Genomic DNA, 45,361 nt, shown 5'->3' on the forward strand with positions numbered 1-45,361 from the left:
GTCCCTCGCGGAGGCCGAGTGCACACGCCTCGCGCCGCTGGTAGCCGCGTGGTTCGCGCGGAAGAGGCCGCCGCGACGAGGCTCGTGGCCGCGGCGACCGCCGATCTGCCCGGGCCGGTGCACCACCCGGCGGCAAGCGGTCATCGAGGCAAAGCGGGAACACCGCACACCGCCCGCAGCGCCGGAGCCGAGTGGAGAGCCGGCCCAGGTGCTGGACCTGATGGCCGCCCTGCAGGAATCGTGGCGAAAGCCAGGGCGTCTCGCGGTGAGGAGACCGAGGCTGACGCCGACGTGCACGAGATACCGAAGAAAAGAGCGGCCCCGAAGAAGAAGGCGACGGCGGGGGAGCCCCTGGACCGGCCACAGCGCCCCGTTCGACTTCAGCCCCGAGGACGCTTCGACCGCCCCCTGGCTGCCGCAGCCGGCGGGCTGGGGGGAGCGGAGCGTGGCGGCACAGACCGGGGACGAGACGTCCATGCTGGAGCTGTACCGCACAGCCCTGCGCCTGCGCCGCGCACACCCCGCTCTCGGCGACGGCAGCTTGACGTGGCTGGACGCCCCCACCGGAGTCCTCACCTTCCGACGCGAGCCGGGTTTCGTCGTCGCGGTCAACCTGGAATCCACGCCCTACCGGCTCCCCGACCACACCACGCTCCTGCTCGCCAGCGGCACCGTGGAGGGCGGCCTGCTCGCCCCGGACGAGGCAGTCTGGCTCGGCGTGTAGCCGTTCGCCGGTCCGACAGGGCCTGTCGGGAACCTTGGGCCACTAGAGTGCGATGGGACGCGCGATGAGGGGGCACTGTGGCCAAGGTCAATATCAGTCTCGACGCCGAACTCGTGGTGGAAGTGATGGTCCTGGCTGGGATCGGCTCGCCCCAGGACGCGATCGAGGCGGTCGTGCGGGACTACATCGCCCGTGGCCACCGAACGGAGGCCCGCACCGAGCTCAAGGATCAAAGTCTTCGCGAGCTCGACGTCAAGCCACAGGAGCCGCAAGGCTAACTACCCGGCTGCGTGCCCCCGCTCAACCTGTCGGGGCACGCATCGGGCACGCGGAGGGCACGAGTGCTTGGCGGGTGCCGCGCAGCGACCGCTCTCGTTCGCTGAAAGATGCCGCTGGCCTGCTGTTTCACCGCATCTGTCGACGGCGTACCGGTGTCCGAGGCCTCAGGCTGCCGTTCCCCCGGCGGTGGCGCCGAAGGGCTTACGAAATCCTGACCAGGCGCCCGGGTCCTGGGATACCCGCCGAGGAGCGTGCCACTCTCATTCTGCTCGCCTTCGAACAGGTGGCGCCCGGGGCTCCCTGCGTATGCGCCGGGCGTTGCCGAGACTGGTGCGTATGGCTCGATGCCGGACTACGCCCCTGCAGCTCACACCCAGACGTCGTTGCCTTGATCGCCGCTCTGCGCGGCAATGGCGAGCTGCTCCACGTAGTGCGCCCTGCCCTCCTCGTGCGCGGCGCATGCCTGTGGGGCTCGTAAAGTCATTGCCACAGGTCGTGACGGTAGAGCACTCTCGGTTGGGACCATGCCCACGTGATCATCTCGATGCTTTACAAGGTGGCCCGCCAGCTGCTGTCCCTCTCCGGGGTGCTGCTGCTCCGTGACACCACCAAGGACGTCGAGTTGCTGGTGCTCCGGCATGAGAACGCGGTGCTGCGCCGTCAGATCGCTGGCCCGGTCCGCTATGAACCTGCGGATCTGGCTCGTCGCTCTCGCCGACCTGATACCCCGCCGTCGCTGGCGCGAGTTCTTCCCGGTCACGCCCGGGACGCTGCTGGCCTGGCATCGCAGATCACCGGCGCCCGCTGGGGACTCCAAGGCGCCGAAGCCGTCCTCCAACTCCGTGCCCTGATCACCAACGGCGACTTCGACACCTACTGGCCCTTCCACGCCGCCCGCGAGCATCAACGGCTCTACCCCACTGCTTACCAGCGGGAATTCCACCTCACCGCCTGAAGCCGACCGTCACCTCAAAGGATCCGCACCCGCCGGGGATAGGGCGCCGCTTGGCCGGTTGCGCGTCGGCCGGGGCCTCCGCGCCGCTGCCGTCAGTGCGGCGGCGCCGTTAGGTGGGGAATGTCGGCGGGGCAGAGGTCGGGGCGGGAAGCTGGTACCAGGTACGTATTCGAGGTACGCAATGTTTGTACGTGAGCAGGGCCTCTGAAGGTCCTGCTCACGTGGGCTCAGTCCTGGCAGTCGCAGCCCGATGCAGTCTTGGCCACGGTGACCGTCAGGGTGGGGTCGACAGCCGTTTCGCCGGAGGTGCAGCAGGCGTTGACACCGCAGCAGGTGTCGGATGACGCGGTCACCTCAGTCGGGGGTGTCGGCGGTCCAGGCCTGGTGGTGTGGACGATCGCGGAGTATGTGCCGCTGGCGGCCGAGTGGGTCGCGGTGATCGACGTGGGTGAAGAGAAAACCCGCGGCTTCGAGGCCGGGGAGGTATTCGGCGAAGAGAGCACGCCGGTGATGCAGCCAACAACGCACGGGTGATCCTGCCCAAGGTCGCGTCGGAACGAGAGCCGTAGGATCACCACGCTTCACCTGCGGACCTACAACGAGGCCCGCACCATCGGGGAACACTGCGATGAGGCACCCCGGTGATCACGAATCTGACTCAGATGCACGACACAGACGCGAAGCAACTTGTCGATTTTGCGGGCTGGTTTGGTGTTTGGTCTCCACCGCAGCATCGAGCGGGTGACGCAGAAGGTGTTCCTGTTGTCTCCTGCTAACGTCGAGGCATGGAGAACAGCGGCTCTTCCCCTTGCCAGGAACGTGAGTTCGCTGGGGACCCCACTGCCGTATGGGGGCCTCAGGGGGCTCATGGTGCCCCGGTAAGGAGACAGAGAAGATGCCCGGATCAGACCAGCACGACAACAGTTCGGTCGACCGGGAATCCCGTCGCTCACTCGGTCCGGTCGGTCAGTTTCTGGCGCTGGTCACAGCGCTAGTGATCGACCTGACGATCAGGCACCTAACCGGCGCTTGATACGAGCACGGCCCCGGCGGTAGGACGCCAGGGCCGTGAGGCTACGGGGTTTCTCCCGAGCGGGTCGGCCCTGTCTGTCGTAGTCGCGTCGGCAGGGCCTTCCTGAACACCAGCCTAATCCCACTCTCTGCGCCAGCCGATACTGAACACCGCCTGCACCGTTCGCAAATAGACCCAAAGCGGGACTTGACGTCAGCCGCCATGGATCGGGGAAACTTGTAGCGTCGTGGCGTACCTCGTGCGCGACAGCGGGGCCGCGCGCGAGGCCGGCGGACAAGCCCGCCCGGCCGGTGACGCCAGGAAGCCCAGTGGGCCCTACGGCCCCCTGCCCGCAGGGACTGAAACCGGAGGCGCTGAGGCGGCCCTGCAGACCAGAATCCCTCTGGGACGCCAGCCCCTCTCAGCAAGCCGATCTCGCCTCAGAACATGAAGATCCTGGCCTTCCTCAGGCTGCTGCACCGCCAGGGCATCGAGCAGTCGCTCCTGCCGGAGGCGCTCTCCTTCGCCTCGGTGCTGACCTTCCACGGCGCCGTGGAAATGTTCCTCATCGTCACCGCCGAACACCTGGGCGCCGTCGTGAAGGACCGAGACCCGTTCATCAAGCGGTTCTTCGAGGGCCTGCACCCGAGCAACTTCGCCTGCGGTGTCGAACTCCAGGGGCAATACGGGATCAAGCGCCTGAACGACCTCCGCAACGGGTTCAAGCACACGGCCGGCTTCCCGGGCCCGAATGCCATCAGGGGCTGAGGAGTAGGTGATGTCGTCACAGATGCGAAGCTAACCCTGCCCCTGCCGAAAACTCATCCGTCCTGGTGGTAGCGGGTGTGCGGGATGTCGACCGCGGTTGCTCGCGTCGGCATCCTCATGTGGCTGTCGATCACCGCGGCATGATGATCGACCGTGCTGCTACGACTTGCCTACCTGAGCGTGACGAACGGATTCGGCCTGCTGTGCCGACTGTCGATGAGCGCCCGTGACAAGGACGCGGAGATCCTCGCCCTGCGTCATCAGATCACGGTGCTGGAACGCCAACTCGGCAAGCAGAGGGTGCGGTTCACCCCGACCGACCGGGCGTTCCTGGCGGCGCTGCTGCACCGGCTGCCACGGCATGTGCTGCGCAGGACGCGGCTGCTGGTGCGCCCGGACACGGTGCTGCGATGGCACCGCGACGTTCTCGCACGCCGCCACGCGGCCCGTTCTCGACCCAAGCGCCCGGGACGACGGCGCACCGTGCACTTGATCAGAGCCCTGGTGCTGCGCCTGGCACGCGAAAATCCCAGTCGGGGCTACAGGAGAGTGCACGGTGAGGTGCTCGTGCTGGGGGTGAAGGTGGCCGCCTCCACCGTCTGGGAGATCCTGAGGGAGACCGGGATCGACCCGGCGCCCGAACGGAGCTCCAGTACCTGGGGCGACTTCCTGCGCTCCCCAGCCAATGCCCTGTTGGCCTGTGACTTCTTCGAGACGGTCACCCTGACCGGGGTGCAGCTGTACGTGTTTGCCGCCATCGAGCACGCCAACCGCCGGATCCGCATCCTGGGCGCCACTGCTCACCCCTCCGCATCCTGGGTGGTCCAGGCCGCGAAGAACCTCGTCATGGACCGGGAGGACGCGGGCTGTCGGGCAAGGTTCATGATCCGGGACAGGGACGGGAAGTTCCCCGCCTTGTTCGACGCAGTCCTCAAGGGCGCGGCCATCGAGGTGGTGCTCAGCGGCGTTCGGATGCCGGGGATGAACTCCATCACGGAGAGGTGGGTGTAGACCTGTCGACGGGAACTGCTGGACCGCACGCTGATCTGGGACCAGCGCCACCTGCTACACGCCCTGCGCGAGTTCGAGTCCTTCTACAACGAGCACAGGCCGCACCAGGACATAGCGAACGCCCGCCCCCTCTATCCGCTACCCGCTCCGATCGAGGATCCGGGCACGATCGGGCGCCTTGACATACGCAGACGCACGCGACTTGGCGGTACCCTCCACGAGTACACCCATGCGGCCTGACCAGCCTGGATGAGGTATTCGGCAAGCGCAGGGTTGTGCAGGTTGGTCGGGTGCTGCGCAGATTCAGTGGTTGGGGAGAGTCGAGCTGTCCGTGGTCACCGACCCGGACAAGACGGCCCCCTCGACATGCGACGATGCGATCGCCCAGGCGGCCTCCTCCATGAGTATCAACATGTTGTCTGAGCTGGGCGGATGAGGCTTTCGGTAAGGGCAGCGGTACGCCCACCCCACGATGTCGAGCGGCTGATCTGCAAGCTCAGGACAGAGAGCCGTCGCGACGCGCTTCGACAGGGCGCGAGGTGACGAAACGTCACATCAGCGATACACAACGGCGTTTGGGATCGTCAGCGGGCAGTGGTCTAGACAAGGCCGATTGACAGTCGGCCCCCAGCACCTGGGCGTCGCGCAGCGCGGTGTTGGCACCCAGTCCCAGAGCTGGGCTCATGGCGTGGACCGCGTCGCCTACGACCGTCACGTGCGTCGGCTCCCATGCCGTTGCGGGGACGTGGCTGCGCAGGGTCAGCGGTTGCACGGTGTCGACGTCCCACAGGCGGACGAGTGTGATCAGGTCGGGATGCCAGGACGCCACCCGCTGCAGGGCGTAGGGCTTCAGATCCGCGGGGGAGGACGTGTACAGCTGGGTGTCGTCAGGCATCCGGGTAGCCCTGGCGCTGAAGATGCCCAACGCGAAGTCGTTGCCGACCTCGTCCCGGAACGCAGGGTCGCGCTCGCGGACCAGGGGGGTGTGCGGGTTGCTGCGTTCCAGGGGCGCGAAGCTGACGATGTCGTGGTGTGGGCCGTTGACCAGTGTGAAGGTGGAGTAGAGCTGCGGGGGAATGCGGCTCCTGGTCTCCTCGGTGAGCGGGATCTTCGCCGCTATGTGTCGGGCCTCCAGATCGACGGTGCTGTGGTCCGGTAGGCGTTGTGCGCGCATGGCGGAGTTGATGCCGTCGGCGCCGACCAGCACGTCGGCTTCCGCGGTACGGCCGTCGATTAGGTGGACGGTGACGATGGCGTCGGGATGGCTTTGGTATCCGGCGACTCGTGCACCGAAGCGGACTGTCTCCTCCAGGCCGGTGTACAGGATCCTGCGCAGGGTCGAGCGGTCGACCACCAGGTGTTCGGGGGCGTCGGCATTCGGGTTTCCGGTGCCGCGGGAGGCGGTGAGCTCACGGACGGGGCCAGGAGCGAGTTGCTCGTCGAAGAGGAGCGCGTCCTGGCGCGGGATGCCGGCCGTGGCGAGGAACAGTTCGTGCGTGCGGGGGTCCAGGACTTCCCTGATCGCCGTGGTTCCCGTGGAGTTGATGTGCAGTCCGTAGCCGGGGTTTCGGGTGATCAAGTCGGGGTCGCGTTCGAAGACCGTGACATTCGGGCCGTTGTGATGCAGTCGGCGTGCCAGGGTGAGACCGGCAAGGCCGGCGCCGACGATGGCGACACGGAGAGCGGGCATGAGTTCTCCAGTTCAAGCGCTGGGACATGCGGGACTGCCGGGAACCGACCCGCATCTCAACCGGCGACGCTGCGTGTGGGAGGCCGGTGCGGCAGGGGGCCTGGTATCGCCCGCGGTGGGCGAGTGGTGCGGTCCCGGCGATGTGCGGGCTGCTGTCAGGCCGGAAGGGGCCGACGGCAGCCCGAGGGAGCCCGGCACCGGCTGGGGCTGGGCCTGGGTGGGCCGTTCAGTTCTGCTGGTGGGCGTTGCCCGTCGGCGGCAACTGCGGTTCTGGCAGCCGGTCCTGGCCGACCAGGCGGTGACCGCGCTCCGCCGATTCGCGGACGGCGTCGAAGCCGTAGTCGCGCATCTCGTCCTCGTAGGCCCGCAGGGCGTCGGTGAGCGGTCGACCGGCAGCGGCTTCCACGAGGCTGGAGGTGAGAACGCGGGCGTCGCGCAGCGCGGTGTTCGCGCCCACGCCGATGGCGGGGCTCATGGCGTGGATGGCGTCGCCGAGGAGTGTGACCGCGTTCGTCTCCCATGCGGTGACGGGCACGCTGGTGCGGACTGATACCGGGAAGATCGAGGCCGGGTCCTGGTGGGAGACGATCTCGGCCAGCCTGGGGTGCCAGCCCTCCAGCAGCGACAGGGTCATCGCCTGGAGCTCGGCGCCGTTCATGGCGAACAACTGATCGTCGGCACACGGTAGTTGCTCGCGGCGGGCACCGAAGACGCAGGCGAGGTAGTCGCTGTCGTTGCTGAGCTTGATCTCGGGAGCCAGCCTTGCGGTCACCTCGTGCTGCGGCTCGCGGTACTGCACCGGCGCGAGCCCGAGGAAGCGCCACTGCGGGCCGATCACGGTGGTCCACAGGCCCAACAGCTCGGAGGGGACCAGCTCCCGGGCGGCATCGCCGGTGAGCGGGACCTTGCCGTACAGCAGCCGCAGTCCCGCGCCGACGACCTGGGCCTCGGGCAGACGCTGCCTTCGGGTTGCAGAGTTGACCCCGTCGGCACCGATCAGGACGTCCCCGGTGGCGCTGGTCCCGTCCGCGAAGAACGCGGTCACCGTGTCCGAGCGATGGGTCTCGTAGCGGGTCAGCGCAGAGCCGTAGTGCACGGACTTCTCCACTCCGGCCAGCAGGATCTGACGCAGAGTCCTGCGGTTGACCGCCAGGTGCCCGCCGCCCGGCAGGTCCTCCACCACCGGCAGCTCCTGCGCGTGCAGCAAGCTCAGCCGGTGGTCGAAGGAGTCCATCCGCGCCCCAGGTGTCCCCGCGGTGGCGGCGAACACCTCGAACGCCTGCGGCGCCAGCAGCGCCTTGAGTGCGGTGATGCCGTCTGGATTGATGCGGACGCGATAGCCCTGGTTGCGGAAGTCGGGGCCGGGGTCCTTCTCGTGGACGGCGACGCTGATCCCCGCCTGCTGGAGCCCCTGGGCGAGAGCCAGGCCGCCCAGGCCGCCCTGGGCGATGATGACATGCAGATCCGACACAGTCGTGTCCCTTCTCGATCATGAAACGAAAAGGGACGCACCGGACGTGCCCGAACGGGCACCGTACGAGCGAGTGATCGCCATCCGGACTACCTACCGGACCGTGAGTTTCGTACGTCCGTCAATCACGGTAACAGACCGCCGCCAACCCCCTTCAAGCGCCGATCACTGCCACGTACTTGCCCATCGCAAGGGGCGCCGAGGCCAAGCCAGGGCGGGTTCCACGCATCAGCCCTGCAACCCCACACCGGCCATCGACTGCTGACTGAATGCGAGTTCACCCTCTCAATGAGAGTGCACTTGCATGTACGGTGAGGGCGGTCTATTTTTATGAGAGTCAACTCTTACCTCTTCGCTATGAAGGAGCTCCCTTTGAGCACCCCGACTTCCACCAGCGCCACGTGCACCGTCACCATCGCGACGGGGATGTCCATCGCCATTCAGGAGTTCGGCGACAACACCGAAGGCAGCGCCGTGCTGTACCTGCACGGGGGCGCCGGGCCTCGGACGATGGCCGGCATCGCCACCGCGCTGTCCGAGCACGTCCACGGCCTCGTCCCCACTCACCCCGGCTTCGACGGCACGGCGCGGCCGGAGGGGTTCGACACCATCGCCGACCTCGCCGAGGCATACCTGGACCTCCTCGACGAACTCGGCCTGAACGGCGTCATGGTGATGGGCAACTCCATCGGCGGCTGGATCGCCGCCGAGATGGCGCTGCGCGACACCTGCGGCCGGATCGGCGCCCTGGTCATGCTCAACGCGGTGGGCATCCGGGCGAAGGGGGCGGAGCAGGTGCTCGATGTACGCAGGATGGCGCCCGGGGAGATCAGCAAGCTGTCTTTCGCCAACGAGGCTTTCCGCCCCGACTTCTCCTCTTTCACCGACGAGCAGCGGGCCGGTATGGCCGCCAACCAGAAGGCTCTGGCGACGTACGCGGGCGAGGCATTCACGCACGACCCGAAACTGCGCCGTCGCCTGCACCGCATCACCGTGCCGGCACTGGTCGTCTGGGGCGAACAGGATGGCATCGCCCCTACCGGGTACGGCCGCGACTGGGCCGCCGCGCTCCCGAGCGGCCACTTCGCGCCCATCGGCGACGCCGGCCACTTCCCGCACATCGAGCAGATGGGGGCCACGCTCGGCGCCATCAGCAACTTCGTCGACACCGTCGTGAAGCCCGACGAAGCCTGATCTCCGCCTGCTCCCCTGTAGGTGCCGGAGCCGCCGTAAGGCCCCGGCATGCTGCGACCCACTGCAAGCCCAACCATGCGCACCGGTCTCGAGGCCCGCCCAGGGCCCGCGCGTAATCTCCGATGCCGGGAGGCCATCTCGGCAGAAGACATACACGCCGCCACCAGTCGCCGAGACAGCACGCTCGCCCTGTCCGTCTGCTGCGTGGATGCGGGGCTCTCGTCGCAGCCCTTGCAATCCTCACCAGCGCTTTTCGGGCCGTCGTGAACGCCGCGCGAGTCGCTGCCTGCTTGCCGGCCGAACCGCGACAGGCCGCTCGGGTTCAGGTCCGGGCCCTGTCCGAACCGCCACTCAGTCCGAGTCGGTGACGGGGGTGGTGGCGTAGCGGCTCATCACCTCGGCTGTGGCCTGCGGGGTTAGCTCTCCGCCGTCGGCAAGCATGTCGCGCAGGTCGCGGAAGTACTGCACGTACAGGTCCGGGGTGAAGGTGTTGACCATGACGAGCGGCTGGTCGCCGGGATTGGCGAAGGTGTGCGGGACGCCGGGCGGGACCATCACCAGGGTGCCGGCCGGCGCGTCGTGATCGGTCGTCCCGACTGTGAACCGGGCGGTGCCGGAGACGACGTAGAAGCCCTCGTCGTGCTGGGCGTGCCGGTGTTGGGGCGGGCCCGGACTGTGCGGGGCGAGCGTGATCTCGCCGATCCCGAGGCGGTGCGCGGTGGTGGCGCCGTCCTCGAGGATGCGCATCCGGGCCGGGCCCAGCGCTATGACCTCGCCGCTTTCGGGGGCGACGATCGAGACGTCGGTCATGGTCGGCTCCTTCCCGGGATGGTGCGAGCATACTCTCATCATTGGAGTCTCCTCGCTACACTGGCCGCAGCACGAAAGGTGGACCGATGACATCACCCAACACGACCAGCCGCGCCAACCAGAAGCTGCGCACCCGCAACGCGATCGTGCAGGCCGCAGCAGAACTCAGCCGCAGCGGCCGCGAGGTGACCATGCCCGAGATCGCCAAGGCAGCCCTGGTCTCCGAGGCGACGGCCTACCGCTACTTCCCGGACCTGGCCAGCCTGCTGCGCGAGGCGATCGCCGGGCAGTTGCCCAATCCCGCGGAGGCACTCGCCCCGGTCGCCGGCTGCGACGATCCGGTGCAACGCGTCGCCGTGGCGGCCGAGTTCCTGCTGCGCCACGTCCTGACCCGGCAGGGCGTGGTCCGTGCCATGATCGCTGCGACCGTCACCCGGCCCGCCGAGGCCGCCGCCCGCCCCGGCCTGCGCTTCGGCCTGATCGAACACGCGCTCGCCCCACTGGTCGACACCCTCGGCGCGGGCACTGCCGCGATGGAGCAGCTCAACCGCGACCTCGCGATCGTCGTCAGCGCCGAAGCACTCTTCAACCTGACCGACCTGTACGGGCTGGACCCCGAGGATGCGATCGCGAGCGTCGTACACACGGCGACGACCCTCACTCGGGCCGTCGTCCAGGAGCACACGGCCGCAGGCGCGCAGTAACCGGCGAGGGGCCTGCGGCCACCGCGCGGGAGCACCGCACAGTCGTGCTATGCCGAAGTCACCCGGTCATGACCCTGCGGTGTTCCCGCTTCGGTCTGAGCGGCTGCGGCGACGGCGGTGGCCACCCGGACGAAGGCCGCGACGGCCGGCGAGTGCGACTCCTGGGGCCAGGCCACGGCCAACGTGGCTGTCGGAAGATCGCTGACGGGCCGGTAGGCCACCCCCAGCCGCGAGTAGCGACGCGCCACCGAGGCGGGGAGGAAGAAGACGGCGCTGCCCACTTCGATCAGTTTGAAGATCTGCGCCAGGTTCATGGCGGTGGGCGGGGCTTGGGCCACGAGCCCGCGTTGGACCGCCTGCGGCTGGTCCTGGCCGTCCCGGGTGACCATGCCGAGCGAGCGTAGTCCGGCGATCTGGTCGGCGGGAGTTCCGTGGGGAAGACTTCGGTCGGCCAGATCGGCAAGACGCAGACACGAGCGGGAGGCCAAGGGGTCGGCAGCCGCCAGGACCACCACGCCGGGCTCCGTTCAGCTGGCACCGACGTCACAACAACCCCAGATTAACCGGCTCCTGAATGGCCATCAAACACGAATGCCGGGACAAAACGCTCTTTCAGAGGGCGTTTATGCAGGTCAGGCCCTATATGCGACTCTCGTCCCTGCCCTGCTCTGAGGCTTTCATCCCGTAGGCGTCGAACGGGCGCTTCGTAAAACGTTCAAAGTACAACGGTTCGATTTCTGTCCGCGCCAGGGGCTGACACCGGGGTCCTGGTGCGCGATAACGTGCGCGCTCGGCCTGATCATCGTACTGTCCGGGGACTGTTATGCCTGATCCTTCCATGCCGCCGGACGACCGGCCGGCGTCGCCCGTGAGGCCCCGTGTGACGGCCGAGTCGCCGGCCGGGTCCTTGAGACGGCGTCTGGTGCTGTCGTCCGTGCTGCCGCCGAGCGTGGTCGCCGTGACTGGTGCGGTGGCCACCGCGCTGGTCGGCGGTGGCCACCTGGACCAGGCGTACCAGGGCGCTGTGTTCGGCGGCGTTGTGCTCATCGGGACCATGGCGGCCGCGATCGCGGGCATGCGGGCTTCGGCGGAAGCACGAGCAGTCACCGAGCACTGGGAGGAGCTGTCCCGCGCAGCCGACCGAAACCGTGCCGAGCTGACCGAGTTGACCCGTGCCACAGCCGAGGGCAGAGCCGAACTGGAGTCGCTGTGCCGTCGGCTGCGGGCCGGGGAGCGCCCTGTGCGGGGCCGGCCGGAACTCCCGCCGCAGACCGGCCCGGACGAACTCTCCCGCCTCGGATTCGAGATCGCCGTGGCCCGGCACGAGGCGGAGGCAGCCCTGCTGGAGACCGCCGCCTCCGCGGTCGGCACGGAACACCACTCCCGGCTGGAGCAGTTCGAGGTGTTCGCCAACCTGGCGCGCCGTCTGGAGTCCCTGGTGCACCGCGAGATCGGCCTGCTGGACGACCTGGAGAACGAGGTTGAGGACCCCGACCTGCTCAAGGGGCTGTTCCGGGTGGACCACCTGTCCACCCGGATCCGCCGCTACGCCGAGAACCTGGCCGTGCTCGGCGGCGCGAATACCCACCGCCAGTGGACCCGCCCCGTCAGCCTGATCGACATACTGCGTTCCGCCGTCGCCGAGATCGACCAGTACGCCCGGGTCAAGCTGGTCCCGCCCGTCGAGGGATCGGTCAGCGGCCACGCCGTGGTCGACGTCGTCCATCTGCTGGCCGAGCTGCTGGAGAACGCGACGGTCTTCTCCCCGCCCCAGACCACCGTGCACGTACGGGTGGAGCCCGTCGCCGCGGGGGTGGCGATCGAGGTCGAGGACCGGGGCCTGGGCATGTCCCCGGCCGAGCGCGGTCAGATGAACACCGTCTTGAGCGCACCCGACAAGGTTGCGCTGGGCGAACTGCTGCAAGACGGCCGGATCGGCCTGTACGTGGTCTCCGTCCTGGCTCAGCGACACGACATCGCCGTGCAGTTGCAGAGCAACGTCTACGGCGGCACACAGGCCGTCATGGTGCTGCCCGAGGCACTGCTCGGTCCGCAGCCGGCAGCTTCCGCGCCGGCGCCCCACACCGTCCCGGCCCCCGAGGCGGAGCCGCACGACCGGACGGAGACCGAGGCGGTGGACCTCCCGGCGACGGAGACGACCGTCGTCGCGGATCCGAGCGTGTCAGATTCCGCACCCGGGCCCGCCCCGGCCCCCTCCGACGGCGAGGACGACCGCCCGCGGTTGCCTCAGCGCCGCCGTCAGGACCACGCCGCCGAAGTGCCGCAACCGGTTGGCGGCGCCGGTGCTGCCGAGGACATCGAACACGACCCCGGCCTCATGGCCGCATTCCAGACCGGACTACGCAGGGCCGAGGAAGCGGAGACGCCCTGATGGCCGCAGTCGCCCTGAAGGCCCACGGTCCGTACAGCGAAACGTTTCCTTCTGCCGAATAGGAGTACACGATCGTGGCGAGCGAAGACCTTTCCTGGCTGTTGACGGGTCTGGTGAACCGGGTGCCGCACACCCGAAGCGCGTTGTTGCTGTCCTCGGACGGGCTGGTGAAGGCAGCGGAGGGGCTCGACAAGGACGCCGCGGACCAGTTGGCCGCGCTCGCGAGTGGGCTGTACTCGTTGGCGCGCAGCGCGGGCCGGCACTTCGACGACGGCGGTGACGTGCGACAGATCGTGACGGAGCTCAGCACCTCGCTGCTGTTCGTCTCGTCTGCCGGGCACGGCGCGGTGCTGGCGGTGCTGGCCGGACGCGATGCGGACGCGGCGGTACTGGGCTACGAGATGGGCATGATGGTGAAGAGCGTGCGTCCGCACCTGGCCACACCGCCCCGACACCCGGTGGGGTGACCGATGACGCCGGTCCTCCCAGACGGACCGCAGCTCGACGAAGCGGCCGGGCGGCTGGTCCGTCCCTACACGGTGAGCGACGGCCGGACCAGGGCCACGTCCCACTTCACACTGGTGACCACGGTGCGGGCCACCGGCGCCCAGACGCAGGGCGCTTTCGGCCTGGAGCACGCGCAGGTGCTGGCGCTGTGCGAACAGCCCGTGAGCGTTGCCGAGGTCGCGGCCCGGATGCAGGTGCCCGCCGCCGTGGTCAAGGTACTGCTGTCCGATCTGGCCGAGGGAGGCGCGGTGGTCGCAGGTGATACCCGCCCGGCGCCCACGGGCCACTCCGCACGACCTGATCGAGACCTCCTGGAAGCGATACGCGATGGCCTCCTCAAACGACTGTGACCCGCTGCCCGCCGACGTCCTGCCGGTGGGCGTCAAGGTGCTGATCGCCGGCGGGTTCGGCGTGGGAAAGACCACCTTCGTCAACGCGCTCAGCGAGATCGAGCCGCTGAGCACCGAGGAGATGCTGACTGCCGTCAGCGCGGCCACGGACCGACTGGACGGAGTGGAGAACAAGGCCACCACCACGGTGGCCTTGGACTTCGGCCGGATCACGCTCAGTCCGTCCCACGTCCTGTACCTGTTCGGCACGCCCGGGCAGGAGCGCTTCTGGTTCATGTGGGACGAACTCTCCGAGGGAGCGCTCGGGGCGGTGGTTCTCGCCGACACCCGCAGGCTGGAGCACTCCTTCGCGGCGGTGGACTTCTTCGAGCGGCGCGGCATCCCCTTCGTCGTCGCCGTGAACGAGTTCGACGGGGCTCACCGCTACCGCGGGGAGGAGGTGCGGACCGCGCTCGACCTCAGGCAGGAGGTGCCGGTGGTGCTGTGCGACGCCCGCGTCCAGAAGTCGGGCATCCGCGTGCTGCTCGATCTGGTTCAGCATCTGATCACGACAAGGAGTTCCCATGGCAGCGACACAGACCAACCCACCGTCCGGGCCTGAGTCCGGGATCGCCCTGCGCCATCTGCTCCTCCCCCCGGAGGACCCGCAGGTGCGCGCCCGTTCCGAGCGGCTGCGCGAGCTGGGCATCGATGCTCGTCCGGACGCCGAACTCGACGCCTTCGCACGGGAGCTGGCACAACGCACCGGCGGCTGCTACGCCGGGGTCAACTTCTTCCTCGACGCAGACCGCCAGTACTTCGCCGGGTTGTACAGCGCCGCGCAGGACACCACGGCTCATGTGGGGCCGCCGTTGCTGGAGGAACCGGTGCCCGGCCGCGTCATGCCCCGCGACATCGACATGGGCATCTGCCCGCACGTGGTCAAGCGCCGCCGGGCGCTGGTGCTGGAGGACATCCGGGACTTCCCCCGGTTCGCCGGCAACCCGGTGGTCGACGCGATCGGCGTCCACTCCTACCTGGGCGCACCGCTGATAGACAGCACCGGCGTGGTGCTGGGCACCATCTGCGTGGTCGACCAGGACCCACAGCCGTGGGGGCGCGAAGGGCTGGAAACCATCAAGGCCATGGCTGCCGAACTGGTCGAGCGACTGGAGGAGTCGGCGAACCACCGCGGCTGACCGGCACTGCCGGACGCGCACGCGGCGCCGAAGCCGGTGACCTGGAAGTTGACACGGGTGTGAGACTGCGGCGGAGAAAGTGACATCTGCTTCCTTCGCGTCTTGGGTCCACGGCCACGGCAGGCCGAGGCGCAACCAGGGAGGGTACGACGATCACCAGGGGACGGGCAGCGCGATCTTGAAGCGGCTCTCGACGCGCAGGGTGGGGCGTCGGCCCATCGAATGCCGGGTGCGGGGAGTTGATGAGTGCGGCGGCTCCGTGGCGGACCAGCACGCCCGCGCATCGGTCGATCTTCGCGTCGAGAGCGCTCTTGGCCGGCGCTTCCCGGTGCGGGGCGAAGGCCAGTTCCCAGTAGTGCCGCATTTCGTCGGCGGCCTGCAGGGCCACGTGCGCGCCGCCCCGCGCCATGGCGCGCCGTACCTCTGACTGCGAAGCCGGGACGGGCGAGCCGGTGACGTCCACGGTGAGCTCGATCAACGAACCTCCCGACCTCCGGTCCCGCTGGTCGCGCGCCCCGTCCACAGCCTCGTCGTTCACCAGTGCGGACGGCTGACGTGGTCCAGATCGTGAGGGTCTGGGCGACGTCTGCTGGTTCGCCGTCGCGGTCCCGGATGCGGTGGTGACTCCACGGTCTCGTCGACGTTGGGCGTCGGCGACGTCTTCGCAGACCAGTTGGAGCCCGGCCCGTTGAGTGGTGGGGATTGTTGGTTGGGGTGGAGCCCTGCCGATACGAGTTGGTTGCGGATCCTTTCGAGGGGCAGCTGAGCTGGGAAGACGCTGATTGATGTGTGGGCGGTGCCGTCGTGCTCCTACCGTGGCGAGGTGGAGGTGGGGCGCCATGGTGTCTTTGCCGGAAGAGCTTCGGGCGCGGGAGGCTGCGGCTCGGCAGCGAGTCGAGGAACTCCAGGCTGAGGCCGCGGAGTTGGCTTTCAGGCTGGAGAAGGCGCGAGCGGTTCTGTCGCGGCTGGAGATCATGCGGGAGACTGTCACAGAGGTACTGGTGAGCTGTCGTCCGCGGGGACTGACGTCGAGTTTGACGTGCCGACGGAGCATAGGTCGGAACACGAAGAGACGTCCGCGCCTCACGTGTGGGGGTGATGGTGGTGCCGCCGTGGCTGGAGGGCCTGGTGACGGCGGTACTGCCGGACGTGTACCGGGACATCGTGGGTGCGCCGTGAGGCGCAGTGGTTCGAGTGGAGGTGAGAGACCTTCATCGCTGATCTCGTCGCAGCGGGACGGTGGAGCTGAGGGCAGCCTGAGCCGGGTGGTGCCGGGGAGGGTGGGAGCAGCCCTGACAACGCCGGGACGTGCCAGTACTGCCAGATGGCGCGGGTCCGGCTAGCGGGACGGAGAGGAGTACGCGAGGAACCGACGTGTGACACCCCCTTGATACGGTGCCGGCTCGAATCTGGCGGATCTGGGCCGGAGGCGGCGCGCACCCGTCGAGCATGTGGGCGGGGAACTCCCGGGGCGGTAGGCACGAGCCGCCAGGGAGGCTGCGAAGAAGGTCTGCGGCGTACTCGCAGCGATGCCGCAGGGGCATAGTCGGGCTCCTACTTCGACGAGCGAATCACTGTGAACACGGGAACCGTCCTGGGCCTTGCCCTCAATGTCCGTAGCCAGCGGGCGTGTTGGGGCTGAGTGCACCGACAACTGATCGTCCTGGGACGGGGCGGAGCCGCCGTAGTACTCCGAGCCGGGGAGAGCCCGCGCACATGGGGAAGGGCGGCAGCGGTTTCGAGTTGGGAAGGACGCTGCAATGCCGGGAGACGCGCCACCGAATGGCGGTGCTCCTCGCTCTGGTCCGGCCGGGCCTCGGGCGAGGGTATCGGAGATGCAGGCCAAGCTTCACCGTTGGGCGGTGGCCGATCACGGCCGCCGGTTCGATGACTTGTTCAACTTCGTGTATGACCCGGCGACGCTGTTGGTGGCGTTCGAGCGGGTCGCGGGTAACCGCGGTGCGAACACTCCAGGGGTGGACGGTGTGACCGTCGCCGAGGTGGAGGAGCGCATCGGAGTGCCCGGGTTCCTGGACGACCTGCGCGCCGCCGTCAAGGACGGCTCGTTCCGGCCGCTGCCGGTGCGGGAGCGCAAGATTCCCAAGCCGGGGGGTTCCGGCCGCCTTCGCAAGATCGGGATTCCCGTGATCGCGGACAGGGTCGTGCAGGCCGCGCTGAAGCTGGTGCTGGAACCGATCTTCGAGGCGGACTTTGCGCCGTCCTCGTACGGGTTCCGGCCCAGCCGACGTGCTCAGGACGCGATCGCCGAGATTCACCACTTCGGCACCCGAGGCTACCGCTGGGTGCTGGACGCGGACATCGAGGCGGCCTTCGATTCCTTGTCACACTCCGCCGTCATGGCGAGGGTCCGGCTTCGGGTCAAGGACAAACGTGTACTGGCGTTGGTCAAGGCGTTCCTCAAGGCCGGGATCCTCACCGAATTCGGCGAACACCAGGACACCATGACCGGCACGCCGCAGGGCGGCATCCTGTCCCCGCTGATCTTCAACGTGGCGATGTCCGTGCTCGACGAGCACGTGATGGAGCCATGGAAGCCCGGCGGGCCGATGTCGACCAGCGGCAAACGCTCCTACCGCCGTTCCACAGGAGCGCCGACGTGGAGGATCATCCGCTACGCCGACGACTGTGCGCCACGAACACAACAGGAGGTTCTGATGTAGACGGAAGCTTCTGACGTGGTGCTGCACTGGTGATGGAGGTAGACCCTCCGGGATCGCCCACGCAGGGGGAGGTCCCAAACCACCGCAGGTTGCTCCGGTGAATGAGCCGGGGTGATGAGCACTGCGGAAAAGGCGCACATGATGCGTCAGGTGCGTGCCGAGAAGGCGAACGCGAGTGAACCACTGCTGAAGTGTCGTAAGCGTATGAGTGGTTGCCGAAACCGGGGTCCAGTTGTTGCCCCGGGACGAATCTGGCGGGTTCCTGTATTCCTGGCCAGGTGGCGGCCCGGCATGAAGGTGGCGCGAGCTCGGCGACAGGCGCCAGTGCGGAACGTGGGAACCCCTCGCCGCGATGTTGCCGACTGGGCTTTGTTGGAGTCTGGTTGGTGCCAAGGGAGAACCCCAAGCAGCTGAAACTGTAAGGGGCTGAGTACCGATGCGTGGCAGGGGGACGGACCGTCTCGTAGTAGTGATGAAGTCCCTGTAATGGGGGCGGAGCGAAGGGGGCGGGTCGTCCTGATCTTGTTTGGTGGTCAACCGGTGTTTCCGGGAGGAGCCAGGTGAACGGATCAAGGCCGCAGGCCGAGACCAAGCCGTTTTACATTTCCAAGCCGATGGTGTGGGAGGCGTATCTGAGGGTCAAAGCCAATCGGGGTGCACCCGGGGTGGACGGAGTGTCGATCGAGCAGTTCGAGCAGAACCTCAAGGGGAATCTGTACAAGCTGTGGAATCGGCTCTCGTCCGGCTCGTACTTCCCTCCGGCGGTGAAGGCCGTGGAGATCCCCAAGGCGGGCGGGAAAGGTGTCCGTGTGCTTGGGGTGCCCACTGTGGCTGACCGGATCGCTCAGACGGTGGCCGCTATGTATCTGGAGCGGCGGGTGGAGCCTGTGTTCCATCCGGACTCCTACGGTTACCGGCCGAGGCGGTCGGCGTTGGACGCGGTGGAGCAGTGCCGGCGGCGCTGTTGGCGCAGCGACTGGGTGGTCGATCTCGACATCCGGGCGTTCTTCGACAGCGTGGACCACGAGCTGATGCTCAAGGCCGTCGAGCGGCATATCGATGAGGACGGGAAGTGGGTCCTGCTCTACGTCAAGCGGTGGCTTGTGGCCCCGCTGGCAAAGCAGGACGGGGTGCAACAGCGGGTTCGTGGGACTCCCCAGGGATCAGCGATTTCCCCCGTGTTGGCGAATCTGTATCTCCACTACGCGTTCGATGTGTGGCTGACGCGGAACTTCCCGCACGTCACCTTCGAGCGGTACTGCGACGATGCAGTGGTTCACTGCAAGAGCGAGAGGCAGGCCCGCCGCGTGCGGGACGCGCTCGCCATGAGATTGGCGCAGGTTGGTCTGGAATTACATCCGGACAAGACGCGCATCGTCTACTGCAAGGACGCCGACCGGCGCGGCTCGTACGAGCACACGTCGTTCCCGTTCCTCGGGTACACGTTCCGTCCGAGGCTGGCCAAGAACCGGTACGGGAAGCACTTTGTGAATTTCCTGCCCGCGGTCAGCAAGGAGGCGATCAAGGCGATGGGCAAGGAGATCCGCTCCTGGCGCATTGCCGCCCGCAGTGACAAGTCCCTCAACGACCTTGCGCGGATGTTCAACAGCATCGTGCAAGGGTGGGTCAACTATTACGGGCGCTTCTACAAGTCCATGTTGTATCCCCTCCTCCGGCGACTCAACGAGTATCTGGTGCGCTGGGCTTGCCGGAAGTACAAACGGCTTCACCGCAGGGAGCGGAAGGCGAAGGAACTACTGGCGGGCACTGCCCGCCGGTACCCGAACCTCTTCGCCCACTGGCGGTTCGGTCTCAAGCCTGATGGCTGGGCGATGGGAGCCGTGTGAGCCGAGAGGTTCCCGCACGGTTCTGCGAGCGGCGGCGGGTGAGATTCCCGCCGCCGACTCACCTCGTGATCTTGGTGAACGGGGAACGGGCGCACGTCGAGACGCTGCGCGAAGAAGTCGCCGTCGCACTGGAACCCCTCGGGCTGCGGCTGTCACCGGCCAAGACCCAAGTGGTCCACATGGGCGACGGGTTCAACTTCCTTGGCTTCCGCATCCGGTGGAAACGCAAGAGGGGGACGAACAAGTGGTACGTCTACACCTTCATCGCGGACCGGCCTGTCCGGTCGCTGAAGGCGAAGATCCGTGCCCTGACGCACAAGACATCGCAGCAGGACCTCGCGTATGTGCTGACCAGACTCGGTCAGATCATGCGCGGATGGGCCAACTACTTCCGCCACGCCGTGGCAAAGGACACCTTCAGCAAACTGGACCACTTCACCTGGTGGAGGCTGGTCCACATGCTGCGGGCACGGCATGGATGGAACTGGGGACAGGTCTACCGACACCTCGCGGCCTCCGGGCAGTGGAGGATCGCGGCCGACGGGGTCGAGTACTTCCGGATCAAGGGCGTGACGGTCTCCCGCTACGCCTACCGGGGCAACAAGATCCCCAACCCCTGGCTCACTGCGAACCCCGTCTGACGGCAGGAACCGTGGAGAGCCCGTTACGGAGAGATCCGTACGGCGGGTTCGGAGAGCGGCCCGGGGAAACGGGCCGGGAGCAATCCCGGCACCGCGCCCCGGGCCGACTCACCAGGTCATCGCCGATGCGCCGGGCCCGTTGCAGGCCAAGCAGATCGTGCCGCGGATCGGGCTGTCGATTTCGACCGGGAAGATCGAGGGGACTCGGGGAAAGCTGAAACGCCTGGTGGAGCGGGGCCCGTGAGTGTCGCCAACCCCCGCCTTCGTGCTCATACAGAGAGTCGTCCAACACGCGTTCACCCGCGCCGACGCCGGCACCGGCCTGCGTCCCTTCCACGACCCGAGCCAGGACACCTGAACCTCGCGCGTGGTCAAGAACGGCCTCCGGCTAGCGCCTCGTCGGCACTGGATCGCCCGAGCTTGAGAGTACGGGCGGCCTCGGTCACGCTCACGTCTTCGTCGACCGTGCGTCGCAGCGCGGCGAGCTCGGCCAGCCCAACGGCGCGGGGCCGGCCGAGGCGCTTCGTGCCCGGCAGTATCCGCCCCCTCGGCCTCTCGACGCGCGGAACCGCACGTCGAGAGGCCGATCAAGATCGGCGAATCGGCCTCATGAGCCGGCTTGATTCCCGGCTTGCAAGCAAAGGAGCTCGGCGGCCCGAATCTGCCGTATTCCGGTGGCACCCGCAGTGGTACGTGTGCAGTGCGTTCAGCACTGGTGGTCCACGTATTCTGCCCTATCGTTCGCGTTGGCCCCGACCCAAGCGATTGCCCGCCGAGCCCAGTTACGGATGAGGACTTCCCCCCCTAGTGAGCTGTAGAAGACCGCGCTGTCAGTGCTGTTGTCGACCGAGGATGTGCGGTCTTTCCAGCCCCAGGCTCCGAGATCTTGCGTGCCGCAGTCCTGGAGCTTGCCTCGCGGGTAGCCCCAATTAATGTCCTGGTAGAAGCAGAACCAACCGGACGGGCAGTCAGCGTCGCCGGCGATGGCGCGCGGCCCAGGAAGAGCGTAGGTCACGACGAACTTGCCGTTGCCATACGAGACCTCGTTGCGGCTCGTCTGTTTGCCCCCAGGGGCAATTTTCAGCTGAAGTGCGATCTGCTCGCGCAACTCTGCATCCGAGCGGGCCTGCCGGTTCAGCAGGGACGACTTGCCCATTGGACTGTTCGATGCCGATGACGTGGCCGGGGTAGGAGGGACTGCCGATGCCGGCGTTGTGGCCATTGCCGATGCGACAATGAGCGCCGCCCCCATGGTCATGACGATACGTAAGAATCGTCCGAGGTACATCTACGTACTTCCTTCCTCATGATCCGCAAGAGTTGCGGTGATTTTAAGAGCGACAGTGCTGGCAGTGCCAGACGCAAGACACGATTACGCAATCACTTCGCGTCCCGTTAGTTCCAGCGCCGTTGCCAGGGCAACTCCGGGGCGGAGTAGCAGCGGTACAGCGGTTAACGGTGAAATTGATCTTGCTGGTGCTGCTCGGTCTGAGCGTCCTTGACCACTTGGGCCTGGAGCCGCTCGCGGAGGTTTTGCTGAGGGTGACGGTTCTTAGATCAGATGCCCCCTAATTCAACGGCCAGGACACCTGACTTCGATGCGCGCTGATTCAGACGGTCGGACAACCGTTGTCAGAGCGCAGCGCACTCCAGGTGTGCGTTCCAACCCGGCCGTCGACGGTGAGTTTTATGCTGCACCCCCTGTTGTTGTCCCACGTCTGGAATCCCTTGACAGCCGCGAGGGTCTTGCCGCCGAAGTCCCCGTCCACGCCGTCACCGTCGGGGCCGGTCGAGCCGAGGTTCCAGCCCCAGACGTAGACCAGCAGGCACTGGACTTCGCGAACCCGGTCGTTGTTGTTGCCGTACACCGTTTCGACGGTGCCGCTGTAGAAGCCGCACGACCAGGACTTGACCTGCGCTTTGGAGGCACTCACGGATGTGGACGCCGGGGTGGCGGCCGCGGTCCCGGCGGCGGTCAGGCCGAGGCCTGCCGCGAGGGCGGTGGCGGCGCACGCTGCGGCGAACCTGGTGCTGACGGACATGCTGATCTCCTCGTGTCGTCCTCGACGGGGAAAAGATCTCTTCTTCGAATGATTGACGGCCAGGAATAAATGACCGAATTCGGTTCGTGAAGGATGTTGCCAGCGGTGCCGCGAACTGGCAATCATATGTCGCCTGGACTTAATAGCCGAGGCCGCACGGGGGGGAACGGCATGCTCCGCATTCATTTCACCGACGCTGATTTAGCGCGCACGCGCGTGGCCGCCGCCCCGGACCCGCTGTGGGAGATCACGTTCAGCCTGCACCGCTTCCAAACCCGCCAGGGCCGCTGGGCATACGCCGACTGGCATCGCCGCGCACTCGCGGCCCTGAGCGAGAAAGGGCTCGGCCGGGCACTGCCGACGAGACTTCTGCCGCTGTTCCCGAGAGCCGCCTACTTCCCCGACTTCCTCAATCCCGCCGAGGCCTCCCTCGGCCTCGCCGCCGGCCTTGCGGCGATCGTGGACACCCCACCGGACCGGGTCCGCAACGAAGTAGGCCGTCTGGCCGTCCAGCCGACGGGCGCACCGTCGTGGCTCACCGGTCTCACCGAGAAGGAGAACCGCGAAGAACTCGCCGCGGCACTCAAGGACTACTACAACGCCGCGATCGCCCCGTACGACGACCAGATACGCGCCCGCCTCGACAGCGACCGGCACATCCGCTGCCGCACCCTGCTGCACGGCGGGGTGGAGCGACTGCTCGGCAGCTTCGGCACGATGATGCGCTGGCGGGCTCCAGTCCTGCACGTCGACTACCCGGTGCAGGACCGCGATCTTCATCTCGGCGGGCGCGGCCTGCTGCTGGTCCCCTCGTACTTCTGCTGGCGGATACCAGTCGCGCTCTCGGACCCCGAACTGCCACAGGTGCTGGTCTACCCACTGCACCCCGTGTCTGCCCCCGAAGCCGTCGGGAACCGCAGCGAGCGGCCGCTCGCCGTCCTCCTGGGCCGTACCCGTGCCAACGTCCTGCGCTCCACCGCGACCGGTGCCACTACCGGCGAACTGGCGCGGGCCGCAGGCATCTCGGCGTCGGCCGCCAGTCAGCACACCACCGCCCTGCGCGACGCCGGTCTGATCAGCACCCGGCGCAACGCGGCCTCCGTGCTGCACACCCTCACCCCTCTCGGGGCATCCCTGCTGCGCATGGGCAGACCCGGAGGGCCGTAGCCGCCTCGCTCATCCGGAGACCTGGGCCCCTCAGCCCTCGGCAAGGGCCCCAAGGCCCTGCTCGACGAGGGCGTAAAGGGGCGTTGCCACGGTCCCAGCTACCGGCCGAACACGCGACCTAGGAATCCCGCGGGCAAGAACGGAACGGCAACCTCGCAGGACGGCTGACCATATTCATCGGGTCGGCGCCTGAGTAGGGCCCGGGCTCCGACCCCAGCCGACTTCGCCGACGCTAGTTGATATTGAAGGTGGAGACGCTGCCGTCCGCATTGGTCAGGGGGACCGGCCCAAAGGTAATGATCACGGAGGAGTTGTTTCCCGGGCCTTTGTAATAGCCGGTCGCCTCGGTGACCCGGACGGCCAAGGCCATGAGGGTCGAAGCAGCCTGCGCATCGGCGTTGATCTCGGGGAAGGTCCAGGTGATGATGCCGGTCGTCTGGTCCAGATCCCAGCGGTCCGCCGATCCCAGCCCCCAGGACATGTGCGCACGAGCCAGCTGCTCGATCATGTCTTCGCCCTGCTGCCTTCCGCCGAGCAGGGGCAGGTTGCGGCTTAGACGTGGCATGATCCCCCCGTCATGAACCGTGGGGGGACCATGCGCTTGACGAGGGAAGTGCGCCAGCAACTGCTGGCCCAGAACGAGGGCTTCGAGCTGGAGACCAGCTACGAGGGAAGGAACTTCCGCGAGTACCGGCGGTACCGGATCACGGGAGGGGAGTTGCGCATCCGCTCCAGCGGCAAGACGTCATGGGCAGACAGCCGCTTCGACAACGAAGACGTCGCCACCGATGAGCAGACGCACCGGTTCCTGCGGAAGCACCTGGCTGAGCTGAACACCGACGGGCTGTAGGGGAATCCCAAGTCGAACGCGCAGCGCCCCCGCACCGAAGTCTGGTGCGGAGGCGCTGTCGGCCGCTTCCTCGGCCACAACGACCGCCTGGACGATCGCGGCCAGACACACGCTCGCAGTGGCCACCACCGATGGGACCCTGCGCCTCTGGACCGTTACCCGTCCAGCTCACCCCAGGTCACTCAGTTCCCCTGTTGATGCCGCAGGCTCCGTTTCCGCACTCGCCTTTGGTCCCGACGGACACATCCTCGTCGCCGGAACCACCGACGACACACTCAGACTGTGGGACGTCTCCGATCCGGCCCACCCCTCCGCCACGGGCGACCCGCTGGTCGGTCACACCGGCGCCGTGAACTCAGCCGTCCTCGGCCCCGGAAGCCACACGCTGGCAACGGGCAGTGACGACGGCACGGCACGCCTGTGGGACCTGGACGCCGACAGCGTCATTCACCACATCTGCGCCGTCACCGGCCACGCCCTCGACCGGGCCCAGTGGCGGAACCACCTGGGAAACCTCCCGTACCAACCTCCGTGCCCATGAAAAGCGCTGCCGTACTCCCGGCAGCGTGAGGCCGGCGTGTCACCGATCACCGTCGTCGACCGGTCCGAAGGTGCGCCGTCATGTCGGAGCCGGGGCGCTCCCACCTCACACTGACGGCCGTCGGCCGTACTGGCATGGGGGGCTGGTTGGATGCCCGGGCGACGGGGGAGCGCATGTCCTCGGTGTGGGGCGGCTCGTAGGGGACCCTGCCGGGCGGTGAACCTGGACCGGTGGACCCTGTCCGACGAGGACGGCCACACTTTCACCTTCCACCACTTCCGCCTGAACGGCCGGTCCACCGTCCGTGTCCACACCGGCGTCGGCCGCGACAGCCGCACGGACGTGTACCGGGACCGCCGCAACTACGTGTGGAACAACGACGACGAAACCGTGACGCTGCGCGACGAGCGGGGTCGGTTCGTCGACGACGAGTCCTGGGGCCACCACCGCTGGCAGCTTCGGCTCAGCAACGCTCTGGGCGAACTTGTCATTTCAGGACCCGACACAGCGTCTGAGGGCCGTGGGGTCGTCTGGATCAGTGGCTCCAGTCGTGGCTGTTCGCGTCCCCGGGGACCGTCGTCGGCGTACCGCGAAAGCATCCGATGGAGTACGGGTACTCGCCGTTGAGGTGATAGTGGTATGCGACGACTTTCTTGCCGTCCCACATGATCGCGTGTGTGTGGCCGTGGCAGACGTCGAGGTCTTTGTTCCTGACGATCTTTCCGTCCTCGCCGCGCGGGCCGTAGATCCCGAAGCCGTCGATGGCGTATCCCACGAGCGGCGAGTGCCCGGAACGACCCCCGTTCGCGGACGCGCGGGAAGCCGTCTTGCCGAAGCAGGTCTGTGAGGGGCCGTGGTAGTGGTACTGCGTCTCGTACGGGTGGCCCCAGCAGCGGTCGAGGGGCAGGGCCGCGTTCGGGTCGACCGGGCGGTCCTCCGCGTCGGTGGCCACCTCCAGGTGGAAGGTGCCGCCCGCCAGCGCCATCCCGGTCGTGAGCTGGGAGATACACGTGGGCGTCGCCTGGACGATCGGGTTGCGGGGAACAGTGACGTCGAGGTGCCACGGCTTGATGGGGATCGCGGCGGCGTTGGGGTACCCGGGCGAGGGAATCTCCGCGTAGTACTTGTAGGCGGGAGTGCCCTTCTGCACGGGGAAGCGTCCGGTGGAATGACCCGGGAGACCGTTGCCCTCGAAGTGCCTGGTCGTCGCGGTCCTCGTCACCCGAAGAACCTTGGGCCAGTGCATGGTCCCCGAGACGAAGGGGCGCTTGAGTACGTCGATCACGCCGTGGGCGTCGATCCACGGGCGGTCGGGCCGGGCGAGAGTGCCCCCTCGGCAGGCGTAGAGGGTGTCGCGCGCGGGAGAAGCGATCGACGTGCCGGTGGGAGGCGTGTGCAGGCGGGTGATCAGGGTGCCGTCTCCGTCTCCCTCGCCACGTACGTCCATGGCCGCCGCCCGCCCCGGATGAGGCACGGCTACGGCCGCAGATCCGGCCGGGGCCATTGCCGGGACAAGGAGCGCGCAGGCGGCACTTGCCGCCATGGCCGCGGATCTGAGTACGCCGATCATGAACACTCCTGGCTCACCAAGGACACCATCTCACCTGACCACGCACGCATGTCGTTGTCTCGCTGACACGAACACGAACTGCCGAAACCGAAGAAGAAGGCGGCCGTGAGGAAACAGCCGGCCAAGCAGAACACGGCCCGACGACCACGAAGAAGACTGCGGGTCGCAAGCCGCGAAGTGGCTAAAGAGGCGGCAGGTGCACCGCCTCCGCCCGGTTGCCCTCGCCCGCCCGCCGCCACGGCGCACGCTCGGCTACTCTCCGGCCGGATCCTGCTGTGAGTGGCGGACGGCTTTCTTCGTCGCCTGCTCCGGCTCGTGCCGGTTCTGACGGGTCTCCTCGGCAGCTGGGTGATCGCGGCCTTGCCTCATCGGGGCTGCCTCGTTGGAGGTTCGGCTACTCCAATGGGGTGACAGCGTGGGAGCTTCGTCGGTGTTGTCGCTTGTGGCTCCCCCAGCGGCCAGCACACCGGGCTGCTGGGGGTGCCGTCTGGCGATGCGTCAACGGGTGGTTGTGAGCCTGCGTCGGAGGCGGCGATGGCGGTGCCGTGGCTGGTTCATCGCAGGTGGGGTCAGTCGAAGTCGAAGGTGGCGACGACGGGGGCGTGGTCGGACTCGGGTACTTGGCGTCCGTGGCGAAGGCGAGGGATTCGTCGTGGAGGACTTCGTTGTGGATCTCTGAGCCGCGGTAGTGCGTGAGCAGGTTGCGGGTGACGAGCATGTGGTCGAGCATCTGGCCGTGGTGGAAGAGGGTGTAGCGGGCCTCGTTGGGGATGGTGTGCTCGATGGGGACCAGGACGCGGGTGGCGAGGTCGCCGTTTCCGGTGTCCTCGACGTTGCCGCAGATCGCCAGGACGGGGACTTCCTCGGGTTCGGCGTTGAAGTCGCCGGCGACGATGATGCGCGCGTCCGGGTCCTCGCCGAGGATCTGGTCGACGAGGCGCCTGACTTCCAGGGCCTGGCTGATGCGCTTCATGGACGACAGGAAGCTGCCTTCGGCCCAGGCGTCCGCGGTGCGCCAGATGCCCTTTTGGGAGTCGAGTACCTGGCCGGGGATCTCGGTGGGGATCTTGGACTTGAGGTGCACGGTGATGATGTGCAGCAGGCAGCCGGGTTTGGCGTGGTCGATGTCGATCTGTGCGTGCAGGATGGGCCGTTCGATACCGATCGGGATCGGCGCCGGGTCGGGGGGTGTGGCGGTGAGCCGCTGGTAGTGGGGCTCGGCGACCAGGTCGTTCTTGAGCTGCTGGTGCTTGATGACCGGCAGGTGGGTGGCGACGACCAGGTTGCGCATGTCGAAGACCGCGTCGTCCTCGGGTTTGGTGCTGACCAGGGCGGCCCCGTCGAGGTTGGTCCCCGCGAGCAGCTCCTTCAGCGCCAGCAGCGCGCGGGGCTGGCCGGGGCGCTCCTGACCGTGGACTTGACTTCCTGGAAGCAGGCGAAATCGGCGCGCAGTCGGCTGATCTGTGGCTTCATCAGCTTGACGCGTTCCGCCAGTGATGGATGCGCGGTCGGCGCGGTTTCGTCGATGGAAGGACGCCACACTCCTGACCAGCGGCGAGTTCTCCGGCAACCAGAAGTGGGACCTCATGGTGCGCTGGACCGACGGCGAGCTCGACACCTACGTCGGCACCACCACATCGGGCCTCGGCACCGAGCAGCGCATCCTGAACCCCAGCAAGCTCTGGACTCACGACACGGCCATGACGACCGGCGACTACACCGGAAACGGCCAAACCGACGACCTCCTCATCCGCTGGTCCGACGGTGAGACCACCATGTACACCGATACGCTCGCCAGCCGACTGGGAACCGAGCACATGCTCGTCGCCCCGACCTCCTGAACCCAGCGAACCCGCACGCCCGGCCGGCCGCGGAACAACCCGTGCGCCGGCCGAAGCCAGCCGATGTCATCGTGGCTCTGTCTCACATTCGGTGGTGACAGAGCGTCATCGCTGATGCGCCTGGTCCGAGCCCCACTGGCGAGAAGGCATCGCCGCAGGTGTTCACCGGATCCGGTGGGTCTTCCAGAAGGAGGTCAAGTCCTTGTCGGTGATGGACTGGGCGGTTTTCTTGAAGTCAGCGGTGGTGGAGATGCCGTACCAGTGGTCGCGGGCGTAGCGCTTGACGAGGCGTGCCATGGTGGCGGTGCCGAGGGTGCGTTCCAGGTCTGCCAGGGCGCAGGAGCCAGCGGTGTAGATGAGGTGGTATGCGCTGGGGTGCTCCGCCCAGTAGGCCATTGAACTGGTGAGCGCAGCGTTCTGGTCGGGCCAGTCGTGCGGGTCCCAGCAGTCGCGGGTGTCCCAGCCGTAGAAGCGGGCGTTGGCGTACTGGGCGAAGCTCTCGTCCAGCCAGGGCGCACGGTATTGATCGTTGCCGACGATGCCGTACCACCACTGGTGGGCCACTTCGTGGACGACGGCGCTGCCTTCCTCCGTGGTCCCGAGTAGGACCAGGCCGGGGTATTCCATGCCGCCGCCGAACCGCGGAGTCATCACCAGGTCGAGCTCGCCGTAGGGGTAGCGGCCGTACTCCGTGCTGAACCGGTCGACGGCGGCGGCGCCGTCCCGGCGGGTTAGTCGCACGCCCGGGGCGGGCGTGCCGGGTGCCCAGTACGATCTGACCCGCACGCCGCCGAGCGTGGTCTGGGCCGCGGCGTGGAACGGGCCTGCCGCCCACGCGAAGTCCCGTACCCGGTGCGCGACGCTGTGCGTGAGGGTGCGCCCAGGCGTGCCGGGGCTGGTGCGGGTGCGGCCGGTCGCCGGGACCTTGAGGGCCGACGGATGGTCGAGCGTGACCTGGAAGTCGCCGACCAGGGTGTAGAAGCTCTCACCGGTCGACACGTACGGATCGAGGTGCCATCCCGTCGCGTCGTGCACGGCGAGCACGGGCAGCGCGTTGCCGAGGAAACGGAACGCGCCCTCGCGGCCGAAGCGGTTGTTGCGTCTGGGCACAGTGAGGGACACGTCGAAGGAGACGGCCGTGCGCCGGCCGCGCTCGAGAGGTGTGGGCAGGGTGATGCGCAGCGCGGTGCAGTCCAGACTGAGCCGGCCCGCCGTGCCGCCCCGCACCCGGGACACGGTGACGGGGGAGAGGCTGCCGGGAGTTCCGCAGGCGTCCACGCCGTTGCCCCACAGCCGCAGGTACACCTCGCGCAGGGGCCGGTCGGAGGCGTTGCGGAACGACACGCGCTGTCGTCCCTTCCAGTGGGTGCCGTCGGCATCGGCGCGCAGGGTCACGTCGTAGCGCAGGTGATCGGGTGTTGCGGTCTGGGCGCTCTTTGCTGCGGCTGCGGCTGTGGGGACGGCGTCGGCGACGCCGACGCCGGACCCGACGAGTAGCGCGAGCAGGGCAGCGAGCAGACGGCGGGGGGTTGTTGGTGGCCACGCGGACAGAGACGGCATGGCAGCCGATCATGTCACAGTGCTTCCAGGACACGCTCCGTATGCGGGAAGTGGGGCGGCCCCGTTCCGCTTGTCTCGGCCGAGCACGACGACGTGCACGGCTGCTGGGTGATCGGGCCAGGGCGGGTCGCGGGACGGCGTCGTGGGCGTCGTCCCGCTGGCTGCAGTGCGCCTGGGGTGCGATCCAAGAGGGCGTTTTACGTGGTCGGATTGCCCTTTGATCTCATGGCTAGGGCCGCCTGGGGTTGCTGGAGCCGTTCCTGCACCTGCCGTGCCGTCCTGGGGGCGCTGGTCGGGATCCCGCTGCAGAAGCTCGGCAGCCAGCGTCGTCACTGCGGGCGTCAGGTCAGGGCGGAGCGAATCGAGGCGCGGCGACCTGCCTCCAACGCGGTCAGGCCGGATTCTCTGCTTCGCCGCTCCTGTCGAAGGGTTGCGACGAGCGCGTAGCCTGCACGGCGAATAGACGCGACCTCCATCTAAAACGAGTTACCCCTGCCCTGCGGTCAGCTGGCCGTGGGGTGTTCGAATGCCTGGCGCGCTTCGTCCAGTACTGCTCGCCAGGATGTGATGTCGGGTTTGCGGCGCAGCAGGGTGCGGCGTTCGCGTTCGGTCATGCCGCCCCACACGCCGAACTCGATGCGGTTGTCGAGGGCTTCGGCGAGGCACTCGGTGCGTACCAGGCACCCATGGCACAGCGTCTTGGCCCGGTTCTGCTGGGCTCCCTGGACGAACAGCTCGTCCGGTTCGGCACTGCGGCAGGCCGCGCTCTCCACCCATTCGCCGCTGGTCATGGCTTTCTCCTCAGCATCCGCAACGACCCTACGCTGTCCTACGTATGGAACGCTCGCCAGGCCTCAATGCAGTCGCGGTCCTGTGCGAAGATCCGGGGTGCTGCGGCGTGGGCCGTCTTCCGCCCATGCGCCAGGCCAACGCGTCGGGTTCTCGAACAGGTGTGATCTGCCGGGACGTCAGCTATAAGTGCTACGGGTGGGTAGCATCCGGCGCAACACACTAGGGACCAGGGAGCGTGAGTGCCGTGGCCGACGAGGCTGCCACCATCCAGGAAAAGTACGCGGGGCGTTTTGCCAGCGAGCTTGAGACCAACCGCAGTGAGCAGGAGAATCTTCGTGCGCGTCTGAAGCAGTTGCAGGCAGAGGAAGAGATGCTGCTCAGGTTGCAGAGCGCTCTGGCCGGTGCGACTGCCGGGTCGGGCTCCGCCACCGGCGGTGCGGCAGATGCTGCGGTGACCGAGCCACAAGACCCTGCCCACGCCTCCGCTGTGCTGGAGGAGGCGGGCGTGCCGCAGCCGCGGCACCCAAAGACCGGCAGCCCCGCGGCCCCTGCCAAGAAGGCCGCCGCCAAGCGGACCGCCCCGGCCAGGAAGGCCGCCAAGGAGACTGCGGCCAAGAAGACCACCGCCAAGGGCCCGGCCGGCAAGCCGGCGGCGGACAAGGCTGCCGGGCCGTCGCTGGGCGATCTCCTCAAGCAGATCCTTGACAAGCATCCCGGCCAGCCGCGCACGGCTGCGGAGGTCACCATCGAGTTGGAGCAGGAGTACCCCGAGCGCGCCCGGAACACCACCATCGTGCGCAACACCCTTGAGCGGCTCGTCGCGAAGAGCGCTGTGGAGCGGACAAAGCAGAAGAGCACCGTCCTGTACACGAGTGACGGACCTGCGGCCGCGGACAGCACCACCGCCGGATCGGCGCCGGCGGCCGGCGAGGAAGACGAGAAGGCTTTGGCGCAGGCGTAGCCGGTCACCGCCACGCTATGGTCCCAGGCTCATCTCGAGCAGTCGAAGTGCCGCATATGGCTGGACAGCGGCCCAGTGCCGACCAGAAGAGGGACGCCGGCCATGACGGCTGGAGCCGTAACCATCTACGCCTGCGCGAGGGCACTGTTCTGCCTGCTCATCCGCTGATCTGCCCCACTCGCCTTCGGGCGGGAGGGGGCCTTTCGCCATGTCAGCGTGGACGGACCGATCGCTGCACGCTGGTGATCACGTTCTGCGCGTCCGATCCGTACACGGCCGATTCCTACAGCATTTCCCAGATGCGCACGTAGGTGGTCACACTGTCGGTGTCGTCGAGCCACAGCTCCGCGTGCCAGTCCTCGGTGATGACGAGCCGATCGTCAAGGACCCAGAATGCGTTGGCCGTGGGAATCTTGAGGGACGCTCCGAGCGGAATGATGCCGAGCTCCACAGTGTCCATGCCCACCATTCCCGCGAGCCGGTCGAGTTGAGCCGCGAGCACGGGCGGCGGGCACACCAGTGCGTGCAGAGCTGCCTCCCAGACCAGAGCACGGAACTGGCGGCCTGCTTCGTACAGCCACTCTTGGCGGCGCATGCGTGAGCGGACCACCTCGTCGGTGTCGCGGGCTGTTCCGTGGAGGGCCGCGTACCGGAGGAAGACGGCGCGCGCATAGTCGGCGGTCTGGAGCATGCCGGGGATGACCGCCTCCTCCCAGGCACGGATGATCTGGGTCCGGGACACCTCGAGGTTCCAGCTGTCCTGTACGGGCCGGTGGCCGGCGGCGAGCTGGCGGCGCCACGACCGGATGTGAGACTCGAAGGCCTTGAGCCGGCCGTCGAGCTCGTCGAAGACATCGGGGCGGCCGACACCTGTAGCCCACGAGCGCAGGTCGTCCGGCGTCGCAGTTCGTCGGCCGCCCTCGAGCTTGTAGACCTTGGAGTGCGGCCAGCCGAGCCGCTCGGCAAGCTGTGTGCCGGTGAGCCGACCACCAGGCGCGGTGAGGCGGAGTTCTCGAAGGCGGACTCCGAGGGCTTCGCGGGCCTGCTGAAAGTCTGTGCTCACCGGCTGCCCGTCAGTGCTGGCACAGCTGAGCCGCGAACTGGTCGTACGGCTTCGACACGTGCACGGCGGCGTCGCGGATCTGGCAGTACCGCAGCACTGCCGCAGGTTCCGTGATGACCTCGAGGTCGCCGAGGACGTCCTGGTCGTCGAAGTGCAGGATGACGACCATACGGCTGTCGAAAACCCAGAAGTCCTCGTCACCGAGGTGCGCGCGCACGGCGTCCTTGCGCCACACGCTGCGGACGTCTTTCGCCGGTGGCCGCGTTACAGCGCGCGTAGCTGAGCAGGAACCGCTGCCCGTCGGTGGGTGGATCATCGACGACGCGCACACGGCCGACGTACTTGCCGCCGTTGGTCTGCTGACGAATGTTCGTGCACCAGTCGCTGGCGAGATCCATCGGGGCCTCGCCCGTCTCCAGGAACTCGTCGAAGCCCAGGTCCTCCCGGTCGGAGGCGTAGCCGCCCCGGGTCTCCAGGTGCCAGGCCGAGTGCTCGAAGGTATGGAAGAGCTGGCCGAACTCCTGCGGGCTGATCAGCTGGCGCACACGGTGCATCTCCTTGGGGGCGTGGTTGACGAGCAGCTCGCGCGGCACGACTACCGCGGCGTCGCCCGGCCCGAAGTTCTGGAGCTGGGCCAGGTCGTCGGGCTCGGTGAGGGGCGGGCCCTGAACGATGACGTCACCCGAGTTGGTGTCCTCGTGGATCGAGGGGCAGCCGCCGTTCTTGCTGTCCGTGCCGGTGAACCTCAGTCGTCGCATGTCGCCTTCATCATCCGGGTTGGGGCCACCAGCATCACCGGCGGGCTGGCCCTCCACTACGGCGTGCCGCCCCCTTCGCGCGACCACACGAGAACATCCGGTCAGCCTGCGAGAACATTCGAGAACATCGCCTGGCCCCGGTCAACACCGCCTTCATACGGTCCCGTTCATGTCCACCGTTGGTGCGCAAGGCGTAGGCCTCCCGCGGCGAGGCCGCCCCCGCGGTCCTGGCCGGGACGGTGGCCCGCCGCTCGAGCCGGCCAGCACTCCTCGGGGCTGTGTCCGCGCTGACCGTACGGTCAGCGCGGACACAGCCCTGCAGCTCGTCAGGGAGGCGCACGGTGAGCTGGACACCGGCTCCAGGCCGTCCGCGGCCTTCCTGGACGCCTCCGGCATGGTGGCCCCAACCGCGGCGTACACCGCCTCCGGGGCCCATATGCCCTCTGCCCGCCCAGCAGTTCGCAGCCCTGGCCGAACAGACCGCAGCCCGCCTTGTCCGCGGCCGCGGGCGGGGAGCTGTCGCGGCGCTGTGCGTGCTGTACGCGGGCGTTGCCCGGCCCTGCGCTAGAAGGTCAGGTTCCAGGCGTCGATCTTGCCTGTGTCGGAGGCGGCGTTGTCGTTGACGCGCAGCTTCCAGGTGCCGTTCGCGACCTCCGAGGAGGCGTTCACGGTGTAGGTCTGGGCGATGTTGTCGGCGCTGCCGCCGGCGTGGTTGTGCAGCGTGTAGACGGTGCCGTCCGGCGCCACCAGGTCGACTTTCAGGTCACCGATGTAGGTGTGCTTGATGTCCACACCCACCTTGAGGGTGGCCGGGGCGTTGCCGGTCACACCGGTTACGGCGATCGGGCTCTCCACGGTCGCGTTGTCGTTGATGGCGAAGTCCGCGAGGTTCTCGAAGTACTTGCCGGTCGGCGGCGTGGTCCCGACGGCCTTGAGGGCGTCGACCTGTCCTTCGCCGAAGAACGAGTTGTTGGCCGTCGTGCCCGTGCAGCGGCTGTCCGAGGGGCAGGCGATGTCGTTGGCCTGCTCGGCCAGCTTGGCGCGGAGCTGCGCCGCGGTGATGCCCGGGTTGGCGCTGGCGATGAGTGCCGCCACGCCAGCCACGTGCGGGGTGGCCATCGAGGTGCCGCTCTTGCTGCCGTAGCCGCCGCCGGGGACGGTGGAGTACACGTTGCTGCCCGGCGCCGCGACGTCGATGACGCCCTGACCGTAGTTGGAGAACGAGGCCTTGGTGACGCCAGTGCCGTTGGCCGCGACCGTGACCACGCCCGGCAGCTCGGTCGGGATGTCGAGGCAGGCGTTGGTGATGGTGCGGGTGACCGGCGTCGAGTCGTTCGGGCTCGCGGAGTCGGTCGTCTTGTGGGCGAGGTCGTAGTTCTCGTTGCCCGCGGCGGCGATCTGGAGGGAGCCCTTGCCCTCGGCGTAGTCCTGGGCGCGCTTGACGCCCTCGATGATGGCGGCCTGGTCGATGTTGTCCGGGCAGTTGAACTGCCACGGGTCCGTGTAATAGCTGTTATTGGTGACCTTGAAGCCGTGGTCACCGGCCCAGACGAAGCCGCAGATGGTGTTCTCGGCGAAGAAGAAGGAGTTGCCCGGCTCGGCGACCCGGACCGCGGCGATCTTCACCCCGGGTGCCACGCCGACGACGCCCTTGCCGTTCTTGGCCGCGGCGATGGTGCCCGCTACGTGGGTGCCGTGCGTGTCGACGTCCCGCCACGCGCCGGCACGGGTGTCGGGCTTGCCGTAGGCGCAGGAGACCGAGTCGGCCGCGTCGAAGTTGGGCGCCAGGTCCTGGTGCTGGTCGTCCACACCGGTGTCCAGGATGCCGACCGTGACGGAGGCGGAGCCTGGGTTCACGGCCCAGGCCTGGTCGGCTTTGATCTGGCTCATGTCGGCCCGGACCGGTTCTCCGGCCGGGGTCGAGGCCTGGGCCGGATTGGCCGGGAGTGCCGGGTTGTAGGCGTCGGCCGGGACGTCCGAGGTACGCGTGGCGCCGACCTGCTGCACGCCGGCGACGTCGCGCATGGCGGCGGCGAATCCGCTGGACGCCGAGTGGGCGACGATCACGCCGATGGCGTCGAAGTTCGAGAAGACGGTGCCGCCGTTGGCCGTGATCGCCGAGCGGACCGCCGAACTGTCACCGGGTGCGGTGATCACGAGGTAGGCACGCGTCCCGGCCACCCAGGTCGCACTCTGGGATGCCGGCACGGCGGCAGGAGCGTGGGCCTTGGCGGCCGGCGCGGTGGAGGGGACGACGGGGAGCGTGCCCGCGAGGGCTCCCGGGGCGCCGAACGCGAGGGCGGCACCGAGCGTGGCCGCCAGCACCAGCGTGCGTCTAGGGCGGCTGGATATGTGGGGTATCAATGCGTCCTCCGGAGACGGCCCGGCCGTGCTGAGGGCACCGGCCGGGCCGTACGAAACGAGTGGTGGATGCAAGATGTCAGGTGCATGCTCCTGTACGGAAGTACCTTTCCGTGCAGGGACGTTATAGAGGCATGGCTGAAAATAGACGTACTCCGGGCATCGAGGGTCGGGATCCACCGAGAGCTCGGCGACGTCGACCGCGCCCTGGCGTACGCCGCCGGCCTGGTGCCGGCCGTGCTGCCCGCACCAGAGCGCCGGACCCGCGCGGCGACCGACACCGCCCGCGCCCTGGTGGCCGTCGGCGACGTACTACCCTCTCGTGCCGGTCGAAGCGCCAAGCAAATGGCCGGCGTTCCCGGACCTGGGATACAGCGTTTCGGGAGCCATCTCGCCGTACCCTCTGAGCTGCTGAGAACGACCGGCAATAGGCATGGGTGTGGGGGAGGATGCAGAGCAGGCACGGGTCCACGCGATCATGGAGTCTCTACGCTCAGTGATCACGGAGGGCGGCCGTGCCCGCGCTGCCGTCTTGCTGCTCGAAACCGCTCAGCGTCGGAGGACGACGATCACGACCGCCGTGCTCCGGGTCGGCCTACCGTGCCGGGCGGAACGGCTGCAGGAAGCGGATCCCGTCCTCGATGCTGCCGTCCATCAGTTCCAGCAGTTGGGGCACCAGGTCCTGCATGCGGGGTGCCTGCAGGTGGCCTTCGAGGGCCTCGCGGCTCTCCCAGCGCTCGAAGATGACGAACGCGCCCGGTTGTCCCTCGACTTGGTGAGCCTCGTAGTCGATGTTGCCCGCGTCGTAGCGCGATGCGGTGACGGCGGCTGTCATGAACGCCTTCATCGCGGCTTCCTTCCCGGATTTGGCCCGGGCTTCCCACAGCACGGTGACGTAGTGGTTCGACGTGGTGGTCATGCTTGCTCCTCTTGACTCCGGACAGCATCGTTGTGCGCCGGTCACGACTCGACACTGAGCCCCCGGGGAGCGTCGGCGGGAGCTACGGGACTTCGTGGTACAGCGCGTACCACCCAGCGGGGCGGGGTGTGCGGGAGAGTGGTGTTCATGGATCAACTCGGTGCCGCGCTGCGGGCGTGGCGGGACCGGCTGGACCCCGCGACGGTGGGCTTCGCACACGGCTCACCCCGTCGGGTCCCCGGTCTGCGACGCGCGGAGCTGGCGACGCTGGCCGGCATCTCGGTCGAGTACGTGGTCCGGCTGGAGCAGGGACGGGTGGCGACACCCTCGGCGCAGGTCTGCTCGGCCCTGGCGCGAGCCCTGCATCTGTCCGACGACGAGCACGCTCACCTTTTGCGCATGGCCGGTCACGCAGCGGATCCGAGCCGGGTTCCACGAACGATCCCAGGGAGCCTGTACCGGATCGTGGACCAGCTCGCCGGCAACCCGCTGGCGATCTACGACGCCACCTGGCAGTTGCTGCACTGGAATCCGCTGTTCGCGGCCACGTTCGGCGATCCCACGGTCCGCGGTGTGGGAGACCGCAACGTCCTGGTCTGGCAGTTCCTGGGTGAGCTGCCCCGGGTCCGGCAGACGGCGGCCGAGCGGGCGGCGTTCGAGGAGTCCCTCGTCGCCGACCTGCGCGCGACGACGAGCCGGTACCCCGACGATCCCGACCTCGCGGCGTTGGTATCGAGGCTGAACCTCAGCCCACGGTTCTGCGAGTTGTGGAGCCGCCGAGCGGTGGGCGGTCACCAGAGTGCGCACAAACTCGTCCAGCACCCGGATGTCGGAGACATCGCCATGAACTCCGACATCCTCAACACCCAGGACACGAACCTCCGCCTCGTGGTGTACACGCCGCAGCCAGGCACCGACGCCCGCAGCAAACTCGAATTGCTTGCGGCCATTGGGGTCCAGAGGATGTCTCCTCAGGGATGAAGGCCCGCGTTCTGCCTCGTCCGGTGGACCAGGCTGCTGGGTGGTACGCGCTGTACCACGAAGTCCCGTAGCTCCCGCCAACCCTCCCGGGGACCCAGCATGAAGTGCGTGAACAGCGCACGACCGTGCTGTTCGGACCAGGAGGAGCCAGCATGACCACCACATTCATCACCGGGGCCAACAAGTCCCTCGGTTTTGAAACCGCTCGTCGCCTCGTCGAGGCGGGGCACACCGTCCTCCTCGGCGCCCGCCACCGTGAGCGCGGTCGGGCCGCGGCCGAGTCGTTCGGCGCCCGGTTCGTTCAGATCGACGTGACCGACGACGCCTCGGTCCAGGCCGCGGCCGCGGATGTCGCCGCGCATGAGGGAACGATCGACGTCCTGGTCAACAACGCCGGCGTCCTCGGCAAGGTCGGCCCCGTCGAGGAGTACACCGCGGCCGACGTGAGCGCCGTGCTCGACGTGAACGTCGTCGGGATCGTGCGCGTCACGCACGCCTTCCTCCCGCTGCTGCGCAAGTCGCCGAACCCCGTCATCGTCAACGTGTCCAGCGGGATGGGCTCCTTCAGCATGACCCAGGACCCGGCGCGGATCGAGTCACAGTATGCCCTGCCCCTCTACTGCGCCTCGAAGGCCGCGGTCACGATGCTCACGACGCAGTACGCCAAGGAACTGAAGGACGTGAAGGTCAACGCCGCAGACCCCGGGCAGACCGCGACCGACTTCACCGGCGGCCTCGGACACAGCGTCGCCGACGGCGCAGAGTCCATCGTGACCCTCGCGACGATCGGCCCGGACGGGCCGACGGGACAGTTCATCGACCGATCCGGGAACCTCCCGTGGTGACCTGCCCTGAGCTCAGGGTCGGTCGCCCCGCCGACCTGCGCGTGCCTCATGCTCGTAATCTCTACGCTCAGTGATCACGAAGGACGGCCGTGCCCGCGCTGCCAGCTTGCCTGCTCGAACCCCTGTGGGACCAGTTCGCCGCGCTCCTCCCCGTCCGGGAGGAGTTCGTCGTCGGCCACCCGCTGGGCTGTCACCGCCGCCGGATCCCCGACCGAACCGTCTTCGAGCACGTCGTGCTCGCGCTGGTCCATGGTTCCGGCTACGAGCGGATCTCCACGCCCGGATGCTCGGACCGCACCATCCGCCGACGCCTCAAAGAGTGGTCCCGGCAAGGGATTTCCAAAGCGCTGCACGCTCTCGCCCTGGACGCCTACGACCGGATGATCGGCCTCGACCTTGGCGAGATCTCGGTGGACGGCTGCATCACCAAGGCCCCGTCCGGCGGGGAGAAGGCCGGCCGCTCGCCAGTCGACCGGGGCAAGCAGGGGCTGAAGCGCTCCGCCGCCTGCGACGCCCGCGGCGTCCCGCTGGGGATCGTCTCCGAGGGGGCCAACAGGCATGACTCGCCACTGCTCGGACTGACCCTGGACGCCGCGCAGGAGCAGGTCGGCATGCTGCCGGACACCGTGAACGTCAACCTCGACCGGGGCTACGACAGCATCAAGTCCCGTGCGTTGATAGCTGAGTTGGGGTTCACCGCCGAGATCGCCCGCAGGGGTGTGCCCGCCCCGATCCAGGCCAGCAGGCGCTGGCCCGTCGAGCGCACGCATTCGTGGATGAACGGCTACGGCAAGCAAGCTTCGGCGCTGCACCGAGAGAAAACGGCAGGGTCGTGGACTTCTACCTCTACCTCGCCGCTATCCTCGTCACACTTCGCATGCTGATCTGGCAGGCACGCAGCCGCTACCGCTGGGATGGCCGACCCACCAGCCGCCGCCTCAAGTGATCCATTTGCCGGTCGGTCTAAGTCATGCTGGGACAAGGCCATCGCGTCACCTCTCACTTCAACGAGTGTCTCTACTCGGAGAGTTGCGCGGTGGCCGCCCAATGACCATGGGCTATGCGGAGATCGCTGTTACACCTCTCGGTGGGACACCATCGCGACCGAGGGATATCAGAGCAGCGGCAGCTCCAAGATCACCGTGACAGCATGAGCACCCAAACACGTCTCGCGTTACCTCCCCTGACGGTGGCACTCGCCGTCGTCGCGCCGGCCGCCGCGGGCACACTCACCGTCAACGCCGCCCCGGCGCAGGCCGCCGCCTGCAACGGTTACGTCGGGCTCACCTTCGACGACGGCCCGTCCGGCAACACACCGGTCCTCCTCAGGGCGCTCACGCAGAACGGGCTGCGGGCCACCACGTTCAACGAAGGCCAGTACGCCGCTATCGACCTGTCCCAGGTGCAGGCCCAGGTCAACGCCGGTATGTGGGTCGGTGACCACAGCTACACCCACCCGCATCTGCCCTAGCTCAGCCAGTCGCAGATCGACGCGGAGGTCTCCCGGACCCAGCCGGCGATCGCGGCCGCGGGTGGCGGCACGCCGAAACTGTTCCGGCCTCCGTACGGCGAGACCAACTCGACGGTGAAGGCGGTCGAGGCCAAGTACGGTCTGAGCGAGACCATCTGGGACGTGGACTCGCAGGACTGGAACGGCGCCAGCACGGCTGCCATCGTGCAGGCCGTCGGACGGCTCGGCAACGGCCAGATAATCCTCATGCACGACTGGGCCGCCACCACGCTCGCCGCGATCCCGCGTACCGCGCAGGGTCTGGCCGGTCACGGTCTGTGTGTCGGGAAGATCTCTCCGGAGACCGGCCGCGCGGTGGCCCCCTGAGCATGATGTGTGACCGCGCAGGTCACCCGAACCGCTGATCTGCGGTCCGGTTCTTCCCGGGACAGCGGAGGCAGCCGTTCTCCACGCGTACTCGGGCGACTCCGACAACGCGGCGAGGTGCCGTGCCAGGCGCCGCGGCCCGCGATGACCGGCAGGGCAGAGCCTGCGACCGCCCCACACCGGACGAGACCGGGCCGGAGCTCGGGGGCGCTGCCGCCGCGGACGGACGGCCGCGCCCCGGAGGAGGAGCGGGTGCTGGACGCGGCGGATTCCTGCCCCGCGCTGGCCGTCAGGATCCGCGAATGTCACGGCGGTCGTGCCCCTGACGCCCGCTCACCCGCTCCCCGCTCACCTGGACACTCCGAGTCCGGCGGTCGGCAGATCCTCCGGCAGCAGTGTCCGCAGGTCGTCCACGCTGGGTGTGCGTACGGCGGTGAGCCGTCGGGCCTGGTGGGTGATCATCGTCTCCAGGAGCTGCCGTGCCAGGCGCCCGTTGCCGAAGGAGCGGTCGCGGGGGATGGTGTCGATATGGGTGTGCAGCGCGTCGAGAGTGTCCGCCGGGCAGGTGTAGCCGGACTCCTCGGCGTGCCGCTCCAGGATGGTGAGGAGTTCGTCGGTGGTGTAGTTCTCGAACTCCACGAACCGTGAGAAGCGGGAGGCCAGGCCCGGGTTGGAGTCCAGGAAGCGCCGCATTTCCGCGGTGTAGCCGGCGACGGTGACCACGACCTGGTCCCGGTGGTCCTCCATCAGCTTCAGCAGCGTGTCCACGGCCTCGCGGCCGAAGTCGGAACCGCCTCCCTCGGGGGTCAGGGTGTAGGCCTCGTCGATGAACAGCACCCCGCCCATGGCGCTTTCGAAGACCTCCTTGGTGAGCTGCGCGGTGTGGCCCACATAGCGGCCCACCAGATCGGCGCGGGCGACCTCGACGAGAGCGTATCTTCGCCACCAAGGGCGACCTGGCCCGCGACATGATCCTGCGTGCCCTGGCCTCCCCGCTCCCCATCGCCTGGGTGACGGCGGATTCCGCCTACGGACAGGACTCGCACTTCCGGCGCTTCCTGGAGGACGCCGAGCTTTCCTACGTGGTCGCCGTCCCCAAGTCACAGCAGGTCAACGGCCCGCGCATCGACCATCTCATCGTTCAGGCCCCGCGCGAGGCATGGCAGCGACTGTCGGCAGGGCCGGGAGCCAAAGGCGAACGGTTCTACGACTGGGCCGCCGCCCGTCTGCCCGCCGTGGCCGAGTCCGGCGTCGACGAGCCGACACGGCAGAAGTGGGTGCTGGCCCGCCGCAGCATCAGCAGGCCCGACGAGATCGCCTACTACCTCGCCTGCGCTCCACTGGACGCAACCGTCGCCGACCTGGCCCGAGTCGCCGGCTGCCGCTGGAAGATCGAGGAGTGCTTCCAGAGCGCGAAGAACGAATGTGGCCTCGACCAGTACGAAGTCCCCCGCTACGTGGGCTGGCACCGGCACATCACGCTTGCCATGCTCGCCCACGCGTTCCTCGCGGTGATGGCCGTGCAGGAGCGCGAAAAAGGGGTCTCGAGGCCGACACACCCGACCTCGTGGACCTCACACCAGCCGAAATCCGTCGTCTGCTGGCAACTCAACCCCGCCACCGTCCTGCACGCCGCGACCACGCGGTGAACTGGTCCCGATGGAGGCGCCGCCACCAGGCACGCGCCCGACGCTGTCACTACATGCGGCGTGGACACACGTTGGTGGGACGACCTGTCCAAGACCGTCCCGCGCATGCCCAACCCCCGCTACACTCCCCACCGCCAAGCCGTTGACCAGCAGAAATACAGAAGTCCGGCTGGAGTACTAACACGGCTCCCGCCAAAGCAGCACCGGCTCCCACCCATGCAACCCCCGCAGCATCCATGGCACTGGACCATGCCCTGAGCGCACTGGTAGTGGAATGCTCGTGACCGTGAAGTGCCCGAGTACCTGATCGGGGTGCATGCCGTAGGCGGCAGCCACCGGCTCATGAGCGACCAGGTCGTCTCCCCGCTCACAGGCGCAATCCGCAGCAGGACCGGAAGAAGCGTCACCTCGTCACGGTCCCGGACATACGGCATACAGCAGGCATCAACGGCAAAGATTCATGCCCAAAACCGGACAGACAGGCGTACTGTTACCGGTGCGCATCATGGAACGTCACCGCAGAAGACTGAGCTCACAAGGGAAGTGAGAGGCGGTTAGTGTAGTGGTAGAGCTTCACGCCCACTCAACTCCCAGCTCGATCAGCGCCTTGTCCAGGAGCGTTCTGTCAGTGGTCGGTCTTTCTGCGCAGCGAGTAGGGCTGTGAGCTGGGATTGTGTAGATGGACTGGTTGGCGCACCGCGCTAATCACCCAACGAAGGTGAGGGGACGGGTAGCTGAGTTCGTGTCTGGCTGGCGGTTTTCCCGCTGGGGAGGCTGGCTGCGCAGTTCTATTGGTCGGCGAGCCTTGACCGGGCCGAGGGCGCGCGGGGCCTGCGCCTGGAGATGCTCCTCACCCGCATCGGGCGCCGGGGGACCGGCTCGTGGGTGTCAGACGATGCGCTTGCGACCCCGAATGAAGATGAAGACGGTGACGGCTGCGGTCAGGGCGAAGAGGATTGAGGCGCCGAACCACTGCATGCTGCTCATCTGCGACATCGGCAGGTAGTCCACCTTCCAGCCCACGAGGTCGAACTTCTGAATACAGACCTTCTCCGACACCTCGTGTGTGCAGGTGCCCCAGCCGTAGGTCTGTCCGGATCCCGAGATGTACCAGTGGTCGATCTCCAGGGCGGCTTGAGGTGTCTGCGGGAACGTGCCCTCGCTGATTCCCTTGTGGGTGGTGACCGTGTGGACGTGGCCGAGGTCCAGCCGGAAGTAGCTCCAGACCAGCTGGACGACGACGGCGAAGGCGAAGGTGACGACCATGGAGATCAGGGTGCGGCGCAGGAGCATGCCGATTGCCACGCCACCCACGACGGTGAAGAGCGCGAGCGCGACGGGAATGGGGCCGGTGTTGTCGAACGCGGCGCCATCGCTCCACTCCAGAGCTGTGGGCACGTACTTGACCGGCCCCCACCACCGGCCGAACGCGACGGAGAGCGCCGCCGTGCACACGATGACCACCAGGCCGCTGACTGCAAGCTTGGTGGCCAGCCAGCGGATGGGGGTGACGGACTGCGAGGCGACGAGTTGGGCGGTGCCGTTTTCCAGGTCACCGGAGAGCAGAGGGGCGCCGAGGAAGACGCCGAGCACGATGGGGATGAAGCCGAGGGCGACTCCCACGAATTGGAACCGTTCGGGGTGTTCGCCATTGAGCCACTTGTCGGGCGCCGAGTCAGGCCAGCCCTGGGCGGTGAGCTGGTTTATCAGGTCGGTGCGCTGATAGACGAGCCACGCCACGCAGACGGCGGTGATGGCGAGAAGGGTCCAGAACCCGGCCCGGTGCTGGCGCCAGATGAGCCAGTTCAGGCCGCTGAGCCGGGGGCCGCGGGTGGCCATGGGGGACGCAGTGGACCCGTTGGACCTGGTGGCGGAGGTCTTGGTCAGGTTGCTCATGCCGCCACCGTCCGCGAGCCGTTGGAGCCGTAGGTCTGGCCCGGGACGTGGGCTTGGAAGGTGATCAGCGGTGGCGCGTCGGGGCAGCGCAGGTAGGAGAGCAGGAGTTCCTCCAGGTTCGGGGTGGCGGCCTGCCACTGGCCGGTCACCGGGCCGTCGGGACGGATGAGGGCGGTGACTTGGCGTCCACTGGTGCGGTATTCGACGAGGGTGTGGCCGGCGAGTTCCGCTGGGACGTCCTGGACGTGGCCCTGGCGCTGGCTGTCGCTCTCGTCGCTTCGGACGCCGTGCAACAACAGGTGGGCGCTGCGGAGTTCGTCCACATCACCGGCCATGCGCAGTCCGCCCGTGGAGATGACGAGGAGGAAGTCGCAGACGTTCTCCAGCTCGCTGAGCATGTGGGAGGACATCAGCACGGTGGTGCCGTGTTCGGCGGCCTCGGCCATCAACGTGCTCATGAGCTCGTGGCGTACCAGTGGGTCGAGGTCGGACATCGGCTCGTCGAGCAGCAGCAGGTCGGGGCGCTTGCCGAAGGCGAGGGCGAAGGCGACCCGGGTGCGCTGCCCGCCGGAGAGGGTGCCGATTTTCGCCTCCATGGGCACATTGCCCGCGCGGACGATGTTCTCGGCGGCCCGCTGATCCCAGCCGGGGTTGAGTTCGCGGCCCATGCGCAGCGTCTCGGTCACGGTGAAGCGGCGGAACAGCGGTTTCTCCTGGGCGAGGAACGCGGTACGCCGTCCGGCCTCCGCGGATTCCGGTGCTGCGCCGAACACCTTGAGGGTGCCGTCCGTCGGCTGCAGCAGATTGGCGGCGATCGCCATCAGCGTGGTCTTTCCCGCGCCGTTGGGGCCCACCAGACCGCAGATCCGGCCGGCCGGCAGCCGGAACGAGCAGTCCTGCAGGGCCCAGCCCCGGCGGAACTTCATGCCCACCCGGTTGGCTTCTATCGCCGGCTCGTTCGCCGGGCCCCCGGCGTCCATGGCGTTACTCACTGATACCCCCTCGTTTCCGGACTTTCCATTGTGTCGGCGGCCGCCGTGGTGTGGGCGTACCGCTCCTCCAGGACCGACGCGACCAGCGCGGCCACGTCCTCCCGCTCCAGGCCCGCCTCGCGTGCCCGCGTCATCCACGCCTCCAGCTCCCCGCGCAACGGGGAGTCGGCACCCGCTTGGGGGCGGGCCAGTGACCGGCGGATGAAGGTGCCCAGGCCGGGCCGTGGTTCGGCCAGACCTTCGCGTTCCAGCTCCCGATAAGCCTTGAGTGTGGTGTTGGGGTTGACCGCGCAGGTCTCGGCGACCTCCTTGGCGGTGGGCAGCCGGTCGCCCGGCATCAGAACGCCTAGCCGCAGGGCCTGTTTGGTCTGCTGGACGATCTGCTGGTAGGCGGGCATCCCGCTCCGCCTGTCGATGCGGAACTCCACGAACCTGTCAACACCCTTCAGCTACTCGATTAGTGGAATGATGATGTGGCACTGATCCGAGGACTGTCAAACAAAACCGGCTCCCACGGCCCCT

General features: G+C 67.9%; 38 protein-coding genes and 9 pseudogenes. 28 read left to right on the forward strand and 19 right to left on the reverse strand.

The annotated features are described in order from the left end of the window. Positions 1 to 445 precede the first annotated feature (445 nt). The 7 genes and pseudogenes from IPZ69_RS31630 to IPZ69_RS31665 all read left to right on the forward strand — a co-directional run bounded on the left by IPZ69_RS31630 (position 446) and on the right by IPZ69_RS31665 (position 4,989). On the forward strand, positions 446 to 724 hold the full coding sequence (locus tag IPZ69_RS31630; protein WP_235458086.1) for a DUF3459 domain-containing protein: 279 nt from the start codon (positions 446 to 448) through the stop codon (positions 722 to 724). 77 nt (positions 725 to 801) lie between these two features. Beyond that, positions 802 to 1,002: a type II toxin-antitoxin system VapB family antitoxin gene (locus IPZ69_RS31635; protein WP_235458087.1), complete on the forward strand. Its 201-nt coding sequence runs from the start codon at positions 802 to 804 to the stop codon at positions 1,000 to 1,002. Positions 1,003 to 1,535: 533 nt separating this feature from the next. Further along, positions 1,536 to 1,958 (forward strand): hypothetical protein, encoded by a 423-nt coding sequence (locus tag IPZ69_RS47955; RefSeq protein WP_374294503.1) that lies wholly within the window; start codon positions 1,536 to 1,538, stop codon positions 1,956 to 1,958. A 258-nt stretch (positions 1,959 to 2,216) separates the two neighbouring features. Then, positions 2,217 to 2,492, forward strand: coding sequence for a hypothetical protein (locus tag IPZ69_RS31650; protein WP_235458088.1), 276 nt, complete (start codon positions 2,217 to 2,219; stop codon positions 2,490 to 2,492). Beyond that, positions 2,480 to 2,840, forward strand: a pseudogene (locus tag IPZ69_RS31655) (cell division protein SepF); the annotation flags it as partial. The gene IPZ69_RS31650 and the pseudogene IPZ69_RS31655, both read left to right, overlap by 13 nt. Before the next feature lie 577 nt (positions 2,841 to 3,417). Beyond that, the gene (locus IPZ69_RS31660) at positions 3,418 to 3,738 is read left to right on the forward strand and encodes a hypothetical protein (RefSeq protein WP_235458089.1); all 321 of its coding nucleotides are present in this window, start codon (positions 3,418 to 3,420) and stop codon (positions 3,736 to 3,738) included. Between the two features lie 153 nt (positions 3,739 to 3,891). Further along, a pseudogene (locus IPZ69_RS31665) lies at positions 3,892 to 4,989 on the forward strand (integrase core domain-containing protein). Between the two features lie 310 nt (positions 4,990 to 5,299). On the opposite strand, the gene IPZ69_RS31670 reads toward IPZ69_RS31665, so the two are convergent. Beyond that, positions 5,300 to 6,439: an FAD-dependent oxidoreductase gene (locus IPZ69_RS31670; RefSeq protein WP_235458090.1), complete on the reverse strand. Its 1,140-nt coding sequence runs from the start codon at positions 6,437 to 6,439 to the stop codon at positions 5,300 to 5,302. A gap of 226 nt (positions 6,440 to 6,665) precedes the next feature. Continuing rightward, positions 6,666 to 7,910, reverse strand: coding sequence for an FAD-dependent oxidoreductase (locus IPZ69_RS31675; protein WP_235458091.1), 1,245 nt, complete (start codon positions 7,908 to 7,910; stop codon positions 6,666 to 6,668). A gap of 372 nt (positions 7,911 to 8,282) precedes the next feature. Here IPZ69_RS31675 and IPZ69_RS31680 point away from each other — a divergent pair, with 372 nt between their 5' ends. After that, complete coding sequence (locus tag IPZ69_RS31680; RefSeq protein ID WP_235458092.1) at positions 8,283 to 9,104, forward strand: alpha/beta fold hydrolase; 822 nt, start codon at positions 8,283 to 8,285, stop codon at positions 9,102 to 9,104. Positions 9,105 to 9,455: 351 nt separating this feature from the next. Here IPZ69_RS31680 and IPZ69_RS31685 read toward each other — a convergent pair whose 3' ends face one another. Next, positions 9,456 to 9,914: a cupin domain-containing protein gene (locus tag IPZ69_RS31685; RefSeq protein ID WP_235458093.1), complete on the reverse strand. Its 459-nt coding sequence runs from the start codon at positions 9,912 to 9,914 to the stop codon at positions 9,456 to 9,458. 86 nt (positions 9,915 to 10,000) lie between these two features. Between IPZ69_RS31685 and IPZ69_RS31690 the strand changes: the two genes are divergently transcribed. Further along, the gene (locus tag IPZ69_RS31690; RefSeq protein WP_235458094.1) at positions 10,001 to 10,618 is read left to right on the forward strand and encodes a TetR/AcrR family transcriptional regulator; all 618 of its coding nucleotides are present in this window, start codon (positions 10,001 to 10,003) and stop codon (positions 10,616 to 10,618) included. A gap of 47 nt (positions 10,619 to 10,665) precedes the next feature. Here IPZ69_RS31690 and IPZ69_RS31695 read toward each other — a convergent pair whose 3' ends face one another. Further along, positions 10,666 to 11,133 (reverse strand): LysR substrate-binding domain-containing protein, encoded by a 468-nt coding sequence (locus IPZ69_RS31695; RefSeq protein ID WP_308407567.1) that lies wholly within the window; start codon positions 11,131 to 11,133, stop codon positions 10,666 to 10,668. A gap of 365 nt (positions 11,134 to 11,498) precedes the next feature. Between IPZ69_RS31695 and IPZ69_RS31700 the strand changes: the two genes are divergently transcribed. The 8 genes from IPZ69_RS31700 (at position 11,499) to IPZ69_RS31735 (ending at position 20,214) form a co-directional block, all read left to right on the forward strand. Next, positions 11,499 to 13,010: a sensor histidine kinase gene (locus IPZ69_RS31700; RefSeq protein WP_235458095.1), complete on the forward strand. Its 1,512-nt coding sequence runs from the start codon at positions 11,499 to 11,501 to the stop codon at positions 13,008 to 13,010. 74 nt (positions 13,011 to 13,084) lie between these two features. After that, positions 13,085 to 13,477, forward strand: a complete 393-nt coding sequence (locus IPZ69_RS31705) for a roadblock/LC7 domain-containing protein (RefSeq protein WP_106960650.1) — start codon at positions 13,085 to 13,087, stop codon at positions 13,475 to 13,477. 3 nt (positions 13,478 to 13,480) lie between these two features. Further along, positions 13,481 to 13,867, forward strand: coding sequence for a DUF742 domain-containing protein (locus IPZ69_RS31710; protein WP_235458096.1), 387 nt, complete (start codon positions 13,481 to 13,483; stop codon positions 13,865 to 13,867). Further along, positions 13,845 to 14,468 (forward strand): GTP-binding protein, encoded by a 624-nt coding sequence (locus IPZ69_RS31715; protein WP_235458097.1) that lies wholly within the window; start codon positions 13,845 to 13,847, stop codon positions 14,466 to 14,468. The genes IPZ69_RS31710 and IPZ69_RS31715 overlap by 23 nt, the downstream gene beginning before the upstream one ends. Next, entirely contained in the window at positions 14,431 to 15,045 is a 615-nt protein-coding gene (locus IPZ69_RS31720) for a GAF domain-containing protein (protein WP_235458098.1), read from the forward strand. The genes IPZ69_RS31715 and IPZ69_RS31720 overlap by 38 nt, the downstream gene beginning before the upstream one ends. A 1,835-nt stretch (positions 15,046 to 16,880) precedes the next feature. Next, positions 16,881 to 17,726, forward strand: coding sequence for a reverse transcriptase domain-containing protein (locus IPZ69_RS31725; protein WP_308407568.1), 846 nt, complete (start codon positions 16,881 to 16,883; stop codon positions 17,724 to 17,726). 560 nt (positions 17,727 to 18,286) lie between these two features. Next, a complete protein-coding gene (gene ltrA, locus IPZ69_RS31730) occupies positions 18,287 to 19,573 on the forward strand; it encodes a group II intron reverse transcriptase/maturase (RefSeq protein WP_235458099.1) in 1,287 nt (428 codons plus the stop codon). A gap of 65 nt (positions 19,574 to 19,638) precedes the next feature. Then, positions 19,639 to 20,214, forward strand: a complete 576-nt coding sequence (locus IPZ69_RS31735) for a group II intron maturase-specific domain-containing protein (protein ID WP_235458100.1) — start codon at positions 19,639 to 19,641, stop codon at positions 20,212 to 20,214. A gap of 706 nt (positions 20,215 to 20,920) precedes the next feature. Here the strand turns inward: IPZ69_RS31735 and IPZ69_RS31740 are convergent. After that, the gene (locus IPZ69_RS31740) at positions 20,921 to 21,502 is read right to left on the reverse strand and encodes a peptidase inhibitor family I36 protein (RefSeq protein ID WP_235458101.1); all 582 of its coding nucleotides are present in this window, start codon (positions 21,500 to 21,502) and stop codon (positions 20,921 to 20,923) included. Positions 21,503 to 21,824: 322 nt separating this feature from the next. Then, a complete protein-coding gene (locus IPZ69_RS31745; RefSeq protein WP_235458102.1) occupies positions 21,825 to 22,256 on the reverse strand; it encodes a peptidoglycan-binding domain-containing protein in 432 nt (143 codons plus the stop codon). Between the two features lie 171 nt (positions 22,257 to 22,427). On the opposite strand from IPZ69_RS31745, the gene IPZ69_RS31750 reads away from it, so the two are divergent. Beyond that, on the forward strand, positions 22,428 to 23,423 hold the full coding sequence (locus IPZ69_RS31750; RefSeq protein WP_235458103.1) for a helix-turn-helix domain-containing protein: 996 nt from the start codon (positions 22,428 to 22,430) through the stop codon (positions 23,421 to 23,423). Between the two features lie 232 nt (positions 23,424 to 23,655). On the opposite strand, the gene IPZ69_RS31755 is transcribed toward IPZ69_RS31750, so the two are convergent. Further along, the gene (locus IPZ69_RS31755) at positions 23,656 to 23,931 is read right to left on the reverse strand and encodes a hypothetical protein (RefSeq protein ID WP_235458104.1); all 276 of its coding nucleotides are present in this window, start codon (positions 23,929 to 23,931) and stop codon (positions 23,656 to 23,658) included. Positions 23,932 to 24,018: 87 nt separating this feature from the next. Here IPZ69_RS31755 and IPZ69_RS31760 point away from each other — a divergent pair, with 87 nt between their 5' ends. From IPZ69_RS31760 to IPZ69_RS31775, 3 genes and pseudogenes are all read left to right on the forward strand, one after another. Beyond that, the gene (locus IPZ69_RS31760) at positions 24,019 to 24,273 is read left to right on the forward strand and encodes a hypothetical protein (protein ID WP_235458105.1); all 255 of its coding nucleotides are present in this window, start codon (positions 24,019 to 24,021) and stop codon (positions 24,271 to 24,273) included. Positions 24,274 to 24,391: 118 nt separating this feature from the next. Continuing rightward, the gene (locus IPZ69_RS47115) at positions 24,392 to 24,814 is read left to right on the forward strand and encodes a WD40 repeat domain-containing protein (protein ID WP_308407569.1); all 423 of its coding nucleotides are present in this window, start codon (positions 24,392 to 24,394) and stop codon (positions 24,812 to 24,814) included. Positions 24,815 to 25,024: 210 nt separating this feature from the next. Further along, positions 25,025 to 25,441, forward strand: a pseudogene (locus IPZ69_RS31775) (lamin tail domain-containing protein); the annotation flags it as partial. On the opposite strand, the gene IPZ69_RS31780 reads toward IPZ69_RS31775, so the two are convergent. After that, positions 25,350 to 26,261: a YHYH protein gene (locus IPZ69_RS31780; protein ID WP_235458106.1), complete on the reverse strand. Its 912-nt coding sequence runs from the start codon at positions 26,259 to 26,261 to the stop codon at positions 25,350 to 25,352. The pseudogene IPZ69_RS31775 and the gene IPZ69_RS31780 sit on opposite strands and share 92 nt — an antisense overlap. A gap of 517 nt (positions 26,262 to 26,778) precedes the next feature. Beyond that, the gene (locus IPZ69_RS31785; RefSeq protein ID WP_235458107.1) at positions 26,779 to 27,675 is read right to left on the reverse strand and encodes an endonuclease/exonuclease/phosphatase family protein; all 897 of its coding nucleotides are present in this window, start codon (positions 27,673 to 27,675) and stop codon (positions 26,779 to 26,781) included. A gap of 205 nt (positions 27,676 to 27,880) precedes the next feature. Here IPZ69_RS31785 and IPZ69_RS31790 point away from each other — a divergent pair, with 205 nt between their 5' ends. Next, positions 27,881 to 28,225, forward strand: coding sequence for a hypothetical protein (locus tag IPZ69_RS31790; RefSeq protein WP_235458108.1), 345 nt, complete (start codon positions 27,881 to 27,883; stop codon positions 28,223 to 28,225). Between the two features lie 162 nt (positions 28,226 to 28,387). Here IPZ69_RS31790 and IPZ69_RS31795 read toward each other — a convergent pair whose 3' ends face one another. Both IPZ69_RS31795 and IPZ69_RS31800 read right to left on the reverse strand, forming a co-directional pair. Beyond that, on the reverse strand, positions 28,388 to 29,785 hold the full coding sequence (locus IPZ69_RS31795) for a M1 family metallopeptidase (protein WP_235458109.1): 1,398 nt from the start codon (positions 29,783 to 29,785) through the stop codon (positions 28,388 to 28,390). A gap of 503 nt (positions 29,786 to 30,288) precedes the next feature. Next, positions 30,289 to 30,576: a WhiB family transcriptional regulator gene (locus IPZ69_RS31800; RefSeq protein ID WP_235458110.1), complete on the reverse strand. Its 288-nt coding sequence runs from the start codon at positions 30,574 to 30,576 to the stop codon at positions 30,289 to 30,291. A gap of 245 nt (positions 30,577 to 30,821) precedes the next feature. Here IPZ69_RS31800 and IPZ69_RS31805 point away from each other — a divergent pair, with 245 nt between their 5' ends. After that, positions 30,822 to 31,538 carry a hypothetical protein gene (locus tag IPZ69_RS31805; protein WP_235458111.1) on the forward strand — a complete coding sequence of 239 codons (717 nt, stop codon included), beginning with the start codon at positions 30,822 to 30,824 and terminating at the stop codon, positions 31,536 to 31,538. Between the two features lie 211 nt (positions 31,539 to 31,749). Here IPZ69_RS31805 and IPZ69_RS31810 read toward each other — a convergent pair. From IPZ69_RS31810 to IPZ69_RS31825, 4 genes and pseudogenes are all read right to left on the reverse strand, one after another. After that, positions 31,750 to 32,601 (reverse strand): annotated as a pseudogene (locus IPZ69_RS31810) (helix-turn-helix domain-containing protein). Positions 32,602 to 32,611: 10 nt separating this feature from the next. Continuing rightward, positions 32,612 to 33,359, reverse strand: a pseudogene (locus tag IPZ69_RS31815) (DUF6879 family protein). Between the two features lie 564 nt (positions 33,360 to 33,923). Then, entirely contained in the window at positions 33,924 to 35,684 is a 1,761-nt protein-coding gene (locus IPZ69_RS31820; RefSeq protein WP_235458118.1) for a S8 family peptidase, read from the reverse strand. Positions 35,685 to 36,315: 631 nt separating this feature from the next. After that, complete coding sequence (locus IPZ69_RS31825; RefSeq protein WP_235458112.1) at positions 36,316 to 36,639, reverse strand: putative quinol monooxygenase; 324 nt, start codon at positions 36,637 to 36,639, stop codon at positions 36,316 to 36,318. Positions 36,640 to 36,786: 147 nt separating this feature from the next. On the opposite strand from IPZ69_RS31825, the gene IPZ69_RS31830 reads away from it, so the two are divergent. The 4 genes and pseudogenes from IPZ69_RS31830 to IPZ69_RS31845 all read left to right on the forward strand — a co-directional run. Next, complete coding sequence (locus IPZ69_RS31830) at positions 36,787 to 37,620, forward strand: helix-turn-helix transcriptional regulator (protein WP_235458113.1); 834 nt, start codon at positions 36,787 to 36,789, stop codon at positions 37,618 to 37,620. Positions 37,621 to 37,772: 152 nt separating this feature from the next. Next, positions 37,773 to 38,465 (forward strand): SDR family NAD(P)-dependent oxidoreductase, encoded by a 693-nt coding sequence (locus IPZ69_RS31835; protein WP_235458114.1) that lies wholly within the window; start codon positions 37,773 to 37,775, stop codon positions 38,463 to 38,465. An 89-nt stretch (positions 38,466 to 38,554) separates the two neighbouring features. Next, positions 38,555 to 39,411, forward strand: a pseudogene (locus IPZ69_RS31840) (IS5 family transposase). A gap of 204 nt (positions 39,412 to 39,615) precedes the next feature. Beyond that, positions 39,616 to 40,299 (forward strand): annotated as a pseudogene (locus tag IPZ69_RS31845) (polysaccharide deacetylase family protein); the annotation flags it as partial. 351 nt (positions 40,300 to 40,650) lie between these two features. On the opposite strand, the pseudogene IPZ69_RS31850 reads toward IPZ69_RS31845, so the two are convergent. Next, positions 40,651 to 41,241: pseudogene (locus IPZ69_RS31850) on the reverse strand (AAA family ATPase); the annotation flags it as partial. Here IPZ69_RS31850 and IPZ69_RS31855 point away from each other — a divergent pair. Further along, positions 41,226 to 41,951, forward strand: a pseudogene (locus IPZ69_RS31855) (IS701 family transposase); the annotation flags it as partial. The pseudogenes IPZ69_RS31850 and IPZ69_RS31855 overlap by 16 nt on opposite strands. Before the next feature lie 888 nt (positions 41,952 to 42,839). Here IPZ69_RS31855 and IPZ69_RS31860 read toward each other — a convergent pair. Genes IPZ69_RS31860 through IPZ69_RS31870 form a run of 3 tightly spaced genes read right to left on the reverse strand, consistent with a single transcriptional unit; the run spans position 42,840 to position 45,237 of the window. Then, positions 42,840 to 43,847 carry an ABC transporter gene (locus tag IPZ69_RS31860; RefSeq protein ID WP_235458115.1) on the reverse strand — a complete coding sequence of 336 codons (1,008 nt, stop codon included), beginning with the start codon at positions 43,845 to 43,847 and terminating at the stop codon, positions 42,840 to 42,842. Beyond that, positions 43,844 to 44,827 carry an ABC transporter ATP-binding protein gene (locus tag IPZ69_RS31865; protein WP_235458120.1) on the reverse strand — a complete coding sequence of 328 codons (984 nt, stop codon included), beginning with the start codon at positions 44,825 to 44,827 and terminating at the stop codon, positions 43,844 to 43,846. The genes IPZ69_RS31860 and IPZ69_RS31865 overlap by 4 nt, the downstream gene beginning before the upstream one ends. Positions 44,828 to 44,835: 8 nt before the next feature. Next, positions 44,836 to 45,237: a GntR family transcriptional regulator gene (locus IPZ69_RS31870; RefSeq protein ID WP_235458121.1), complete on the reverse strand. Its 402-nt coding sequence runs from the start codon at positions 45,235 to 45,237 to the stop codon at positions 44,836 to 44,838. Positions 45,238 to 45,361 lie beyond the last annotated feature (124 nt).

It is taken from the genome of Streptomyces olivochromogenes, assembly GCF_021538895.1.
Taxonomy (GTDB): Bacteria; Actinomycetota; Actinomycetes; order Streptomycetales; family Streptomycetaceae; genus Streptomyces; species Streptomyces olivochromogenes_A.

What these genes read in the sequence shown, in the direction of transcription:
- IPZ69_RS31660 (WP_235458089.1), top strand. Translation starts at nt 3,418, where the DNA reads ATGAAGATCCTGGCCTTCCTCAGGCTGCTGCACCGCCAGGGCATCGAG.
- IPZ69_RS31670 (WP_235458090.1), bottom strand. Translation starts at nt 6,439, where the DNA reads ATGCCCGCTCTCCGTGTCGCCATCGTCGGCGCCGGCCTTGCCGGTCTC.
- IPZ69_RS31685 (WP_235458093.1), bottom strand. Translation starts at nt 9,914, where the DNA reads ATGACCGACGTCTCGATCGTCGCCCCCGAAAGCGGCGAGGTCATAGCG.
- IPZ69_RS31690 (WP_235458094.1), top strand. Translation starts at nt 10,001, where the DNA reads ATGACATCACCCAACACGACCAGCCGCGCCAACCAGAAGCTGCGCACC.
- IPZ69_RS31710 (WP_235458096.1), top strand. Translation starts at nt 13,481, where the DNA reads ATGACGCCGGTCCTCCCAGACGGACCGCAGCTCGACGAAGCGGCCGGG.
- IPZ69_RS31715 (WP_235458097.1), top strand. Translation starts at nt 13,845, where the DNA reads ATGGCCTCCTCAAACGACTGTGACCCGCTGCCCGCCGACGTCCTGCCG.
- IPZ69_RS31720 (WP_235458098.1), top strand. Translation starts at nt 14,431, where the DNA reads ATGGCAGCGACACAGACCAACCCACCGTCCGGGCCTGAGTCCGGGATC.
- IPZ69_RS31725 (WP_308407568.1), top strand. Translation starts at nt 16,881, where the DNA reads ATGCAGGCCAAGCTTCACCGTTGGGCGGTGGCCGATCACGGCCGCCGG.
- IPZ69_RS31740 (WP_235458101.1), bottom strand. Translation starts at nt 21,502, where the DNA reads ATGTACCTCGGACGATTCTTACGTATCGTCATGACCATGGGGGCGGCG.
- IPZ69_RS31745 (WP_235458102.1), bottom strand. Translation starts at nt 22,256, where the DNA reads ATGTCCGTCAGCACCAGGTTCGCCGCAGCGTGCGCCGCCACCGCCCTC.
- IPZ69_RS31750 (WP_235458103.1), top strand. Translation starts at nt 22,428, where the DNA reads ATGCTCCGCATTCATTTCACCGACGCTGATTTAGCGCGCACGCGCGTG.
- IPZ69_RS31755 (WP_235458104.1), bottom strand. Translation starts at nt 23,931, where the DNA reads ATGATCGAGCAGCTGGCTCGTGCGCACATGTCCTGGGGGCTGGGATCG.
- IPZ69_RS31760 (WP_235458105.1), top strand. Translation starts at nt 24,019, where the DNA reads ATGCGCTTGACGAGGGAAGTGCGCCAGCAACTGCTGGCCCAGAACGAG.
- IPZ69_RS31780 (WP_235458106.1), bottom strand. Translation starts at nt 26,261, where the DNA reads ATGGACGTACGTGGCGAGGGAGACGGAGACGGCACCCTGATCACCCGC.
- IPZ69_RS31785 (WP_235458107.1), bottom strand. Translation starts at nt 27,675, where the DNA reads ATGCGCAACCTGGTCGTCGCCACCCACCTGCCGGTCATCAAGCACCAG.
- IPZ69_RS31790 (WP_235458108.1), top strand. Translation starts at nt 27,881, where the DNA reads ATGGATGCGCGGTCGGCGCGGTTTCGTCGATGGAAGGACGCCACACTC.
- IPZ69_RS31795 (WP_235458109.1), bottom strand. Translation starts at nt 29,785, where the DNA reads ATGCCGTCTCTGTCCGCGTGGCCACCAACAACCCCCCGCCGTCTGCTC.
- IPZ69_RS31800 (WP_235458110.1), bottom strand. Translation starts at nt 30,576, where the DNA reads ATGACCAGCGGCGAATGGGTGGAGAGCGCGGCCTGCCGCAGTGCCGAA.
- IPZ69_RS31825 (WP_235458112.1), bottom strand. Translation starts at nt 36,639, where the DNA reads ATGACCACCACGTCGAACCACTACGTCACCGTGCTGTGGGAAGCCCGG.
- IPZ69_RS31830 (WP_235458113.1), top strand. Translation starts at nt 36,787, where the DNA reads ATGGATCAACTCGGTGCCGCGCTGCGGGCGTGGCGGGACCGGCTGGAC.
- IPZ69_RS31835 (WP_235458114.1), top strand. Translation starts at nt 37,773, where the DNA reads ATGACCACCACATTCATCACCGGGGCCAACAAGTCCCTCGGTTTTGAA.
- IPZ69_RS31860 (WP_235458115.1), bottom strand. Translation starts at nt 43,847, where the DNA reads ATGAGCAACCTGACCAAGACCTCCGCCACCAGGTCCAACGGGTCCACT.
- IPZ69_RS31865 (WP_235458120.1), bottom strand. Translation starts at nt 44,827, where the DNA reads ATGGACGCCGGGGGCCCGGCGAACGAGCCGGCGATAGAAGCCAACCGG.
- IPZ69_RS31870 (WP_235458121.1), bottom strand. Translation starts at nt 45,237, where the DNA reads ATGCCCGCCTACCAGCAGATCGTCCAGCAGACCAAACAGGCCCTGCGG.